Raw genomic sequence first — 48,123 nt, forward strand, 5'->3', positions numbered from 1 at the left:
GGTAACGGTCTTGCGATTGCCTGCCGCGTCCACGGTGTAGCTGCTGGCGCCACTGTCCGGGCTGACCTGTCCGGTCAGATCACCGAAGCCGTTGTAGGCGTAGGTGGTGTGCAGGACCTTCGGATCAGTGACCTGGGTGACCTGGTCCAGCGCGTTGTACTGGCTGCGGATCTCCGCCGCGACGCCGCCCACGTCCTGCAGGGTCTGGGCCAGGCGGTTCAGCGGGTCGTACTGCTGGCTGGTCACGCGCTGCAGTGCGTCGGTCACCGTCTGCAGGTTGCCGTTGGCATCGTAGGCAAAGCCGGTAGCGTGATTGCCTGCGTCCTTCAGCGCGGTCAGCTGGCCGAGTGTGTTGAACGTCCGTGCCAGGGTACGGCGCAGGGTGCCGCCGGTATCCAGCGTGTCTTCCTTGAGGCGGTTACCAGCATTGTCCAGCGTGTAGTGAATCGTGTTGCCCGCGTTGTCCTCGATGTCGGTCAAGCGCAGCGCAGCATCGTAGACGTAGGACACGCTGCTGCCATCCGGCTCGGTGATCTTCTGCACCTGGCCCGTCGGCCAATAGCTCAGCTGGGTGACCCGATCCTCGGCAGTGGTCGCGCCGCGTACGGTGATCGAGGTCGGCCAGCCGCGAGCATGGTACGTGTAATCGGTGACCACGCCGTTGGCGTCCTTGACCGACAACGGCCGCCCGAACGCGTCGTAGGCCAAGGTATCGACCGTCTGGCCCAGCGCATTGGTCACGCTGCGCAGGTCGCCCTTGCGATAGCTGCAGGCACCTCCGGTCGCGCACCCTGCATCATCCGCCGGGTAATAGGCATAGGTAACGGCATCGGCCACATCCGTGCGCGGGCCATCCACACTCTTCAGCAGCCCCTCCACCGGGCAGCTGCCTGCCGCTGCCACATCAGCGGCTGCGCAGTACGTGTAGCTGGTGATGCGCGTCTGACCGGAAGCGGTGTCGGTCACCGTGTTGGCCGTCGGCTGGCGTCGGGAATTGAAGGCCGTGCGGGTTTCGCGGCTACCGATCCGGGTGGTCAGTACCGCATTGGTTTCGACGTCGCGCGCCGTGGTCATCACCCGCTGCTCGGGCAAGCCGACCGCTTCGGTCACGGTATGGATGCTGACGGCACGACCGCTCACCGGATCGGTGCCCTGCGCATAGGCGTGCTTGGTCTGGATGCCGCGGCGATCGGTGTAGGTATTCAGACGCCGGCGGAAGTCGACACTCTGGTCGTAGTAGGTTCGGCTGACGGTTCCCTGCGAATCCGTCAGGCCGGTCACCTTGCGCGACGGAGCGCTATCGCCTCCGGGTGTAAGGGTGTAGTCGGTCTGCCGCCCCAGCGCGTCGGTCACCACCGCACCGCCATTGGGGCTGTAGGCCAGTGTCACGCCATCGGCACCGCCGGCGTGCTGACTGGAAATGACACGACCGTCGGAATCATAGGTAAAGGTGCTGTAGCGCCGGCCGTCCTCGGCGGTGATGCCGGTCAGGTGCTGGGGGAAAGCCTGGTTCTCGTAGTGATACGTGCGCACACCGCCACCCGCATAGGTCACCGTGGCGACCTGGTTCTGCGGCGTGTAGGTATAAGTGGCGAGCGCAATGCCCTCGACCAGTACCGAACTGATCAACGCCTCATAGTCGTTGGACTGGTAGACGAACTCCAGCGTGCGGCCACTGCTGTGGGTGACGGCCGCAAGGCGGTCGCTGTCATCGTAGATATAGGTCAGCGACGTGCCATCCGGGAAGCGCTTGGCGGCCAGGCGCCCGTCCGCGCCGAAGGTCGAGATGGAATCCGCCGAATACAGTGTCCAGTTGCCGTTCTGGACGAGACGATCGCCACTGTCGTCGTCCGCCTCATAGGCTGGGCCGATCTTCTTGAATGCACGCTGGAAACCGGTGCTTTCAATGATGCCCACACTGTCAACGCCATCCAGTGCCAGGTGGGCGCCCAGCGAATGGGTCCAGCCATAGCCGAAGCCACCGGAGGACGTGGAAATGCCGGAGTGATAGAAACGCGTCAGTGCGATCCAGCCAAGATCGAAGTCCTGCGCGATTTCGTACTTCTCGCCGGTTTTGACATCACACGGATTGCCTACGGTGCCGTCGCAAGGTGCCTTGTTCGCCGCCTCGCCCTCTTCTGTCGAAGGACAATTCGTCCCAGAACTGTCCTTGTCGCATTTCTGCGATTTGGAGGTGATGGTCGCAACGAATTCCTCGCTGACGCAGGCGTTGTGCTTGTTGGACCATTGCGTGAACGGAATGGGGCAGTTCAAGCGTCGCATGCGAGCGAGCCCTGTCGTTCCTGCGTCGAAGGGTACGCACGGAGACTCCGCCGTGTTGCTGCCCAGCATTCCGGTGACGCGGTACTCCCTGAACTCCGAAATCCCATCCATCTCTGGAGCAGTTGGGACCCAGCCTCCTTCCGGCACAGCGGTTTCCCCAGGACAGTGGGGATTGATATCTTGCAAGTCTGCAATGAGCGCTTCCAGCACATCCTCTTCGGACTGGAAGCCACCATTTCCTGCGCCATGGTAAGTCCACTCAGGATCTGCTGGCTGAGATTTACCCATCCAGTAGGTGATCGACGTATTTCCGTTCAAGTCCACGACTTTGGACTTGATCTTGTCGACGTACTGCCAGCCGAACTGGAATTCCGGTGGGAACGGGCTGGGCGCGGGCAGGTTCTTGATGGCAGCCACCGCCGCCTGTTGGGTCTTGTATTGCGTCGCATCGCCGCCGGGCTGCGAAATGCGCCAGGTAATCTTGCTTTCCTGCGCCTGTGCCACTGCAGAGGCGAAGCAGCCGAGGGCAATCATCGCCAGCACGGCACGCGAGAGGGTCTTCAGTCGTTCCAACATCCCTGTTCTCCTTCCTGGACGAACACAGCGCCGGCGGGAACGAGAACGCGGGGGTAGAGCCCCATCACGTCATGCTTCGGATCGTCCCTGGTCCGGAATGCGGCAGTGCCACATGCCGCCTTTATCGTTGAAGACGGTGACATGTTCAAGTCAAGGCCCGCGACATCCGTCACATTTCCACCCGCGCGGATTCCAGATCCAGCCGATTACCGCGACAGCTTTCGGAGCAGCCTGCGGGCAGGAAACACCTGCAACCGCCTGCACCCCTCACGCATCAGAAGATCCTGGACACCCATGGAACAGGATCATGAGGCGCATTCCCCCGCATCGCCGTACCGCACTCGGCACTCGCCGTTGGCGCAGCACTGCCATCGCCATCCTCACTCTGCTGACGCTTCCCGTGGCCACCCTCGCCTTACCCGTGGCGGATAGCACCTGTACCCTCCCCGCCCGCCCGGGCGAGCGCATCATCGACGTTCCCTTTGACGTCGTCGACGGGCGTATCCATGTGCAGGTGCAGGTCAACGGCAGCGGCCCGTACCGCTTCGCCATCGATACCGGCGCCAGCGGCATGGCCCGCGCGGACAGCCGTCTGGTGCGGAAACTGGCGCTACCCGCGGACGCCAGCACCCGCCACTCCGACGGCGTGCAGACAGCCTGGGCCGATACGGTGCGCATCAACGCCCTCGCGCTCGGCGGGCTGCGCCACAGCGACGTGACCGCGCTCACCCGCGACTACAACGCACGGCAATCCAAAGACGCAGTGTTCGACGGCATCCTTGCACGCGGATTCTTCGCTGATGGCGTGCTGATCATCGATTACCCGCAACGGCGCCTGCAGTTCCGCCGCGACATCGATCTCCTGCCCGCGCAACCAGACACGCTGGCCTATGCACGCGCCTTCCGCATCCCGGTGAAGATTGGAACAGTGACCACAGAGGCGCAGCTGGACACCGGCGCCAACGTCGCAATGGTGCTGCCCACTGCGCTCTTCCGGCAGGTCGCCGGTACCGCAGTGACCACCGGGGATCGACTGACCCTCAGCCACGGCGAGGTCGATGGCGGACGTGCACGGCTGGATGTTCCCGTGCTGATCGGTGGCCTGGCGCTGCAGGGGCTGCATGTACGGGTGTCCGACCGCTATCCCGAAGCGGTGGTGGGCGCCCATGCGCTGCAGGACGCAGTGGTGCTGATCGATCAGCGCAGCCAACAGGTGGCGATCTGCACGGGCAGGCATCACCGCAACTGAGTCACTGGCGGCGTGCTGCCCGCCATGCCGGCCACGCTTCGGCGATCACGCCCACTGCCGACCTCAGGAACAACAGGGCGATCACTGCGCCGACGACAATATCCGGCCATCCGCGCCCGGTCATGGCCACGCCACCTGCGGCCACCAGCACGCCCAGGTTCGCGGCCACGTCATTGCGCGAGCACTCGAACGTGCTCTTCATGTTGATGTTCAACCCGCGGAAACGCCACAGCAGCGCCAGGCAGGTGAGGTTCGCCACCAGGGCAATGCCACCGAACACCAGCATCAGCGTGCTGGACGGTGGCACCCCATTGACCAGCTTGCCGGCCACTTCGAACACGATGAACACGAAGAAGGCCAGGATCAGCAGACCCTTGGCCAGCGCCGCGCCCGCCTCCCAGCGCGCGCCCCGGTTTACCGCCCACAGGCTCAGGCCATAGACGATGGCATCCCCCAGCATGTCGACCGCGTCGGCCTGCAGGGCGCTGGATCGCGCGGCAAGGCCCGCGCCGAACTCGATGAAGAACATCGCCAGGTTGATTGCCAGCACCGCCACCAGCACCCGCCGCTGGGCGCTGTGCAGCGCTATCGATGCCAGCTCCTGGCGTTTGTGGCCGCAGCACTGGTCCATGGAGGCGCTCCGCCGGGCGCGCCCGGGCTTGAAATGAAAGGGAGCTGCCTTTATCAACCTTGTAGCCCCTACAAGGTCAAGCCCATGACAGCCCCACTCACCATCGGCCAGTTGGCCCGCCAGACCGGCACCAAGGCAGAGACCATCCGCTATTACGAAAAGATCGGCCTGCTGCAGCCGCCGCTGCGTTCGCAGGGCAACTACCGCTGCTACGACGCACAGGACCAACGGCGGCTGGCATTCGTGCGCCGTGCGCGCGAGCTGGGGTTCGCCATCGAGCAGATCCGCGAACTGATCGCCTTTGGCGAACAACGCGAGCACCAATGCAGTTCGGTGGATGACGCGGTGAAGGCGCACATTGCCGACATCGCGCGCAGGATTGCCGACCTGCAGGCGCTGCAGGGCGAACTGCAGCGGATGATCGGCAACTGCCCCGGCGGGCGCGTGGCCGACTGCCAGGTACTGGAAGCCCTGCGGCCCGCGCCGGCTACCTGAACTGGAATCGTGCGCGATTCGGCATCTCCCTCAGACGCCGGTCGCTCCCGCCGCCCGCGCCAGCTCCGCCGCCAGCGCATCGCCCTTGCGCTCGCTGTAACGGTCCACGAGGTAGTCGGCGCGGCCGCGGGTGAGCAGCGTGAACTTCACCAGTTCTTCGACCACATCCACCACACGATCGTAGTAGGGCGAAGGCTTCATCCGCCCGTCTTCGTCGAACTCCTGCCAGGCTTTGGCCACCGACGACTGGTTGGGAATGGTCAGCATGCGCATCCAGCGGCCCAGCACCCGCAGCGTATTGACCGTGTTGAACGACTGCGAGCCGCCGCAGACCTGCATCACCGCCAGCGTCCGGCCCTGGGTCGGCCGCACGCTGCCGTCTTCCAGTGGCAGCCAGTCGATCTGGTTCTTGAACACGCCGGTCACCGTGCCGTGCCGCTCCGGGCTGACCCACACCTGCCCTTCCGACCAGTGCGACCACTCGCGCAGTCGCTGCACTTCCGGATGCCCCTTGTCCACGCTGTCCAGCAGCGGCAAGGCATGTGGATCGAACACGCGCGTTTCGCAGCCCAGATGCTGCAGCAGGCGTTCGGCCTCTAGTGCCAGCTTGCGGCTGAACGATTGCGGACGCAGTGAGCCATACAGCAGCAGGATGCGTGGCGGTCCCTGGCGTTCGGCCGCCAATCGCTGGTGATCTGGCTGGGGAAGCGAAGCCTCCCTCAGATGGGGCAGCGAAGGACTTGTGATCGGCTTATTCATTCTACTATTCTAGAAATATGGAAACGTCAAATGCAATCGCTGCGCTCACCGCGCTCGGCCACGCCACCCGCCTGGCAGCCTTCCGCCTGCTGGTCGAAGCCGGCCCGGCCGGTCGCATGGCCGGCGACATCGCCGCAACGCTCCAGGTTCCTGCCGCCACCCTCAGCTTCCACCTGAAGGAGCTGGTACAGGCCGGCCTGGTCGAGAGCGAGAGCCAGGGCCGCCACGTCTGCTACCGCGCGAATTTCAGCGCAATGACCGGCCTGATCGAGTACCTCACGCACAACTGCTGCGCCGGTTCGCCCAGCGAACAGTGCGCGCCGTCGCGCAATCCCTGCAGCTGCTGATTCGGAAACGCCACCATGTCCCGCTCCATCCTGTTTCTCTGCACCGGCAACAGCGCGCGCAGCGTGCTGGCCGAAGCCACCCTGCGCGCATGGGGCGGCGACCGATTCACGGCCTTCAGTGCCGGCAGCCACCCGACCGGCCAGGTCAATCCGTTCGCGCTTGCACAGCTTCGCGCCGAAGGCATGCCGGTCGCGGGACTGCGCAGCAAATCCTGGGATGAGTTCGCTGATGCCGCCCCCATGGATCTGGTAATCACCGTTTGCGGTGCGGCGGCAGCGGAAGCCTGCCCGGTGGTGTTCGGTGATTTCATCCGCAGCCATTGGGGTCTGCCGGACCCGGCCGCGGTAGGGGGCAGCGATGCCGACAAGGCTGCCGCCTTCGCCCACGCGCATGCCATCGTGAAGGCACGCGTGCAGGCCCTGCTGGCGCTGCCCGGGCACGTGTGGCAGGGCCGCGGAATGCTGCAGCAGGCCCTGGACCAGATCGGCCATCTGCTGCCGGCAGCGCGCACGCCATGAGCACAGCGGCACCCATGGGCCTGTTCGAGCGCCACCTGACGCTCTGGGTCGCGCTGTGCATCATCGTCGGCACGCTGCTCGGGCACTTCCTGCCAGGTGCTTTCGCCTCCCTGGCGGCGACTGAAGTGGCCAAAGTCAACCTGCCGGTGGCGGTGCTGATCTGGCTGATGATAATCCCGATGCTGCTGCGGGTGGATTTCGGTGCGATGCGCCAGCTGGGCCAGCACTGGAAAGGCATCGGGGTGACGCTGTTCATCAACTGGGCGGTGAAGCCATTCTCGATGGCGCTGCTGGGCTGGCTCTTCCTGCGCCACGTCTTTGCGGACTGGCTGCCCGCCGGCCAGATCGACAGCTACATCGCCGGCCTGATCCTGCTGGCGGCCGCGCCCTGCACGGCCATGGTGTTCGTATGGAGCAACCTGTGCCGCGGCGATGCCAACTTCACGCTGAGCCAGGTGGCACTGAACGACGCGATCATGGTGGTGGCCTATGCGCCGGTGGTGGCGCTGCTGCTGGGGCTGTCGGCCATCACCGTACCGTGGGATACGTTGCTGCTGTCGGTCGGCCTGTACATCGTGGTTCCGGTACTGGTGGCCGCATTGCTGCGGCGCTGGATCCTGTCGCGCCATGGCGAATCCGGGCTGCAGACGGCGCTGCGCCAGCTGGGGCCACTGTCACTGTCGGCGCTGCTGCTGACGCTGGTGCTGCTGTTCGGGTTCCAGGGCCAGCAGATCGTGCAGCAGCCGCTGGTGATCGCGTTGATCGCGGTCCCGATCCTGATCCAGGTCTATTTCACCTCCGGCCTGGCCTACCTGCTCAACCGGCGCCTGGGTGTGGCGCATTGTGTGGCCGGGCCGTCGGCACTGATCGGCGCCAGCAACTTCTTCGAACTGGCGGTGGCGACGGCCGTGGGCCTTTTCGGTGTCCACTCCGGTGCGGCGCTGGCCACGGTGGTGGGGGTGCTGATTGAAGTACCCGTGATGCTTTCGGTGGTGAAGATCGTGAACCGGTCACGCAACTGGTATGAGGCGCGCGAGCGCGCTTGAGGCGGCCATGCCGGAGGCGGCGGCGTCGTGCCCGAGCCGCCAGCTGCAACGCCGTGGAATGCGCCCTGCTGCTACGGTGACAGCTCAAAAGTCCGTTCACATTCCTTGATCCATACTCCACGGCACGACGCCGCATGCAGCGGCAAGGCCCGGAGGTTGCGATGAACACCGCACGCTTGTTCGCCATTGCTTTGACCACGGCTGCCGCGCTGGCCGCGGCACCGGCCTTCGCCGATCCGCCGCACCATGCGCGCGGCAACGGGCCACCGCCGCACGCCGGTGGCCCGCACAACCGTGATGCACCGCCGCCGGGCTGGCAGAAGAAGGCCTGGCGTCGCGGTGAGCGCCTGCCATGGGCGGAAGTGGACCGCCGTTACTGGGTGGATGACTATGCGCGCTACCACCTGCGCGAGCCGGGCCGCGACCAGCGTTGGGTCCGGCAGTCCGATAGCGAGTACCTGCTGGTGGAGATTGCTACTGGGTTGATCATCGACGCGCTGCATCGTTGAATGAGGGGATGCGCCGGGGCGCTGATGTAACGAAACGTCCCGGCAGCATCCCCTTGTCCCCGGAAGCTGCAGATGCAGACATCAAGAGCACCACTCGCCCTCCTCGCGCTTCTGCTGTCAGCGTCGCCAGGCCATGCCGGCAACAACAGTCCAGCCCACAGTCCAGCCGATGGAAAAGCCATCGAACAGGTTGTCGAATCCTTCCGCACCTCGTTGATCAACAAGGACAAGCCGACCTACATGAGCCTGTTCTTCTCGGACAAGGCGGAAGACATCGGCTGGCAGTTTGTCTCCGAGGATGTGCGCCTGCAGGACATCCGCAAGGCCAAGCCCGATGCGATCAAGGCACGGCAGATTCCCGCCAACAACTTCATCGCGCTGATCGACGGCGTCGTTGCGTCGCCGAAACCGAAGGAGGAGACATTCTCCAACACGAAGATCGAAACGGATGGCGATGTGGCCTCGGTGTCGTTTGACTACAGCTTCCACGACGATGGAGTGAAGACCAACTGGGGCAAGGAAATGTGGCAGCTGATCCGCACCGAACAGGGCTGGAAGATCTTCTCGGTGATCTATTCGATCCGCGATTCACGCAGCCCGGCCGAATGAGTGATCTGTCAGAGTGGTGCCCACCGTTCGTCCATGCCAGCCAGACCCGATGACCCGGATTGCCGACCTCAACGCCGACCAGCTCGCCCACCACGCGCTCAACATCTTCATCGCCCAGGGCCGTCACGTGGAAGGCGCCCGCGTGATCTACCGTGCGCTGCAACTGGACCCGCATCATCCCGCTGCACTGCGCTGCCTGAGCGATTTCCTGGCCCACCAGGGCACCGAGCCGTTCGCAGCGGCCACGCTGGAGCACGCCCTGTCCGGCGCCGTTCCACTGAATGACGATGCGCGCCGGATGCTGGATGACCTGCGCTTCCTCGACATCTGGTCCTGGGGATTCTCCCGGCACGTCTCCGGCGAAACCAACCTCAGCGGCGAAGCGTTCAAGAACCGCGAGGATTTCATCTTCGATGGCCCGGCCTATGCAGCCTTCCTCAACACGGTCACCGAGCCGGCCGGTTCATTGCAGGGTGCCTTCCAGGCGGCCGTCCGCATCTGCGGGCTGATGTCCGGACTGCTGCGCCATGCGGAGAAGGACAATCCGGCATTCGATGATGTGCTGCGATCCTCCGCCTTCGTCGAGACCGAGGCGTACCCGGCATGGCTGGCCTCGCCGACCGACGATCTGGATGCCCTCGACCAGGCCATCCAGGCGCAGCGCCAGGCCGGCTGAAGGAAAATCCAACGGGCGTCCGACGCTTTCCCGACGCCCGCCTGCACATCCTGTCGTGAGATCACTTCATGGCAGGACCGGCATGCAGCCACCCTCCCCCAAGGACAGCGGCAAGTACCCGCATGGCAAGACCGGCCTTCGCCGCATCTTCTACACGCTGATCCATTCGCGCGACGGCTTCATCGCCACCTTCCGTGGCGAAGCCGCATTCCGGCAGCTGTTGCTGCTGCATGCGCTGCTGATCGCCACTGCGTTCCTGCTGGACATCAGTCCGGTCGAACGCGCCGTGGTGCTGGCCGTCTGCTTCATCAGCCTGCTGGTGGAACTGCTGAACTCGGCCATCGAAGCGGTGGTCGACCGCATCTCGCTTGACCACCACCCACTGTCCAAGAACGCCAAGGACATGGGCAGCGCCGCCCAGACCACCGCACTGCTGATGGTCGGCACGGTGTGGGGCGTGATCCTGCTGGGTTAGCTCGCGCCCGACCCGCCGGGCATGGCCCGGTGCCACAACGCCGCAGCCGCTAGCGCCAATGCGAGATGGCGAGCTTGGTCAACATGGTTGCGGCGATGGCCCAACCGAAGCTGAGCATGGTACCGATGATCACATATTCGGTGTGTGCCCGCGCCTGCCGGTCGGCGAAGCGCAGCACCGATTTGGCGGCCAGCATCAACCCCACGCCCTCCGGCTGGCCCAGCAGCAGGAACATGAAGATCAAGCCTCTTTCCAGCCGCCCGATATAGCGCCCTGCGGTCTGCATGCCCTTGTGATCGTCGCTCTGCACGGCTGCGGTCGTAGGCGCCGATTCTGCGCTTCCCATATTGAGTCCTGCCGTGAACGGCGCAAGCAGCTTCTCCACCAGGACGCCGCCGACGTTGACCACCAGGATCAAGCCGCTCGCGATCGACATGCCCTGATACATCAACAGTTGGACCTGGGTCGGGATCATCCCGTACCAGCCATCGCGGGCAACGTGAGGGAACATCAACGCGATCAACACGATGAAGGCGATATGCACCAACTGGTCAATGACGAATGCGTGCACGCCATCGGGGAGCCAATGCACCTTGATCCAGTCCATCACCGCATGGCTGAAACCGATGATGAGATAGACCCATGGGTTGATTGAACCGGTCAGCGCGGCGATGACGAGCAGCACCACTGCTACGTGCAGCAGCAGGCCATGCAGTTCCTGCTTGCGCGCGATCATCTTCGTGGTCTGAAGCACGAAATCGGCGACAAGGTGAGCGGTCAACAGTACGAGCAGCGTTTCAAGCATGTCCTTTCTGCCTGTGAGTCCTTCCTGTGGCTCGCTTCGCGATAGCCAAGTCGCCGCCAGAAGCAACGAAATTTAGTTGCTTAAGCCAAAGCAACGCTATTTAGTTGCTTTTCCAGAACCGTGAACGCTCCCGTACGGCTGCATCAGTGCACGTTCAGCCGCGGTGATCAGCGCCAGCAAGGCAAAGACGCCAGCATCGTGATAGACCCGGTTCACCGATTGTCGGTGCCGGTTCAACGCATTGGCAGCTTCCAACTGCGAGGGGGCATCGGGGATCAGAAACAACGACGCCACCTCAGCCTGACTGCGTGTCCAGCGCGCGACAATAACATCGCAGGCAGACACCACTGCCGGTAACCAGTACAGATCCTCCCGTTGTACTGGCAGGGCTACGTCCATGTCCTGCGTGCGCCCCATGGATTCAAGCAACCGACCGGACAGCACGAATGCCTCACCCAGCGAACGCGACACCGCCTTCCGGTCCAATGCCTCTACCGTACCCAGTCCAATCGCGATCCGGGTGCGCGCCCGCGACTCCGATGCGGCAAGCTTGGCCTTGATCCAGGTCGCCAACCTCAGGAAACCGTGCGGCTGGGTGACCGCCAGCTGCCAGGCATCGCCCCGGTAGAACTCGGGGCCGACAATGCCCGGCAAAGGCCACTCCATGGCCTGGGCCACGGCAACGGAAATCACTTCACGGACGTCATCAATGGTGGCCGCGTCCATCTCCGTGGACTTGACCAGGTCGCCGGTAAGCACGGCAATCAGATCAGACGATGTATCGGGCATGTTCATACCTTGGGCTGCACAGGCTGTACCTCACAGGACATCTGCGGCTGGCCAGCGCCGGCCACATCTGTGCCGGGCCCGCTCAACGCCATTCTACCGTCGTAGCGGTTGATCACCGCCTGCAGCCTGCCCGCGCCAGCGACCGGCGGAAAATCCAGCCGATACACGTTTGCCTCCACCTCCAGCCTGCCCGCGCGCGCGCTCGGACGGTTGACCCAGACCACCGACGCCTGGCCGGAGTCCAGGATCAACACCATCGGCGTCTGGGGCGTGGCGCTTGTGCTGCTGCAGGACAGCTGGATCACCCGCGGCGGCGTCAGATCGAGCGCCGACAGCTTGCATCCACCGAGTGCGGTCGTCGCCACCAAGACCGATACGAGTGATGGCCGGGGCAGAATCTTGATCGTGGTCATCGCCCGATCGTAACCCGACAATCGATCCTATGACCCGGCGCATCGTGCAGGAACCTGCCGGGTCCGCTTGCACACCCACGTGCCTTACTTCGTCAGGGCGAAATCCAGGCCTGCGCACACCGCCGCCACCTGCGCATCATTGCATTCCTGCGGGTTGGTGCGCGGGCTGTCCGGGTAGACCTCGGTGGTGGTGGCAAAGCGCGCGTCGGTGAAGCCGGCGCAGGCGCCGATCGAACGCGACTCGCCCCAGACCACGCCCGGCGACTGCAGCGGCAGGCCGACCAGGTTGCCTTCGGCGTCTGCCGGGGCGATGTGGGTGATGGGCGCCACTGCGGCGATCAGGGCCTTCTGGAACTCGGCCTGCGGATCTTCGCTGTTGCCGATCACGTAGAAACCATCCGGAATGGTGTCGCGCTCGAACGGCTTGCCGTCGCGGGCGCAGCGCGCCGGATCGAACTCGTGCAGGTCGCTGTCGGTGGTCTCGTGCAGGTCCAGGTGCACCAGCAGGTTCGGCTTGCGCTCGGCCACCCAGCGCATCAGCGCGGCGGCTTCCTCGATCTGGCCGCCGTCACGGAAGCTGCGGTTGGGGTCGATGGCATCCGGGTTCCAGCGCTGGATGCGCTCGTAGCCCCACGGGCTGACGCACGGCGCCACGATCAGGTTCAGCCGGCCCAGGTAACGCTCGGCCTGCTGTTCCAGGAACTGCAGCGCGCCGTGCACGCCGCTGGTCTCGTAGCCATGCACGCCACCGGTGATCAGCGCGGTCGGCAGCGCCGGGTTCCAGTCGTGGTTGACCACGGCGAACAGCGGGTAATGGTCAGGTGCATAGTCCAGCTGACCGTACTGGATCACATCGAAGCTGTCGTCCAGGCGTTCAAGGGCGGCCACCACGTCGTCGTGGTAGCTGCGCTGGCGCTGCTGGCGGGCCCGCCACTGTGCGCGTTCCGCGTCGCCCCAGGGCTGTCCGGGGGTGCCGATCGGGTAGAACTGCGCAACAGTCATTGGGTACTCCAAGGGTCGAACGGGATGGGTGCAGCCGGTCATTCTAAGCCTTGTCGCGCCTGCGGGTCCCCTCCCCCGGCCCCGCCTTCATCCAGGCCGGGTCATCTGGTTGTAAAATCAACGGTTTTTGGCCCCTCACCCCTTGATGGCGAACGCAGCGCAGCCGGTCCTGGGTGGACCGGAATTCCTCCGCCTGCTCGCCCGTCTCAGCGACGGCGCGATGCCGGCCAGCAGTCCCGCCCTGACCGATCGCCTCGGCCAATGGGTGGACTGGAGCCGTGCCGTGGCCCTGTCCGGGGCGCTCGGCGGACGCCTGCCCGAGCCGGGTGAGGCCACCGAAGCGGCCGGGGATGTGCTGGGCGACTGCGCCCAGGCCCATGCCAGCCTGCTGGCCTCGATCAGTGAGGATGCCGAGGCCGAGCGCCTGCTGGACCTGGCCGAAGCCACCGCCGCACCCAACTTCGCCTCGCTGCGCCAGCGCTACCGGGTGCTGCAGCAGGCCATCCAGACCGCCACCGGGCGCCTGCGCGGCCGCCTGCGCGACCAGCTGGTGCAGGTTTCACCCGAGCTGGCACGGCTGGCCGAGGTCGATGCGGTGATGGAACAGACCCTCACCCCGCGCGAGCACAGCCTGCTGGCCACTGCGCCGGCGGTGCTCGGCGCCCGTTTTGAACGCGTGCACGGCCAGCCCGGCTGGCGCGCGGCCTTCCGCCATGACATGCGCATCCTGCTGCTTGCCGAGCTGCAGCTGCGCTTCCACCCGATCGAAGGGCTGCAAGACGCCCTGCGCTCCCACTGACCGGAACACCATGTCCAGAACTGCTTTCCATGTCGTTGTTTTCCTTGTCGGCCTGCTGGCCGTGTGCTGGATCGGCATTGGCTACGTTTCGGTGCATCCGTTGGGTGCAGCGGTGGCGGCGATCATCGCGGCCTGCTACATCGCCGGTGGCGTGGAGCTGCATCGCTATCGGCAGGCCAGCAACGGCCTGCGCAGCGCGCTGAGCGATCTCTCCAGCGCGAAGGAAAGCCTTGCCCCCTGGCTGGAGCGCGTGCCGATGGGCCTGCGCAACGCCGTGCGCCTGCGCGTGGAAGGCGAGCGCACCGCCCTGCCCGCGCCGGTGCTGACCCCGTACCTGGTTGGCCTGCTGGTGCTGCTGGGCATGCTCGGCACCCTGCTGGGCATGATGGACACGCTGCGTGGCACCGGCCTGGCCCTGCAGAGCGCAACCGACATGGCCGCCATCCGCGGCTCGCTGGCGTCGCCGGTCCAAGGCCTGGCCGTGGCATTCGGCACTTCGATCGCCGGTGTGGCCAGCTCGGCCATGCTCGGCCTGCTGGCAGCGCTGCTGCGTCGCGACCGTCTGCAGGCCGTGCAGCAGCTGGACCGCGCCATTGCCGGCGACCTGCATCCTTACTCGCAGGCCTGGCAACGCGCCGAGTCGCTGCGCCTGCTGCAGGCACAGTCCGCGGCGCTGCCAGCGCTGGTCGACCGCCTGCAGGCGATGACCAGCACTTTTGAACAGCACAGTGCGGCCGCCAATGAGCGCCTGCTGGCCGGCCAGGCCGAGTTCCTGACCCAGAGCCAGGCGCTGCAGGAACGCCTGGCCGTCTCGCTGCAGCAGTCGCTGCGCGAGGGTGCCGAGGCCAGCGCCGCCGCCATCGGTGGCGCGCTGCAGCCGATGGCCGAGACCACCCTGGCCGGACTGGCCCACCATGGTGAGGCGCTGCATGCCCGTGTCGAACAGGCGGTGCAGCAGCAGTTGTCTGGCCTGAGCGAAGGCTTCGAGCGCAGCCGCGTGGCGACCGAGGCCAGCTGGGCCAAGGCGTTGAGTGAACAGAGCCAGACACAGCAGGCACTGGTCAGTGATCTGCGTCAGCACCTGCAGGCCTTCAGCGATGGCCAGGGCACGCAGGCCGAAGCACTGGTGACACGCATCGGCGAGCGCCTGCATGCCGATGCCAGCGGCAATGCCGAGGCCTGGCGCGCCGCCGCCGAACAGCAGCAGGCGTTGAATACCGCGCTGGTCGAACGCCAGCAGCAGGCATTGCTGGCCACCAGCGAGCATCTGGACGCGCGTGCGCAGGCGCTGCTGCAGGCACTGGAACAGCATCACAGCGCCAGCCAGGCGCTGCTGCAGAATCATGAAGAGCAGCGCTCGCAGCGGTGGCAGGCCGCGCAGGCCGCCGCCGCGACCGCGCACGCCGAACTGCAGGCCAGCCTGGACAGCCGCGAGCAGCAGCGCCAGGCACGCTGGGATGCGGTCAGTGCCGAACTGCAGCAGGCCCACGCCGCGCTGCAGGCCCAGCTGCAGGCCGGCGACGAACAGCGCCTGCAGCGCTGGAGCGATGCCCTGCAGCACGTTTCCGCCGATCTGGCCGAGCGCCTGCAGGCCAACGGTGAACGCCTGGCCGCGCAGCAGCAGCAGGTCTGCGACACGCTGGCGGCCACCGCACAGCAGATCGGCGAGAACGGCCGCGCCCAGGCCAGCGCCACGCTGGCGGAAGTGTCCACCCTGCTGCAGACCGCCGCCGCTGCGCCGAAGGCCGCCGCCGACGTCATCAACGAGCTGCGCAGCACGCTCTCCGAGAGCCTGGTGCGCGACAACGCGATGCTGGAAGAGCGCGGCCGGCTGCTGGCCACCGTGCAGACCCTGCTGGATGCGATCAACCATGCCTCGCACGAGCAGCGCACCGCCGTGGACGCGCTGGTCGGTGGTTCGGCCGAGCTGCTGGAACGCGTCGGCAACCGCTTCACCGACCATATCGCCGCCGAGACCGGCAAGCTGGATGGCATTGCCGCAGCGCTCAGCGGCAGCGCGGGCGACGTTGGCCAGCTGGCTGGCGCCTTCGGCGACGCGGTTGCGCAGTTCGGCAGCGCTTCCACCGAGCTGTCCGGCCGTCTGGAACAGATCGGCGGCGCACTGGATGCCTCGCTGGCGCGCAGCGACGAGCAGCTGGCCTACTACGTGGCGCAGGCACGCGAGGTGGTCGACCTCAGCCTGCTGTCGCAGAAGCAGGTGATGGAAGAACTGCAGCAGCTGGCCACGCGCCGCGGCAAGGCCGGCAGCGCATGAGCGACGAGCTGGAGGTCGACGGCGGCTCACACGCCCCGATCTGGGCCGCCTTCGGCGACCTGATGTCGGTGCTGCTGGGCGCGTTCGTGCTGATACTGGTCGGTGTGGTTGCCGTGCAGCTGGAGCTGTCGCAGCGACTGGACCAGGAAGTGAAGCAGCGCCAGGCCGAAGCCAAGCGCCTGCAGACCTTGGAACAGGCGCTGGCGGGCCCGCTGGCCGCCGGTCGCGTGACCCTGGTCGATGGACGCATCGGCATCAGCGGCAGCGTGCTGTTCGCGCTGAACTCGGACCAGCTGCAGCCGGAAGGCCAGGAGCTGCTGCGCAGCCTGGCCGCACCGCTGGCCGCCTATCTGGGGACGCGCGAAGAAATCCTGATGGTCAGCGGCTTCACCGATGACGCACCGGTGCGCGAAGGCAACCGGCGTTTCGCCGACAACTGGGAGCTGTCCGCGCAGCGTTCGCTGACCGTGACCCGCACGTTGATTGCCGATGGCGTACCGGCTGACGCGGTATTCGCCGCCGCGTTCGGCAGCGAGCAGCCGGTCAGCTCCAATGCCAGCGAAGACGGCCGCGCGCGCAATCGTCGCGTGGAAATCGCGCCGATTCCCAAGCCCAAGGCCGCGGATGCCAAGTAAGCCGCCCGCACTGGAGGGCCTGCGCGCACTGGTGCGCGATCTCGATGCGGGATCGCGTTCGCTGCCGCATTACCCGCAGGTACCGATGCTGCAGCAGGTGCAGCGCGAGTGGTCGGAACTGCGCAGCGAACTGCAGGTGCGCCGCTCGCTGCGCACCGAGGCTCCGGCCGATGGCGGCCCGTTGAACTCGGCGGTGCTGGTGCAGCGCATGCTCGACACGATGCAGTCGACCAGCCCCGGTTACCTGCGCCACTTCATCGACTACGTGGACACCCTGTCCTGGCTGCAGGCGCTGCAGGATGGCGCCGCCAGCGGCGGCGATACCGCGAAGCCAAAGCGCACGCGCAAGCCGCGCAACGCGGGTTGATCGCGCATTGACGCCGCCCCCGTTCGGCGCTCCTGGATACGAGAATCCTGATCCACGCTTCTGGTAGACGCCAACCTTGGTTGGCGCTTTTCGATTCCCAGCCGCGCTGCTGCCCAATCGACGCCGATTGCCAATCGCGTCATTGATTGACTGGCTTGACCTGTCTGGAACGCCTTGAATTGACGTCGGGTGATGAATCTCGCCAATGTCTGCCTGATACCCTCGCCCGTGAGCTCCAACCTCAGCAGATGCAGCCTTCAATAGAAGCCAGACTTCTCAAGCTCCGCGCGGCTCTCAGCAAAGCCGAGATGTACCTTGGCCCTTCACTTGGACGTTCCTGCATCGAAGCCCTCCAGAGCTTGGCGCTTTCTACGCTTGGCATCGCCCTGCCGGAGTCCTATCTGGACTTCCTTTCAAGCCACGACGGTCTGGCAGCAGAGGGAGCATTCCTTTACTCGAGCATTCCACGCCCCTATTCCGATGGCGGCTCAGCCCTTGCGTTGGTGGAAATGAATCTCCTTGCACGCGACCAGGGATTCATGGACGGCTATATAGAGCTCGGAGAGAGTGATATGGACTGCTATGTCTTCGACTCTGGAACCGGCCTGGACCAAGTCCGCGACAAAGTGGCGTTCGATAACGTCTATGAAGAGTTTGCCTCCTTCGACAGACTTCTGTCCCACATACTCGATTTGATAGAACAACGCTGTTGACGGCAACCTGGGCCGAAACTCTTACAACTGAGTGGCGCAGCATCCATTCAACGCTGCGCATGCCAACCAAGGTTGGCATCTACCAATGCAGTAAACCGGCCGTTTGGAGTGCAACGAGACGCCGCGCCGCGGGCCAGTTGCCAGCACAAATGACAGTGTCACCAGACAGTCATCTGTCTAGCGCACCATTTTCACGTTGATCCACGGCGCCTGCAGCGTCACCGGTCGCATCGGTTGTCTCCCCTTTTGAACTCCATGAGCTCCGCGCCCGTGCGGTGGCTTGTGCCTGCCTGAGTGTCCGTAACATGACGAAGACTTTGTTGGCCGCTGCGCTGTCGATCGCGCTCGCTCCCGCGGCCTGGGCGCAGGATGCTGCCCCGACCTCCACTGGCACCTCCGCCACCGATCTCGATGCGGTCTCGGTGATCGGCAGCGGTGAAGCGCGCCAGGTGCAGCGCATCACCCGCGAGAACCTCGACATCCTGCCGCCGGGCACCAGCCTGCAGAAGACGCTCAATCTACTGCCTGGCGTCAACGCGCAGTCGGCCGATGCGCTGGGCACCAACGAGCAGTCGATGACCCTCAGCCTGCGCGGCTTCAACTCCACCCGTCTCGGTTACACGCTCGACGGCGTGCCGCTGGGCGATGGCGCGTACAACAACTACAACGGCCTGACCATCAACCGTGCGCTGATCAGCGAGAACATGGCCGGCGCGGAACTGGCGGTGGGCATCGGCAGCCTCGGCACGCCGTCCACCAGCAACCTCGGCGGCACGATTTCCTATACCTCCGACCGCCCGGCCCAGGAACTCGGCGGCCGCGTGGTGCAGACCTTCGGCAGCGATGCCAACCGCCGCACCTTCGTGCGCGTGGACAGCGGCGAGTACAACGGCTTCTCCGGCTATGTTTCCGGCATGAATGCCGTCTCCGATCTGTGGAACGACCAGACCGCCTACAACAAATCCACCACCAAGCAGTTCAATGCCAAGGGCGTGTGGAACTTTGGCCGCGGCCAGATCACCGGTTTCGTCGATACCTCACGCACCACCCAGGCGGACTACTTCTACCTGTCCAAGGACGAGATGTCGCGCGGCCTGGGCTGGGACTGGGGCGGCTACGCGCCGGACTGGAACAAGGCCGTGGCCAAGGCCTACTGCAACACCGCCAGCTTCAACGCGAAGAAGTGCGACAGCAGCGGCCCGGACAAGGATGCCGATGGTGCCTTCACCGCCGGGCAGATCCTGCGCGACGATAACCTGTACTACCTGGCCGGCGACTTCTTCCTGGCCGATGGCTTCAACCTGCGCGCCCTGACCTACCACCACGATGACCGTGGCGAAGGCCACAACTGGAACAGCGGCGCGTGGTCGAACAAGGGCACCGCGCAGGAGATTCCGATCATCTTCCGCAACACCATCTATACCATCGACCGCGACGGCGGCACGCTGTCCTTCGACTGGGAACTGGGCGCGCACCGCATCGAAGGCGGCGTCTGGTATGAGCGCAACACCAGCAGCGCCGAGCGCTACCAGACCGCCGTGGACGGCCCGCGTGACCTGAGCGGCATGAACACCCTGCCCTCCGATGTGGGCGTGTTCGCCCAGCGCACCCGCTGGAAGACCCATCAGTTCTTCCTGAAGGACACCTGGCGCCTGCTCGATGACCGCCTGACCCTGGAATTTGGCGCCAAGAGCCCGCACGCCACTTCCGACGCACAGGCACTGCCGGGCGACGCGAAGACGCCAATCTCGCCGACCTCCAACAACCAGTTCGCCACCGGCTCGCTAAAGGCCAGCAAGAACTTCCTGCCCAGCATCGGCGCCAACTTCCGCTTGGCCGAGCACCACGAGATTTTCGCCAGCTATGCCGAGAACATCGCCATGTTCCAGGGCGGCTTCAAGCTCGGTCCGCAGGCGGTCAGCCAGGCCACCTGGAACGCACAGGGCAACCTGAAACCGGAGGAGTCACGCTCAGTCGAAGCCGGCTACCGCTTCGTCACCGATACCCTGCAGGCCTCGATCGCGGCCTACAGCGTGCGCTTCGACAACCGCCTGCTGCAGTACAACCCCTGCGATTCGCGGCAGCCGGTCGGCCCGACCTGCGGCAACCGCTTCTACAACGTCGGCGGCGTCGACAGCCGCGGTGCCGAGCTGACCGTGCTGTGGACCCCGAACGAGCACTTCAGCTGGTACACCTCGGCCTCGCTGAACCGTTCGACCTACGCCTCCAACTACGTGCAGGCCGGTGTCGAGCAGCAGATCAAGGGCAAGATCCAGACCGATACGCCCAAGCAGCTGCTGGCCACCGAGATCACCTGGCGTGACAACGGCTGGTTCGCCAGCCTGCGTGGCAAGTACACCGGCGAGCGCTTCTACACCTACACCAACGACCAGGGCTTCGGCAGCTTCACCGTGTTCGACCTGGCCGGTGGCTATGACTTCGGCCAGGTCGGCTTCGCCAAGGGCATGCGCCTGTCGTTCAACGTGACCAACCTGACCAACAAGCGCTACGCCAGCAACCTGGATTCGAGCGTGTTCGCGCCCAGCGACCCGGCCGGCAAGCTGTACGTGTTCCATGCCTCGGCACCGCGCCAGGTGTTCGGTACGATCGACCTTCGCTTCTGATCGACCACCCGGAGTCCACCGATGCTCGCGACCGCCCTGCTGCTGGCCACCCTCTCCGCCAGCGGATACTCCGCTCCGCATGAGGCAACGGGTGCACCACCGCGCACCCTGCAGCTGGGCGGTCGTACCTATGTGGACAAGGGCCTGGTCGCCGCCGGGCGATTGCCCGCGGGCACGGTGGACTTCCTCGGCGATACGCTGGGCTCGTTTTCGTCGCTGGCGGTGCAGCCCGGCACCTGGAAGCGCACCGCCAGCGGCTACGAAGGCGTGCTCTGGACCCTGCCCGACCGCGGTCGTAATGATCCCGAGGCCGGCCTGTTCTACGACTACGCCGGTCGCGTGGAGCGCATGCAGCTGCGCATCGACGTTACCCCGGGCAAGCCTGCGCTTGGCACGCTGAGCATGGTGCCCGACAAGGGCGTGGTACTTAAGGATTTCAAGGGGCAGCCGTTCACCGGTGCCGACCCGGGTGAGCACACGATCACCCAGCGCGAGGTGGTGCTGCCCTCGCCGGCCAGCGGCGCAGGCGCAGGCGCAGGCAAGGTCTCGCTGGATGCGGAGTCGCTGCAGTTCACCGCCGATGGTCATTTCTACATCGGCGACGAGTACACCGCCAACGTCTACTACTTCGATGCACAGGGCCAGCTGCAGGGCGTGATCGTGGCGCCGCCGGCGATCCGTCCGCAGCGAGATGGCAAGCCAGCGTTCGGTTCACTGGCGCCACCGCAGACCGGCCGCCGCAACAACCAAGGCGTGGAAGGCATGGGCCTGTCACCCGACGGCAGCCGCCTGTTCGTGGCCCTGCAAAGCGCGACGCTGCAGGACAGCGCGCAGGGCAATGCGGCCGGACGCATCAACACCCGCGTGCTGGTCTACGACGTGACGGCCTCGCCAACGCCACAGCAGCCGATCGGCCATTACGTGATGGCCCTGCCCGCCTACGCGCACGACGGCAAGGGCAAGCTGGACCGCACCGCCGCGCAGAGCGAGCTGCGTGCACTGGATGCCCACCGCTTCCTGCTGCTGGCCCGCGATGGCAACGGTCTGGGCAAGGACGGCGATGACCCGATCGTCTACAAGTCGGTGCTGCTGGTGGATGTGGCCGATGCCAGCAACCTGGCAGGAAGCAACTATGAGTCCGGTACGGCCTCGGTGCTGGCCGACCCGGCGGGCACCGTGTTGAAGGACGGCATCGTGCCCGCACGCAGCGACGAACTGCTGAACCTGCTCGACCGCCCGCAGCTGGCGCGTGCCGGCCTTGACCTGAACACCAAGCGCGGCCCGCATGCCGGGCTGCTCTCGGAAAAGTGGGAAGCCATGGACGTACTGCCAGCGCTGGACCCGCAGCATCCGAACGACGTGCTGTTGCTGATCGGCAACGACAACGACTTCATCGCCCGCCACTGCCGCATGCAGGGCCAATCCTGCGACAGCGCGTACGACAACGACAACCGCGTGCTGGTTTACCGCTTCACGCTACCCTGACTGCAACGGGTATTGCCGGCCCCGGGCCGGCAACCGCCATGTTCGAACCCCTGGTAGTGCCGGCCGCTGGCCGGCATCACGACCAGACCGACCACGCATACGGATAATTGCCAATCTGCCCAGCAACACCGACGCGTACCGGATTCCCAGGATGTACAGCGCCTGCTCAGCCCTCACCGCAACCGGTAGTGCCGGCCGCTGGCCGGCATCACGCCCATATCGACCACGCATGCGGATACTCGCCAACCTGACGGGCAAGACCGGCGCGTACCGGATTCCCCAGGATGTACAGCGCCTGCCGCGCCAGCGACTCCTCGGCCCTCACGGCGTGGTCGAAGTAGCCAGGCTGCCACACCGTACTTCGACGACCCGCCAGGCGATTCAGGGCAAGCGCGCTCGACGACTTCATTCGGCGCGCAATGCCTGAAAGGTGAGCTGCACGCAGCTCGAACATCCAGTGGACGTGATCCGGCATGACGACCCATGCGAGTGACTGTACGAGCCCGCGCTGTTCGATGTAATGAAGCTGGTCGATTACACATGCCACTGCAGCTTCGCTTTCAAAGAGCCGGCGGCGCTGATGTGTGGTCGTTGTCAGAACGTAGACCTGGCCGATGATCGAGTGACGGCCCAGGCGGAGGCGATGGCTGCTCATGCCCCATGGTGGAGCGATCATTGCGCGTTGAACGTCAGGCCATGCCTCGATGGAAGTTCGGAGATGTCTGAAGTTGAATGAGGTTGCCGGCCAGCGGCCGGCACTACCGGAGACTATGGGCTGCCGGCCAGCGGCCGGCACTACCGGAGACTATGGGTTGCCGGCCAGCGGCCGGCACTACCGGGGACCATGGGTTGCCGGCCAGCGGCCGGCACTACCGGGGGCCATGGGTTGCCGGCAGGTGGTCGGAATATGCAGGACTCACCCGCGCAGGGTGGCGCCGCCGTCGACGTACAGGTCGCTCATCGCCACGTGCCCGGCCTGCTCGGAGAGCAGGAACATCACCGAGTGCGCGATGTCCTCCGGGGTGGCCAGCTTGCGCAACGGAATGCCGGCCTTGTACGTCTCCAGGTTGCCGGCAATCACCCGCTCGGCACCGTGCTCGTCCTGCCACATGCCGGTCTGCATCGGGGTCAGCGTTGAACCCGGGGCGACGATGTTGCAGCGGATGCCCAGCGGCGCCAGCTCCAGCCCGAGGCAGCGGGTGAACATCGTGGCGGCAGCCTTGGACGCGGCGTAGGCGGCCATGCCGTGCCGCGGCACGCCGGCGGCATTCGAACTGACGGTGACGATCGCGCCCTGGCCTCGCGGTGACATCACCCGCGCCAGCGCACGGCCAACATGGAACACACCATCGGCATTGACTGCGAACACCCGGCGCCAATCGGCATCGGTAGTCCCGGTCACCTCGCCCACGTGCAGGACCCCGGCCACGCTTGCGGCGAGACCGATCGGCCCAATGCTGGCTTCCACACGATCCACCAGTGCGTCCACCGCTACGCTGTCGGTCACATCGAGCGCAAATGCCTGTACACGTGCATCCATTACCACGGGCGCCTCGCGGTCGGTTGCCACCACCGTGCAGCCGGCCTCGGCCAACAGCCGTACCAGGGCCTCGCCGATGCCGCCGGCGGCGCCGGTCACCAGTGCCACGCGACCTTCAAAGCCGGTCAACTGCATGTTGCGATCTCCTGTTGCTCATCCCAGTGGCGCAGGCGCGCCGACAACCACGGTGCCAGCTGCGCCACCGCATCGCGGCCGGTCAGCTCGGCGTGCAGGAACGGCAGCTCCAGCGCCTGCACCTTGCGCGCGTGCGTGCGCCACAACGCCGACTGCAGCTGCGGCCGCGTCTGATGATCCCGACCAGCGCGCACGTGCACCAGCGTGCCGTCGAACGGTTGGTGGATGTGTTCGCGGATCAAGCGATTGGTGCCGGTCACCGCACGCACCACGCCATCGAGCACTACATCCGGCAGGCTACCGAGCGCACTACCGCCACGGCGCAGGAAACCAAGAATGCGTTCACGGCTGTCCAGCTCCGGATGCGCCTCCGGGTCATGGCCGGCAATCGCCAGCAGCGCACGCAATGCGGCGATGGCATCGGGTTCCGGCTCAGCCCGCCAGCATTCGCTGGGGTAGGCGTCGAGCAGCACCAGTTCACCGACTTCACGCCCGATTTCATGAAGACGCACCGCCATCGCCTGGGCGAGGATGCCGCCCACCGACCAGCCCAGCAGATGCACCGGTCCCTTCGGTTGCAGCGTGACCACCCGCTGCACATAGTCATTGGCCATGGCTTCGATGCTGGACGGCAACGGCTGCTTCGGATCCAGCGCGGGCGACTGCAGGCCATATACCGGGCGTGCCGGCTGCAGGGCGCGCGCCAGCGTCCGGTAGTTCCAGGCGATGCCACCGGCCGGGTGCAGCACGAACAACGGAATGGGCCCATCAGCGTCAGTCGCAGCCAGCGAGATCACCGGCCCCAATGCGTGGTCGGCCAGCGCCGGCGGTTCGGCAATGCGCGTCGCCAATGCGGCCACGGTCGGCTGCGCGAACAGGGCACCGAGGCCGAGGTCACAGCGCCAGCGTTTTTCGATGGCCAGCAGCAGGTGCACCGCCGAGAGCGAGTCGCCGCCGAGGCTGAAGAAGTCCGCATCCACCGCCACCGGTGTCTCGCGGCCCAGCGCCTGTGCGAACAGCGCGGCCAGTTCCTGTTCCAGCGGCGTGCGCGGCAACAGTCCACCCGCTTCCTGCTGCGGTGGTTTCGGCAGCGCGTTGCGGTCCAGCTTGCCGTTGGCGGTCACCGGCCAGTACTCCACGCCGACAAAGGCCGACGGCACCATGTAGTCCGGCACCCGCGTGGCCAGATGGCTGCGCAGCGTCGCCGCATCGGCAAGTGCCGAAGGCACGTAGGCCACCAGCCTGGCGTCACCGGGAGCGTCCTGGCGCAGCAGCACCTCCACCCGATCCATGCCCGGCAGCTCGCGCAATGCCGCTTCAATTTCACCGAGCTCGATGCGCAGGCCGCGCAGCTTTACCTGATGGTCGCTGCGGCCCAGGTATTCGACTGCGCCGTCGCTGCGCCAGCGCGCCACGTCGCCGGTGCGGTAGATGCGCTCCCCTGGCAGGAAGGGATCGGCCAGGAAGCGCTCGGCGGTCAAATCATCGCGGCCGAGGTAGCCACGCGCCAGCTGCACGCCACCCAGATACAGGTCGCCCGGCACACCCACCGGCAGCGGCTGCATCCGCGCGTCCAACACGTACAGGCGGGTATTCCAGACCGGGAACCCGATCGGTACCGGCCGTGAGCGGTCATCGGCCGAAGCCGGCCAGTAGCTGACGTCCACTGCCGCTTCGGTCGGGCCATACAGGTTGTGCAGTTCGGCCTGCACGCGCCCATGGAAACGATCGCGCAGCGATGCGTCCAGCGCCTCGCCACTGGTGAATACCCGGCGCAGCTGCAGCCCTGCCGAGGCCGGTGCGGCGAGGAAGGCATCGAGCATCGACGGCACGAAATGTGCGGTGGTGATGTCGTGGGCACGCACAAGCCGTGCCAGCTCGGTCGGATCGCGATGCGCGTCCGGGCCCGCCACCACCAGCGTCGCGCCGCACAGCAGCGGCAGGAAGAATTCCCAGACCGAAACATCGAACGTGGCCGGGGTCTTCTGCAGAACACGGTCATCGGAACGGATGCCGTAGTGCTCGCGCATCCACAGCAGGCGGTTGACGATGGCGCGGTGCTCGATGACGACGCCCTTCGGCTCGCCGGTCGAACCGGAGGTATAGATCACATAGGCTGCATCGCTGGGCGCCGGATCGGCCCACGGTGCTGCGAAACTCAGCGCGGTCCATTGGTCGGGGGCAAGCACCGGCACGCCGTCCATGCGCGCCGATACCTCTGCCGCAGCCAGTACGCACGCCGGCTGCGCCGAGGCGAGAATACGCGCGAGGCGCTCATCGGGATGCGCAAGGTCCAGCGGCAGGTAGGCGGCACCCGCACGCAGCACCGCCACCAGCGCGATTACCAGTTCCAGCGAGCGCGGCAACGCCACCGCCACCACACTGCCCGGACCGACCGCCATCGCCCGCAGTTGTGCCGCCAGCGCGAAACTCCGCGCTTCCAGCGTTGCGTAGTCCAGCGTAGTGTCGCCGAACACCAGCGCAGGCGCGTGCGGATCACGGTCCATGCCCTGCTGCAGCAGTTCAACCAACGTAGTCTGTGGCAGCGCATGCGCGGTGGCATTGAAACCATGCACCACCTGCTGCGCTTCCGCGACGGTGGCCAGCGGCACCGCCGCGATGTCTCCGGCCTCCAGCGCCGCCGACACGAAATGCAGCAACCGGGTCGCGTGCGCCTCCACATCGTCCCGACTGTACAACGCGGGATTGGCTTCGATCTCAAGGTCCAGCAGGTGCTGGCCATCGCCACGGAAGCCCAGCGTCAGATCATCCACCGGACCGGTGCACAGCACCTCCAGCGTCGCCCGCACGCCGCTCAGTGCCAGTGGCTTGTAGAACGGCTGCACATTCACCAGCGGACCGTGCAGGCGCTGCTGCGCGCCGACCAGGCCCAGGTCCCGGCGCAACTGCTCACCGCGGTAGCGGCCGTGCTTGCGGCCCTGGCTGAGCTGCCGGCCCAGGCCGCGGGTAAAGGCCTCGACGCTGCCCTCGCCGGCCGCCACGCGCAGCGGCAGCACGTTCATCACCATCGCCGGCACCCGCGCCGACGCGTTGCCAAGCCGCCCCATGTAAGGCACGCCCAGCACCACTTCATCGGCAGCGCTCATCCGTCGCAGATACTCGGCGGCGAGCGCGGCCAGTACATCCGGCCACGGCTGCAACCAGCGCACCGATGCCTGCAGCAGCTGCTCCCGGAACCCCGCATCCAGCGGCTGCACCCAGCGCAGCGCATCGTCGCTGGCCGCCACGGTACCCGCCAGGCCTACGCCTGCCGGTGCGCCCTGCATGTACTCGCGCCACCAGTGGCCGGCCTGCGTACGGCGCGGATCGGCACGGTAGGCGGCATCATCAGCCAGCACGCCCGCCAGCCCCGGCAGTGACTCACCGATACGACCGGCATACAACGCGCACACGCGATCAGTGAACAGCGCCATGCCGTAGCCATCGGCTGCAAGGTGATGCACACGCAGATACCAGACCCAGCGCTGCCCTCCCAGATCGAACAACACCTGCTGGCTTATGCGGTCGCGGGTCGGATCGACCGCACTGAGCCGGTCGGCCTGCATCAGGGCACGCGCTGCCGATGCCGGATCGGCCTCGACGGATAGATCGCGCACCGACAGCAGCGGCACATGTGCCGGGTCATGCCACTGCAGCGGCTGGCCGTCGGCCCCCTCGGCAAAGCGCAGCGCGAAGGCCTCGGCTTCAACCGCCGCCCGGTTGGCAGCCGCCATGAACGCGGCCACGTCCAGCGGACCGTCGATCCACACCGCATGTGCGGTATTGAATGACGGATTGTCCGGTGCCAGCCGCTGCGCGAACCACAGTCCGGCCTGGGCCTCGGTCAGTGCCACCGGCGTGGCCAGCACAGCGACGTTCATGCGTTCTGCGCGGCCTGCAGCTTCTGCACCACACCCCACCACTGGCGCAGCGTGGTGTGTTCGGCCAACTGCGAGAACTCCAGCGGCAACCCGGTGTTGCCCCAGGCCAGGACCAGGCCGAGCATGCGCATCGAGTCCAGGTCCAGGTCGATCAGATTGTCGTCGTCACCGATCTCGGCCGGCGTGCACTCCAGCACGCGCGCAACGTCGGCACGCATCCGCTCCAGATCCAGCGCATCACCCGTGGCAGCCATCACAGCACCTCCAGCAACTGATCGGTGGTCATCGGCACGCCACAGGTGCGTGCGATCCAGTGCAGCGCCTGATCGTGATCGGCACGCGAGAAGTCCGCCACCGCATCGGCTGCGATGAAGGCCTCGATATCACGCTGGAACGCCTCCACCACGGTCGCGGTGCAGCCGATATGCGCGTACACGCCGGTGACCAGCAGCTGGTCGCGGCCGCGCACCCGCATCAGCGTCTCCAGGTTACTGCGCTGGAACGCGCTGTAGCGGTGCTTCACCAGCACATGCTCACCCGGCTGCGGTGCCAGCGCCTCGATGATCGGCTCATGATCGGCACTGCGGCGCATGCCCGGGCCCCACAGGTCGGCCTGCAGGCCACGGTCACGGCGATCCTGGTCGCCATGCTGGGCGGTGTAGAAGACCGGAATGCCATGTGCGCGGCAATGCGCCAGCAGGCGCGCGATGTTGTCCACCGCCGGCCGCAGCGGCGCGTTTCCGGCATCGAACGCGGCCAGGAAGTAGCGCTGCATGTCGTGTACCAGCAGCGCGACACGATCGCGTTGCGGGCGCCAGGGCCCGCGCGCCTGCGGCAGTTCGGCAGCGGTCGGCAAGGAATAGTTGGTGATGCGGGGCAGCGCCATCAGCGCGTTCCTCCTGTCTGTTGCAGATGACGCGCGCGCAGCTGCGCGCGCAGTTCGCGGCGGCTGATCTTGCCGACCGCGGTGGTATCGAAACTGTCGACGAACACGACCTGATCCGGCACCTTGAAGGCGGCCAGGCCGCGCGTACGCATCCAGGCTTTCAGTGCCGGCGCCTTGATCGGCTCCCCCTGCTGGATCACGAACGCGCAGCTGCGCTCACCGAGATACTCGTCGGGAATGGAGACCACGGCGGCGTCGAACACGCCGGGGTGGGCCAGCAGGTGATCTTCAATCTCCTCGGCGGAGATCTTCTCGCCCGCGCGGTTGATGTGGTCACCGGCGCGGCCCTGCACCACCAGATAGCCGCCGGGCAACTGCTGCACGCGGTCGCCGGTGCGGTAGAACCCATCGTCGGTGAACGAGCGCGCGTTGGCCACCGCATCGTTGTGGTAACCACGGATGGTGTACGGGCCGCGGGTCAGCAGATGGCCCACTTCGCCCTCAGCCACCGGCTGGTCGTGGTCATCGACCACGCGCACTTCGTCGTCCGGGCTGATCGGCCGGCCCTGGCAGGCCACGATCAGTTCCTCCGGATCATCCAGCCGGGTGTAGTTGACCAGGCCTTCGGCCATGCCGAACACCTGCTGCAGGGTGCAGCCCAGGCCGTCGATCACTCGCCGTGCGGCTTCCGGTACCAGCTTGGCGCCGCCCACCTGCAGTACCTGCAGGCTGGACAGGTCGTGCTTGCTCGTAGCCGCCGCCTGCGCCCACAGCAGCGCCAGCGGCGGCACCAGTCCGCAGCAGGTCACCTGTTCGCGGGCGATCAGCGGGAAGGCCGCATCCGGGCCGGGACCGGGGCTGAGCACCACGCGGGCGCCGGCATACAGCGCACCGAAGAAGCCGGGCGAACTCATCGGGAAGTTGTGCGCGGCCGGCAGCGCGACCAGGTAGACGCTGTCGCGGTCGATGCCGCAGAGGTCATTGCTGGCGCGGAACGAATAGATGTAGTCGTCGTGGGTACGCGGAATCAGCTTGGACAACCCGGTACTGCCACCGGAGATCTGCAGGAACGCCACCGACTGCGGGTCCGGGTCGGCCGGCAGCTCGCTGCGATCGCCCTGCAGCGCCTGCAGCGCGGTGAACTCCGCCGCATCGCCATCGATGACCACGTGGCGCAGCGCCGGCACCTCGGCCTGCAGCGCCCGCGCCAGCCCGCGATGATCAAAGCCATCGTGCAGGTCGGCAGTGATGTAGGCACTGGCCTCGGCCTTGTTGGCGAAGTGCACCAGTTCGGTGATGCGATGCGCCGGCAACGCGTATACCGGCACCAGACCCGCACGGAACAGACCACAGACCGTGGTGATGAAGCCTGCGGTGTTGCCCAGCTGCACCAGCACCCGCTCACCGGGCTGCAGGCCGAGTGCCAGCAGGCCGGCACCGATGCGACCGGCTTCGTGCCAAAGCTGCGCGTAGCTCAGGCGGACGTCACCGGCGACCACCGCGATGTCATCCGCATAGCGTTCCGCGCGCTCGCGCAGGAACGCCGGGAAGGTCTCGCCGCGCCAGTGACCGGCCTCGCGATAGCGCGCCGCCAGCGTATCGGGCCATACCTGCTTCAGTGGCAGGCGGGAGGAATCAATGGAGGTAGTCATGCGGCAGGCTCGATGGCGGGCGCGGATTCATGGACACCCAGCGCGTTCAACAGGGCAGCGAACTTCGCCGCGGTTTCGGCCACCTCGGCCTCGGGTTCCGATTCGGCGACGATGCCGGCACCGGCATACAGGCGCAGCTGCGTGCCCTGCAGGCGTGCGCAGCGGATCGCCACGTACCAGTCGCCGTCACCCTGCGCATCCAGCCAGCCCACGGCGCCGGCGTAGAAGCCGCGCGGCACCGGTTCCAGTTCGCGGATGCGCTGCAGTGCCGCCAGCCGCGGCGTACCGCAGACCGCCGGCGTGGGGTGCAGCTGTGCCAGCAGTTCGGCGGCAGACGTCTGCGGATCCTTCAGGGTGGCATGGATGCGGGTGCCCAGGTGCCACATGCTGGCGGTGGCATGCAGCACCGGCCGAGGCTGTGCATCGATGTGGCTGCAGTACGGTGCCAGGCCCTCGACGATGGCGTCCACCACATGGCGATGCTCGTCATGGTCCTTGGTCGAGGCCAGCAGCGCCTGCGCGGCACGCTCGTCCTCGGCAGCATCGGCGCTGCGGCGTGCTGAACCGGCGAGTGGATGCGACAGCAGTTCGGCACCGCGCTTGCGCAGCAGCAGTTCCGGGGTTGCCCCCACCAGCCACGCCGGCGCCTGGCCCAGCTCCACCGGCAACGGCACCGCGTAGGTCGCCACGGACGGATCCGCGCCCAGGCGTGCCAGCAGCACGTCCGGCGACAGCGCCTGGCGGGTGCGTGCCAACAGGCTGCGCGCCAGCACCACCTTGTGCAGGTTCTGCTCGGGCGCACGCAGGACCTGCACCGCCGCGGCAACCGCTGACGCATAGTCCTGTGGCACAGGCTCGGCCCGCAGGGCGCCGTCCAGCGGCGGTGCGGACTGCGGTTGCAATGCCAGCGCAGGCAGCAGGCGCTCGGGCTGGTACAACGCATCGTCCGCACGCGGTTCGAACGGCACCGCGCCAACCAACAGGCCCGGACCACCGCGCTGCTGGGCAAAGAACTCCGAAACGCGCTCTGCCAGCGTCGCCAGTGCACCGACCGGCAGCGCGGCGCGGCACCCGCGTGCGTGCACGTGCTGGCCCGCATGCTGCAGCAGGAACAGCGACGCGTCGTCGGTGTTCTCCTGCGGCGCTGGCGCAGCCTCCGGCCACGCGCCCTGCATCAGGGAATCGTTCATGGGGTCTCCTTCATCCGATGCGCTGCGGCCAGCGCGCACAGCAACAGCAGCAGCGCGCCGACCAGCAGGTAAGGCAGGCTTGGCCCGCCGCGATACAACAGCGTGCCGAGCATCGGCCCGGCCACCATGCCCAGCCCCTGCGCGGCCGCCACCGTGCCGGCCGCGGCGCCCTGCTCGTGCGCCTCCACCGCATCGGCGGCCAGCGCCTGGAACGAAGGGAATACGAAGCCCATGCCGAACGCGGCCAGCGCGTACGCCGCCGGCAACTGCCAGGCCTGCTGCACGCCCGCCACCGAAGCGAAGCCGATGCCGGAAATGAGCGCGCCGAGGACGATCCAGCGGCGTGGATGTACCTCCAGCTTCATCACCAGCGCCTGCGCCAGGATCAGGCCGACGCCAACCGCTGTGAGTGCAATGCCGGCCATGCGCGCGCCCGCCGCTGCATCCAGGCCGAGGCGGTCGATTGCGAAGAAGCCGACCGTCACCTGCGCGATGGTCACCGAGACCATGGCGATGAACGCCGCCAGCTGTGGCAGGCGCAGGCGTGGATCGAGACGGCTCATCGGCTGGCGGCGTTGCGCAGCAGCGCTCTCCACCGGCGGTGTGGCCGGCAACCGCCACGCCAGCAATGCCAGCGCAAGCAGCGGCAACAATGCGGCCACATACAGCGCCAGCGACAGATTCGTATAGGCCAGCCAGCCAGCGGCGGCCGGGCCAAGCACCATGCCCAGTGCGTTGGCGCTGCCCAGCCGGGCGAGGAATTTCGCACGCTGCCCGGTCGGTGCCTTGTCGGCGATCAGCGCGGCAGCGGTAGGAGGGACCGCGGCGTAGAACAGGCCGATCAGGCCACGCGCGCCGACCAGCACCAGCACCGATACCAACACAGGCGGCACCGCCTGCAGGGCCACGTCGATGAACACCGCCAGCGCGATGTAGACCACGGTGTAGGCACTCATCGCCAGCATCAGCACGCGCTTGCGGCCGATGCGGTCGCTGAGCTGGCCCCACGGGCGCGCGGCCAGCATCCACAACACACCGGCGGCGGTGACCGAGAGGCCGGCATGCCACTCGGACAAGCCGAGCATGCGGACCACCGGGCCGATCACGGCGACGAAGGACATCATCGCCATGGTGCCGATCAGGGCAGCCAACACCAGCGCCGGCAAGCCGGGAACGACGGGACGTGCGTGCATGAAACACCAGCCGTAACAGGAAAGGATGGCCGGGCGCGTCTGTACGCCCCCGCCCGGCATCAGTCCTGCTCAGGGCCCGATGCCATCCTTAAATGATAACGGCTCGTATTTGCATTTGATACCCATTCTCTTGAATGGGCATGCAACAGTGGGTTCAGCGCATTGCACGCAGGCCCAGCAGACCACGGCGCTTGAACCACCACTCCAGCGGCAGCGTCACCAGCGGCGGGATCGCCGCCAGCAGGGCCAAGGCACTGGCCCACCACGGCCAACGCAGGCGCACTGCCGCGAACAGCGTCACCGCCACATAGACCAGGAACGCCACGCCGTGCAGGGGTCCGAACAACTTCACCAGCGCCACGTTCGCCATCGGGCCGTATTTCATCCACATGCCGATGAGCAGGCCGGCCCAGGTCATGGCCTCGATGAAAGCGACCACCGCGAACAGGCGTCCAGTCGGGTGCATGGGGGAACGTTGGGTCACGCGGAGCTCCAGCATCGGGGTATCAAATGCGAATGATACGCAGATGCGAACCCCATGTAGAGTCGAGCCGTGCTCGACTGCTGGAACGTGTCCACCAGGGTGGGCACCTACCGGAGCACATCCGGCATAACCTGCTCGCCGATCTCGCGCAGCACCGCGTCCATCGGTCGTCCGTTGTCGACCAGATTGAACATCACATGCGCCACGCCCTGCGCATGCACGCGCCGCAGATAGTCGCGCAGGCCATCGCGGCCGACCTTCAGGCCCAGCGGCAATGGCTCTGCTGGCGCCTGCGGATCCGCCTGCAGATCCAGCAGCATCGACTGCACGAACGGCTTGCCCGGCCCGCCGCGCTGCACCAGCGCCTGCTGCCACAGGCCGATGCGTCCTTCCTGCGCAACCTCCTCGCGGTGATAGGTGGCCCAGCCTTCGCTTTCACGCGCGATCCATTGCAGGCTCTGCCGCGCAGTACCCACCACCAGCATCGGAATGCGCGTTGCCGGCGCCGGCAGCACGTCGAAGCCGCCGGTCGCCTGCAGGACCTCAGCACGCTCGTCGGTGTCGGGGGACAACGCGGCACGCAGCAGCGACCAACGCTCACGGAACGTCGCCGCCCTGCCCTCCAGATCCTCGCCGAACGCAGCAAATTCTTCCGGGCGGTCACCCGAACCCAGGCCCAGCACGAAGCGCCCGTCACTGATCCGGTCCAGGCTCAGCGCCGACTTCGCCACCTGCAACGGCTGCCGCAGCGGCAGCACAATGGCTGCGCTGCCGACCACGATGCGCTCGGTCGCTGCAGCCAGCATGCCCAGCCACAGGAACGGGTCATCCAGCGCACTCGCTGTTGCATCCGGGCCCTGCGGCACCATCAATGGCACGTCGCGCGTCCATAGCGCGGCGAAGCCAAGATCATCGGCCAGCCGTGCGATGCGCCGCGCCTCGTCCGGGTCGGCCAGTCCATGCGCCGCAACCGGCGTCATCAGGCCCAGGCTCAGTCCTTGTTGAGGAAACAACGAAGCATGGGCGGGATTGAATTCACTCATGACGCCAGCTTAGCCTGCAGGTCTGCGGCAACGATGATGCGCCGCCCACCACAGGAAGAACACTGCATGCCAAGGATCCGCCCTGCCCACGTCGATGACCTGCCTGCGATCAGCGCGGTGTGCCTGGCCGCGTTCAACCAGGCAGTGGCGCCGTCTCTCAGCGCGGCCGGCATAGCCGCCTTCGGCAGTGTCGCAGCAGCCGATGCGTTTGGTGCGCGCCTGCAGGGTGACAACCACATCCTGGTGGCCGAACAGGATGCGCGCGTGGTCGGCGTGGTCGAACTGAAGGAGGGCCGGCACCTGGCAATGCTGTTCGTCGATCCCGCCTGCCAGGGCCAGGGCATCGGCCATGCCTTGTTCGAAGCCGTGCTGACGCAGGTACGCGAGCCGGTACTGACAGTGCGCGCCTCGCTCAACGCAGTACCTACCTACCTGCGCTATGGCTTTGTGCTGGATGGCGAGGTCGGCGAGATCAACGGGCTGGTGTACCAGCAGATGGTGCGGGCAGCGGCCTGAAGGCATCCGTCCGGCAATGCCCGACGGGCGTCATGCCCTGCGGCACGCCTGTCATAAGCAAACTGAATCAGCAGGCTCCCCGGCGGTTCCTACAATGGCCTGTCACCCCGCCCTTCGAGATGCTGCCGATGCGCGTTGCGCTTTTCGTGTTGCTGCTGGCTTCGGCGCTGAGCGCCTGCACCCCGGCCCCGGTATCCACCGCCAACTCCGCAGAGGCACCCGCGCCGGCATCCGCCATCGCTTGGCGCCAGGGCGATGTGGACGATGCCTTCGCCGAAGCCGCCGACAGCGGCAAGCCGGTGCTGCTGTACTGGGGTGCGGTCTGGTGCCCGCCGTGCAACCAGCTCAAGGCGGGCCTGTTCAAGGACCCGGCCTTCATCGCGCTGACCAGCAAATTCGTTCCCGTCTACCTGGATGGCGACGAGGAAGGTGCGCAGGCCTGGGGCGAACGCTTCGGCGTGCGCGGCTATCCCACGCTGATCGTGCTGGACCCACAGCGCAACGAAATCACCCGCGTGGCTGGCGGCAATGACGCCGTCGAACTGACCCGCGCACTGACCGTGGCCGCAGGCCGCCGCAGTGCTGTTGCCGCCACCTTGGCCGCCGCCTTGGCAACGCCGGATCGACTGGCCGCCGAAGATTGGCAGGTGCTGGGCGACTATGGCTGGGAAGTGGACGCCAACCGCCTGGCCGGCGAGCGCAAGAGCCGGGATGTACTGCGCCAGTTGTCCAAGGCCGCCCCGGACGCTGCCCTGCAGCGACGCTTCGCGCTGCTGGCGTTGGCAACGGCCGAAAAGCCCGATGCCTCGCCCACCGAAGTGCGCGAGCTGCTGCAGGCCGTACTGGCACAACCTGCCGAAGTCCGTCGCAACCGCGAGCTGCTGGGCTATGCAGGCGTGCAGCTGGTCAAGCAGGCCAGTGCCGGGCCGGCCACCAGCAACACGCTGGGACAGCAGCTGTTGGTCGCACTGGAGCGCGCAGACGCCGAGCGCGGCGACCGCGCCGACGACGCGTTGTCGCGTGCGCTGACCGAAGTGTCGTTGGCCCGCCAGCAGCAGCCGAAGGGCGCACTGCCCGCGGCCCTGGTTGATCGGGTCAAGCAGCGCGTGGCCGCTGCCGATGCCACCGCCACCGATGCGCATGCACGCCAGGCCACGATCAGCAGCGCGGTGTACGCATTGCGCCAGGTAGGTGACGACGCGGGTGCCGAGGCGCTGTTGCTGGCCGAGCTGAAGCGCAGCGAGCAGCCGTACTACTACATGCCCGAACTGGCCGAACTGGCCGAGCAGCGCGGCGATACCGCCGGCGCGCTGGAGTGGCTGAAGCGCGCCTACGATGGTGCGCAGGGCCCGGCCACCCGCGTGCAGTGGGGCGTGCTGTACGTGGAAGGCCTGCTGAAGCTGGCGCCGGACGATGCACCACGCATCGAGCAGGCCACCGCCTCGCTGATCGCCGAACTGGAAGCGCAGCCGTCGGGCTACCACCAGCGCACCCGCCAGCGCTTCGAGCGACTTGCCGGGCAGTTGAAGGCGTGGAGCGGCAAGCACCAGGGTGCGGAGACGCTGGCACGGCTGCAGCAGCGGATGCAGCAGGCGTGCGGTGACCAGGTGGATGGCGCGTGCAAGGACTGGTTGAGCTGAGTTGATGAAAGCGCTGGCGGCGGGTTCGCCTGCCGGCGCTTTTGTTGATCCGTGTGGGACGGGGCGGGGGCCGCTGGCCAGGACACGCAAAAGCCCCTCCATGGTGCTCGATGGCGCCATCCTTGGCGCCAACGGTCCTGTCCAGCGGCCCCCGCCCCCTCCTGACAGTTTCCTGCGAGCGCGGGCAGCGCATCAGCGCGCCGGTGAGGGTTCGGAAAGCGGGTTCTGGTAGTGCCGGCCGCTGGCCGGCATTCAGCGAAGGTCGGGCCGCTGGCCGGCAACCCGACCTTCGCTGAATGCCGGCCAGCGGCCGGCACTACCATGCCTCCGTCTTGACCTCTTGATCTATTGACCTCAACCAATGTTGAGGTGCGATAACAGTCTCCCCACGGCCAGCCCCTCTGGCCTTCCCCACGGAGATTGCTTCGATGTCGTACTCGCTTCCCCCGCTCCCCTACGCCTACGACGCCCTCGAGCCGCACTTCGATGCGCGCACGATGGAGATCCACCATAGCAAGCACCATCAGACCTACGTCAACAACCTCAATGCCGCCATCGAGCAGGCCGGCATCGCCGAGCAGCCGGTCGAGGCGCTGATCGCCAACCTCGATGCAGTGCCCGAGGCGCAGCGTGGCGCAGTCCGCAACAACGGCGGTGGCCACGCCAACCACAGCCTGTTCTGGACCGTGCTCAGCGCCAACGGCGGCACGCCCGATGATGAGCTGGCCGCCGCCATCGACCGCGATCTGGGTGGCTTCGATGCCTTCAAGGAGGCCTTCACCAAGGCCGCGCAGACCCGCTTCGGCAGTGGCTGGGCCTGGCTGACCAGCGATCGCGACGGCCGCCTGAAGGTTGAAAGCAGCGCCAACCAGGACAGCCCGCTGATGGGTGCAACGGTCGGCCTGTCCGGCAATACCCCGATCCTCGCACTGGACGTCTGGGAACACGCCTACTACCTGCACTACCAGAACCGCCGCCCGGACTACATCGGTGCGTTCTTCAACATCATCAACTGGGCCGAGGTCGGCCGGCGCTACCGCCAGGCCCGGGCCTCATGAGCGGCGAGACACTGCCGTACGCCGGGCCGTGGGCGGGGGTCTTCCCCGCCCCGGCCCCGGTGCCGTCGGTCGAGATGCCGCCGCGTGCCCTGCGGCGGCTGCTCGGCCACTTTCCTACCGGCGTGGCCATCGTCTGCGCGCGCGATGCGCAGGGCAAGCCCATCGGCCTGACCATCAATTCGTTCGTGCCGGTGTCATTGCAGCCGCCACTGGTGCTGTGGAACCTGGCGTTGCACGCGCAGAGTCTTTCCACCTTCCAGCGCGCCACCCGCTTTGCGATCAGCGTGCTGGCGGCCGACCAGGAAGCACTGGCCCGGCGCTTTGCCGATCCGCAGGTACGCAACCGCTTCGACGGCCTGGTATTGCTGGATGACGACGAGGACGCCCCGCCACGCATCGCCGGTGCGGTAGCGCATCTCACCTGCACCCGCCATGCGCAGTGGCCGGTGGGCGATCACCTGCTGCTGGCCGGCCGCATCATCGAAGTGCACGAGAACGGCGGCGCGCCACTGCTGTTCCATCGCGGCCGCTTCCAGCCGGGACCGGCCGAGCTGCTGGTGGAGGTGCGCTGATGAACATCGAGGCTCTGGAATGCATGCTCGCCAGCGGCAAGGACGGCGCGCTGCTGCGCTTCGGCCTGGGCAAGGGCTGGCTGGATGCCGGCAACCCGGTGCGCGCAGCGACCCATCTGGGCCGTTGCGTGGTCCTTGATCCGCAGTATTCGGCGGCGTGGAAGCTGCTGGGCAAGGCCTGGCTGGCCAGTGGCCAGCCGCAGGCGGCGCGCGAAGCGTGGCAACGCGGGCTGAGCGTGGCCGGCAGCAAGGGCGACCAGCAGGCACGCAAGGAAATGCAGGTGTTCCTGCGACGCCTGGACCGCGAGCAGGCGGATCTGGCGAAAGCGGGCTGAGTCGATCAGCCCGCGTTGGCCGATGCCGGTGCGGACATGATGTCCGACATCGGCAGGCGGCGCGGCTTGCTCGGGAACGCGTGGCGCAGGATGCGCCAGACCACCTGGCCGAACTGGCGCGGCAGCGAGCCGTTGTTGTAGTGCTGGCCGTAGCGGCGGCAGATGTCCTTCACTTCCTTGGCGATGGCCGCATAGCGGTTGGCCGGCAGGTCCGGATAGAAGTGGTGCTCGATCTGGTGGCTGAGGTTGCCCGACAGCACGTTGATCAGGAAACCGCCACTGATGTTCGACGAACCGCGCAGCTGGCGCAGGTACCAGTGACCGCGCGACTCATTGCGCAGGCACTCCTTCGGGAAAGTTTCCGATTCAGCGGTGAAGTGGCCGCAGAAGATGATCACATAGGTCCAGATGTTGCGCAGGCCGTTGGCCACCAGATTGCCCAGCATCACCGTGAGGAAGAACGGGCCGGCCAGCAGCGGGAAGAACACGTAGTCCTTCAGCACCTGACGGGCCATTTTTCGCGCCACCGGGCGGGTCTGCATCCACATCGCACGGCCGCTGATGCGGCCCTTCAGCCAACGGCCCAGGCGCAGGTCCTGCGCGGCCACGCCCCACTGGAACAGCAGCGCGAAGATCGGCGCGATGATCGGCTGCAGCAGGTAGAACGGCTTCCAGCGCTGTTCCGGGAAGATGCGCAGCAGGCCGTAGCCGATGTCATCGTCCATGCCACGCACGTTGGTGTAGGTGTGGTGGCGGAAATTGTGGGTCTTGCGCCAGTTGTCGGCGGTGGCAACGATGTCCCACTCGTAGGTGTTGCCGTTGAGCTTGGGGTCGCCGGTCCAGTCGAACTGGCCGTGCATGACGTTGTGGCCCAGTTCCATGTTCTCCAGGATCTTCGACAGCGCCAGCAGCAGCGTGCCGGTGATCGCGGCCGGCCACAGCAGCGGCATCCAGAACAGTGGCGAGAACGCCGCCAGGAACAGCAGGCCACGGCCACCCACGCCGAACCAGCGCACGGCGGCGGCCACGCGGCGGATGTAGCGGGTATCGGAGGCGCCGAGGCTGCCGATCACACGGTCGCGGATCGCGTCGAGTTCCTCACCGAAGGCATGCATCTCGGCAGTACTCAGGGCACGGTCGGTAGCGCGGGTCATGGCAGGCGTCCTCAGAGATCCAGGGTCAGGTCGGTGGTCGGTGCGCTCACGCAGATCCGCACCGGCTGCGCCGATTCGGACTGCAGGTCGCCGGTGCGCAGGTGGCGGGTGGCGCCACTGACGCGGTCACAGCTGCAGCTGTTGCAGATACCCATGCGGCAGCCGTGTTTGGGCTTGATGCCGTGGGCTTCGAGGCTTTCCAGCAGCGAGCGGCCACGCGGCACGCTCAGCTGGCGGCCACTGCGGGCCAGCGTCAGCGAGACTTCGCCTTCACTGTCGGCATCGCGCAGCGGCGCTGGCGGGGTGAAGGCTTCGGCCTGGAAGCCGGCCACCTGGTGCGCCAGGCGCTCGCGCGCGGCGGCAACGAAGCCATCCGGGCCGCAGGCCAGCACATGGCGCTGCGCCAACGGCGTGTCATCGCCGGCCACCTGCAGATCGTGGGTATCGATACGCGCGGCCGGTGCTTCGCCTTCTCGGGTGGTCAGCAGGTGCACGCGCAGGTTCGGGTTCGCTGCGGCCAGCGCCTGCAGTTCATCACGGAACTGCAGGTGGGCGGCGGTGCGTTCCCAGTAGAACAGGTCCACCGGCGCCGCGAGCGGGCGCTGGCAGGCCTCGCGCAGGAGGCTGCGCATCGGCGTGATGCCACTGCCGGCCGCCAGCAGCAGCACCGGCGCCGCGGCCGGCATATGGAATTCGCCGAAGGCGGCATCGAGACGGAACAGTTCGCCCGGCTGCGCATGGTTGACCAGATGCTGGCTGACCCGGCCGCCGTCGATCGCCTTGACGGTAATCGCCAGCTCGCGCCGACCCAGTGCGGTCGGGCTGTAGCTGCGCTGCCACAGGCGTCCTTCAATCTCGACGCCGAGGGTGACGTGCTGGCCGGCACGCATGCCGGCCCAGTGCCGGTTGGTGCGCAGGACCAGGGTCGCCGCGCCCTCGCCGGCCGGCTCGCGCCGGACCAGGCGGGCCACCGGCTCGCGCAGGGTCCACAGGGGATTGAGCTGGCCCGCCCAGAAATCGAACAGCGACGGCGAGACCCAGCGGTACGGAGAGAACAGGGACGGACGGACGACAGCGCTCATGGGCGCACTATACGGGCGCACATACACCTGTGTATACATGTGTATATTGAACCGGATTGGGTATGATTCAGCCTCGCCCCACCGGAACCCCCATGGCCGCCGCCACCGCCTTGTCGACGCCCGAAGATGCCAACAGCCCGGCCCGCCGTACGGTGAGCCGCGAGGATCTGCTGGCTGCTGCCCTGAAACTGATCGGGCCGCACCGCAGCCTGTCCACGCTCAGCCTGCGCGAAGTGGCACGTGAGGCCGGCATCGCGCCGAACAGCTTCTATCGGCAGTTCCGCGACATGGACGAACTGGCCGTGGCGCTGATCGATGCGGCCGGCCGCTCGCTGCGCACCATCATCGGCGAGGCCCGCCAGCGCGCCACCTCCACCGCCACCAGCGTGGTGCGGGTCTCGGTGGAGACCTTCATGGAGCAGCTGCGCGCCGACGACAAGCTGCTGCACGTGCTGCTGCGCGAGGGCGCGGTCGGCTCGGACGACTTCAAGCATGCGGTCGAACGCGAGCTGCACTATTTCGAGGAAGAGCTGCAGCACGACCTGGTGCGCCTGGCCGCACTGGATGGCGCCGTACTGCATGCCCCGGAACTGGTGGCCAAGGCCATCACCCGGCTGGTGTTCGCGATGGGTGCCACCGCCATGGACCTGCCACCGGAGAAGGATCCGGAGCTGGTTGAACAGATCTCCACGATGATCCGCATGATCATCGTCGGCGCCCGTACCCCCGCCGCGTTCCGCCGCGGCTGATCGAGGCCCCTGGGTCGGATCCCTTTCCAGAGGAAAGGGCTCTGAGCCGTCCCCGACTCCATGCCCCCCGCCACGCAGCGCCACGGCGCCGATGAACTGTGGCCGCTGTCACGGATTTAGATTGCAGATGCGCAGCTTGAGCATCCTGCACGCGCCATTCACTGCGCTCTCACGCACGCTGAATTATTCAGACCACGCGCTCCATTCAGTTTGGTGAGTTATTGAACGGGGTTTGAATCCGGCAAGTGCCGCTGCAGTCGTTTCAGATTAATTGCATGGCCCAGGCAAGACCCGATCCGCACAGTGCCGCCTCCGGTCCTGCGGATGCAGGTCCCCCCAATAGGCTTCAAGGAGAAACACCCATGCGCATGATGCAGTTCACGCCGAAGTTCCGCGTTATCTCAATATCACTCGCCAATCCAATGGACGTCTCCACGCGGCGGCGCGTTTCCTACCCGGCCGTGCTGGCAAGCGCACTAATGGCATGCCTGGGCCTGTCCATGGCAGATGAATCAAGCGCCCAGATCGTCGTGCGCAACGGTCAGACCTTCACTCTGCGCGCAGGCAGCCCCTTCGAGGGACAAAGTGCACAGGTCATCGAACAGTCCACGCTCAACGTCATTGGTGCGAGGATTCATGGCGTCTCATCGACACTCAGCCAAGTGAACCTGGATCAAGCAACCGTCACCGGACAAACCCAGTTCATCAACTCTTTCGTCAACATCTCCGACTCCTCCATCATCGGTGGAAGCTGGAACTACGGTCTTGGGACTGGATCCAACCTCAGGGCGCCGCCTGGAACCCCCCTGACGGTGGTGACTATCAACAACAGCCGCGTGGCGGGCAATCTGGCCGCCGCAAACGTCAGCGGAGGTGCATCCATACTGGCAAATAGCACTATATTCTCCGGCACGCGATATGGAGTGCAGGCACTGGCTGGCGTGCTGGAGCTCCGCAACGGATCGACAGCCGTTGGTGGGCAGGACGGGATTTTTGCTTCTCTATCAACCGCCGGCCAGCCTGCCATCGCAGACCCTGACGACTGGTACGCGCTGGTCGACGGCTCGCGCGTGGAAGGTCTGCAGGGCAGCGCTATTCGTGCCGCAGGCAGGGGCAGCAGTACGGCACTCGCACGCATCATCGTACAGAACGGTTCCACCCTCATCGGCGGAAACGGCGTGATCGTGGAAGCCGCTGACAACGCCCTGCTCGATTTCACCGCCCGCACCTCCAAGCTCAATGGCGACATCACCATCGCCGATACCGCCACCGCAAAGATCAGCCTGCTCGACGGCCTCGACCTCACCGGTCGCATCCTCGGCCCGGCCGACGTCATCGTCGACCAGGGCGGTCGCTGGACGCTGTCCGGCGACAGCAACACCGGCAACCTCACCCTGGGTGCAGGCAGCAATATCTTCCTCGGTGCCGCGGGTACGGCGGCCTATCCGCAGCTGACCGTCAACGGCAACTACACCGGCAATGGCGGCACCCTGCACTTCAACACGGTGCTGGCCGGCGACGACGCAGCAAGCTCGCGCGTGCATGTCACCGGCAATACCAGCGGCACCACCCAGGTCACCGTCAACAACATTGCCGGCGCTGGTGCACAGACCGTCAACGGTATTCCGCTGGTGCAGGTGGACGGTGCCAGCAATGGTCACCTCGCGCTGCAGGGCCGCGCCATCGGCGGCATGTACGAGTATTTCCTGCGCAAGGGCACTCCGGGCGCGACCAACGGCAACTGGTACCTGACCTCGGCCTATACCGGTAATCCGTGCGATATCAATCCGTCACTGCCGGAGTGCCAGGGCACTGGTCCGGTGGATCCGGTCGATCCTGTGGACCCGGTCGATCCCATCGATCCCATTGATCCGGTCAATCCCGTCGATCCAGTGCCGGTGCTGCGTCCGGAACCGGGCGCCTACCTGGCCAACCAGGCCGCGGCCGTGCAGATGTTCCAGCTGCGCCGCCACGACCGCGGCGAGTCCGGCTTCGACCGCGCCCGCATCGGCACCTGGGTGCGCGCCGGGCGTGACCAGCTGCAGGCGAACGTGGCCGGCCAGGTTGACGCCCGTACCCACATCAACACCCTGCAGCTGGGCAGCGATGTCTGGCGCTGGGGCGATGGCCGTGGCCAGGTCGGCGTGATGCTGGGCACCGGCGAGGCGACCACGCAGGCGGTGTCGACGCTGAGCGGCTATGGCACCCGCGGCAAGGTCAAGGGCAAGTCGGCCGGTGTCTACCTGGGCTGGGTGCAGGATGCGCAGAGCAGTGCCGGCCTGTATGTGGACGGCTGGCTGCAGGCGGCGCGCTTCGACAACGAGGTGCAGGGCGAAGGCATCGCCCGCGAGACCTACGATTCCAGGACCCGCAGCGCATCGCTGGAAGCCGGATATGCCTGGGCCATCCGCAGCAGTGAGGCCAGCACGCTGTACCTGCAGCCGCAGGCGCAGCTGACCTGGACCGACTACGACGGTGACAGCCTGGTCGAAAACAATGGCACCACGGTCGAGGATGGCCGCGGCGGCGGCCTCAACAGCCGCCTCGGCGTACGCCTGTTTGGCCAGGGCACGCTGCAGGGCAACCGCGTGCAGCCGTTCCTGGCGGCGAACTGGCTGCGTGGCCAGCGCGATGAGGCCATGCGTTTCAACAGTGAGTCGTTGAGCGCGAAGACGCCGGAGAACCGCTACGAAGTGCAGGCCGGTGCCCAGCTGCAGCTGGGCCAGCGCTGGAGCGCATGGGGTGACCTGCGTGTGCAGCGTGGCGACAGCGGCTATCGCAACCACGGTGCCCAGGTGGGCCTGCGCGCCGCCTGGTAATCCCCTCGCCGCCCCGGGGCCAGACCGGGGCGGCGTTCCTCGATTTCGATCGCACCCTGCCGGGCATGACATCCGGCAGGGTTCTGGCGTTGATTTGTAATGTTATAACACTGTCGTCCGCGATGTTCTGATCCTGCTTCCGGCTTCGTGATTGCACGGACTTATTTATATAGCAATTGCTATATCTATGACCCTCTGCTTTCATATGCGTCAGCCAGGTCGCCCTCGCCGCCTTTCCTCTCCCAAGGACGACGCCTTCATGCCCGTTTCCAGACCCCTTTCCCGCCGGCTGCCTCTGGCTGCCGCCATCGCCCTGACCCTGCCGTTGCCCGTGCTGGCAGCCACACCAAAGCCGACCGAGCTGGACCGTGTGCAGGTCAAGGTCAGCACTGCCACCCGCAGCGAACGCCTGCTGTCCGATGTCCCGATCCGCACCGAAGTGCTGCGCAAGGAAGACATCGCGCTGCGCGCGGCCACCGACTTCTCGCGTGCCGCCGAACTGATCAATGGCCTGCGCGTGGAAAGCAACTGCCAGAACTGCAACACCAGCGAGGTACAGCTGCTGGGCCTGCCCGGCGCCTACAACCAGCTGTTGTTCGATGGCATCCCGTTGCTGTCCACGCTGGGCAGCGTGTACGGCCTGGAACAGATTCCGGCCGGGTTCGTCGACCGCATCGAAGTGGTCAAAGGCGGTGGTTCGGCGCTGTATGGACCGGGCGCGGTGGCCGGTGTGATCAACCTGATCCCGCCGCTGCCGGCGCGCAGCGGTGGCCATGTGCAGGCCGGCGTGGATGTGCTGAAAGGCACGCCGCAGAAGAATGCCGATGTGCGCCTCGACCTGGTGGCCAAGGATGCCGACGCCGGGCTGTCGGTGATTGCCCAGCGCAACTGGAACAGCGGCATCGACTACAACGGTGACGGCTACACCGAGATCACCCGCAAGAACCTCAAGGTCGGCGGACTGCAGGCCTGGTATGCGCCCACACCGGGCACACGGCTGCGCCTGGACCTGCAGGTGACCGATGAAACCCGCCGCGGCGGCAACCGCCTGGACCAGCCAGAATACCTGGCCAACATCGCCGAATCGCTGGATACGAAGTACCGGCGCGGCAGCGTGTCGTGGAATCAGGAGATCAATGCCGACGTTGATTTCCGCCTGGCCTATGCCTTCGCCGACATCGACCGTGACAGCTTCTATGGCGGCCTGGGCGATGTGGTCACCGATCCGTCTGCGCCTGGCTATGACCCGTCGCAGCTGGACCCGAACGTGGCCGGCAGCGCGGCCTCGCGGTCGTGGCGCCAGTACGGCCGCACCCACAACCCGCTGCACTACATCGACAGCCAGTTGAACTGGCGGTTGGGGGCGCACGCGCTGGCCTTCGGCGTGCAGTACAAGCACGAGGCGCTGCGCGACGACAACCGCACCGGTGACGGCCAGCGGTTGGCAGTGCTGGAGGACGCTACCTTCCACAACCTGGGCGCCTTCATCCAGGACGAGTGGAGCCTGCGCGACAACGTCGACCTGGTGCTGGGTGCGCGCGTGGACAAGAGCTCGGAGCTGGACAGCGCGGTGTTCTCGCCGCGCATCGCGCTGGCCTGGCAGGCCACGCCCAACCTGAAGTGGCGCGCCGGCATTGCCACCGGCTTCCGTGCCCCAGAGATCTTCGTTGAGGATGTGCATGTCGATACGCTGGGTGGCGAACAGGTGCGCGTGCGCAACACCGACGGCCTGAAGGAAGAGCGCGCGTTGACCACCCTGTTCGGCTTCGACTGGCGCTCGGACCCGGCCAATCCGGTGTGGAGCTGGGATGCCGCCGCCTCGTATGCGCGCATCCGCGACACCTTCGCACTGGGCGAGATCCAGCGCGGCGATGACGGACAGCTCAGTCAGCTGCGCTACAACGCGTCCGGTTCCAACGTGCTGGGCGCGGAAACCAACCTCGGCTGGCAGCCGTCGCCACAGTGGCGCCTGACCGCGGGTGCCTCGTGGTACCGCTCGCGTTTCCGCGAACCGCAGCGCATCTTCGACGACACCGGCGACGGCGGCGACACCGTGATCGAAAGCCGGGACTACCTGAAGACCCCACGCTGGACCGGCCTGGCCCAGCTCAGCTGGATGCCGGCCGAGCCGTGGGAGACCTTCGTCGCGCTGCGCCACACCGGGCCGATGTCGGTGCTGAACAACCGGCTGGGCGAACTGCACCGCACGCGTTCATTCCTGGTGACCGATCTGGGTGCGCGCTGGCACCGCCACCTGGGCGCGCAGGCGCAGCAGGAAGTGTCGGTGGCCGCAGGCGTCAAGAACGTGTTCGACCAGCGCCAGAAGGATCTGGAAGTGGGCGCGCTGCGAGACAGCGACTATGTCTATGGGCCGCGCTTCGCGCGCTCGTGGTACGTCAACCTGCGCTATGCGTTCTAAGCCGCTACGAGCGTTGTTGCTGGCCTGTGCCGTGCTGCTGGCCGCACCAGCGATGGCTGCGGACCTCCACGCGCAGGTCTCGGCCTCGCTGATGCGGCCGGATCAGCGCTCGCTGCGGCCGATGCAGTGGTCATCGCCACCGAAGCTGGTGGCGTTGTACTTCGGCGCCGACTGGTGCGCGCCCTGCCATGCCTTCGTACCCACACTGCGCAGCGTGCGTGACGCATTGCGCGAGGCCGGCGCCGATACCGAAGTGGTGTACGTCAGCCTGGATGAGAGCGAGGCCGCGCTGCGCCGCTACATGCATGCGCAGGAGATGCCGTGGCCGGTGCTGGACCCGCGCCGCGCCGCGCGCATGCCGGCACTGCAGGCATTGGCTGGGCTGGCACCGCCGAATCTGGTGCTGATCGATGCCGACGGCAAGGTGCTGGCCAATGGTTGGCAAGGCCGGCGTTACGAAGGCCTGCAGCCCGTGTTGAAGGAATGGACGAAGCAGGCGTGTGCGCAGCAGCAGGCCCGTTGCCCCAACGCCGGCATCCAATCGCGGTAGCGCCGGGCCCTGCCCGGCGAAATGCGTGACGCAACATTACGGCCGCCGGGCATGGCCCGGCGCTACCGTTACGGCGCCGCGCCCCTGGCCTTGCGCACAAACGCTTCGAACAACGCCAGCGTCTGCTCGCTTACATGGTGCTCTATACCTTCGGCATCGCGCCGTGCGGTATCCGCGTCCACGCCCAGCGCCAGCAGGAAACGCTCCACGGTCTGATGACGCTGGCGGCTGGCATGCGCCAGCGCCTCGCCTTCCGGGGTCAGGAACACGCCGCGGTACGGCCGCTGCACCACCCAGCCATCACGGGCCAGCCGCCGCAGCATCTTCGCCACGGTGGGCTGGGCTACGCCCAGGCGGGTGGCGATGTCGACCTGGCGGGCCTCGCCGCCGTCGGCCAGCAGGTCCGAGATCAGCTCGACATAGTCCTCCACCAGCTCCATACGGTGCGCCTCGCGCACTTGCCGGAAGCTCTCGACCTGGCGCTCGGCCTCGATCAAGGGGGTGCTTTTCAGCGATGTCGAATCGTCGGTCTTGCCCACGCCTGCGCCTGTCCTTCCGGTTGTTCCGGTGTTGAACCTGAATTCTGGACCAGTAACGCGATAAAGACGATTGTTTCACATTGCTAATGACTATAGCAGGAGCTATATTCGGAGCCATGAACACCCTGGCATCCCGCGACCCCTCGGCCTCCACTCCGGCCAGCCTGGGCGCGCTCAACGCCTCGGTGGCGGTGCCCGACAAGGGCCACTGGTGGTTCCGCCTGCTGGCCTTCCTCGGCCCGGGCTACATGATCTCTGTCGGCTACATGGACCCGGGCAACTGGGCCACCGACCTCGCCGGCGGTTCGCGCTTCGGTTACCTGCTGCTGTCGGTCATTCTCATCTCCAACCTGATGGCAGTGATCCTGCAGGCGCTATCGGCGCGGCTCGGCATCGCCACCGGCATGGACCTGGCACAGGCCTGCCGCGCGCGTTACCCGAAGCCGGTGAACCTGGCGTTGTGGGGGCTGTGCGAGGCGGCGATCATCGCCTGCGACCTGGCCGAGGTGATCGGCACCGCGATCGCACTGAAGCTGCTGTTCGACCTGCCGTTGCTGTGGGGCGCGGTGATCACCTCGGCCAGGTCGCAGGCGATGATCGCCGCC

At 66.6% G+C, this 48,123-nt stretch carries 46 protein-coding genes (1 of these 46 cut by a window edge); 26 read left to right on the forward strand and 20 right to left on the reverse strand.

The window, feature by feature from the left end; all coding sequences use genetic code 11:
• Nucleotides 1–2,859, reverse strand: the 5' portion of a protein-coding gene (locus ACMZ91_RS13285; RefSeq protein WP_414577105.1) for an RHS repeat-associated core domain-containing protein. Its footprint begins 1,929 nt before the window's first position; 2,859 of the gene's 4,788 nt are visible here — the first part of the coding sequence; the start codon lies at nt 2,857–2,859; its stop codon lies off the left edge, out of view.
• Nucleotides 2,860–3,166: 307 nt separating this feature from the next.
• On the opposite strand from ACMZ91_RS13285, the gene ACMZ91_RS13290 reads away from it, so the two are divergent.
• Nucleotides 3,167–4,108 carry an aspartyl protease family protein gene (locus ACMZ91_RS13290; protein WP_414577107.1) on the forward strand — a complete coding sequence of 314 codons (942 nt, stop codon included), beginning with the start codon at nt 3,167–3,169 and terminating at the stop codon, nt 4,106–4,108.
• 1 nt (nt 4,109) lies between these two features.
• Here the strand turns inward: ACMZ91_RS13290 and ACMZ91_RS13295 are convergent, their stop codons facing one another.
• Complete coding sequence (locus ACMZ91_RS13295) at nt 4,110–4,739, reverse strand: cation efflux transmembrane domain-containing protein (RefSeq protein ID WP_257470772.1); 630 nt, start codon at nt 4,737–4,739, stop codon at nt 4,110–4,112.
• A gap of 84 nt (nt 4,740–4,823) precedes the next feature.
• Here ACMZ91_RS13295 and ACMZ91_RS13300 point away from each other — a divergent pair, with 84 nt between their 5' ends.
• Nucleotides 4,824–5,234 carry a MerR family transcriptional regulator gene (locus tag ACMZ91_RS13300; RefSeq protein WP_414577109.1) on the forward strand — a complete coding sequence of 137 codons (411 nt, stop codon included), beginning with the start codon at nt 4,824–4,826 and terminating at the stop codon, nt 5,232–5,234.
• Nucleotides 5,235–5,264: 30 nt separating this feature from the next.
• Here ACMZ91_RS13300 and arsH read toward each other — a convergent pair whose 3' ends face one another.
• The gene (gene arsH / locus ACMZ91_RS13305) at nt 5,265–5,993 is read right to left on the reverse strand and encodes an arsenical resistance protein ArsH (RefSeq protein ID WP_121503470.1); all 729 of its coding nucleotides are present in this window, start codon (nt 5,991–5,993) and stop codon (nt 5,265–5,267) included.
• 17 nt (nt 5,994–6,010) lie between these two features.
• Here arsH and ACMZ91_RS13310 point away from each other — a divergent pair, with 17 nt between their 5' ends.
• From ACMZ91_RS13310 to ACMZ91_RS13340, 7 genes are all read left to right on the forward strand, one after another.
• The gene (locus ACMZ91_RS13310) at nt 6,011–6,340 is read left to right on the forward strand and encodes an ArsR/SmtB family transcription factor (RefSeq protein ID WP_414577112.1); all 330 of its coding nucleotides are present in this window, start codon (nt 6,011–6,013) and stop codon (nt 6,338–6,340) included.
• A 15-nt stretch (nt 6,341–6,355) separates the two neighbouring features.
• Nucleotides 6,356–6,859 carry an arsenate reductase ArsC gene (locus ACMZ91_RS13315; protein ID WP_257470769.1) on the forward strand — a complete coding sequence of 168 codons (504 nt, stop codon included), beginning with the start codon at nt 6,356–6,358 and terminating at the stop codon, nt 6,857–6,859.
• Between the two features lie 14 nt (nt 6,860–6,873).
• Entirely contained in the window at nt 6,874–7,905 is a 1,032-nt protein-coding gene (gene arsB / locus ACMZ91_RS13320) for an ACR3 family arsenite efflux transporter (RefSeq protein WP_049462765.1), read from the forward strand.
• Between the two features lie 161 nt (nt 7,906–8,066).
• Nucleotides 8,067–8,414, forward strand: coding sequence for an RcnB family protein (locus tag ACMZ91_RS13325; protein ID WP_049423027.1), 348 nt, complete (start codon nt 8,067–8,069; stop codon nt 8,412–8,414).
• A gap of 72 nt (nt 8,415–8,486) precedes the next feature.
• Nucleotides 8,487–9,023, forward strand: a complete 537-nt coding sequence (locus ACMZ91_RS13330; protein WP_049462766.1) for a nuclear transport factor 2 family protein — start codon at nt 8,487–8,489, stop codon at nt 9,021–9,023.
• A gap of 49 nt (nt 9,024–9,072) precedes the next feature.
• A complete protein-coding gene (locus tag ACMZ91_RS13335; protein WP_049462767.1) occupies nt 9,073–9,699 on the forward strand; it encodes a hypothetical protein in 627 nt (208 codons plus the stop codon).
• A gap of 82 nt (nt 9,700–9,781) precedes the next feature.
• Nucleotides 9,782–10,174 (forward strand): diacylglycerol kinase, encoded by a 393-nt coding sequence (locus ACMZ91_RS13340; RefSeq protein ID WP_049462768.1) that lies wholly within the window; start codon nt 9,782–9,784, stop codon nt 10,172–10,174.
• Nucleotides 10,175–10,223: 49 nt separating this feature from the next.
• Here the strand turns inward: ACMZ91_RS13340 and ACMZ91_RS13345 are convergent, their stop codons facing one another.
• The 4 genes from ACMZ91_RS13345 to ACMZ91_RS13360 all read right to left on the reverse strand — a co-directional run bounded on the left by ACMZ91_RS13345 (nt 10,224) and on the right by ACMZ91_RS13360 (nt 13,183).
• Nucleotides 10,224–10,979 (reverse strand): DUF3307 domain-containing protein, encoded by a 756-nt coding sequence (locus tag ACMZ91_RS13345; RefSeq protein WP_134951469.1) that lies wholly within the window; start codon nt 10,977–10,979, stop codon nt 10,224–10,226.
• 96 nt (nt 10,980–11,075) lie between these two features.
• The gene (locus ACMZ91_RS13350; protein ID WP_032129974.1) at nt 11,076–11,768 is read right to left on the reverse strand and encodes a hypothetical protein; all 693 of its coding nucleotides are present in this window, start codon (nt 11,766–11,768) and stop codon (nt 11,076–11,078) included.
• Between the two features lie 2 nt (nt 11,769–11,770).
• Nucleotides 11,771–12,181 carry a hypothetical protein gene (locus tag ACMZ91_RS13355; RefSeq protein WP_049462769.1) on the reverse strand — a complete coding sequence of 137 codons (411 nt, stop codon included), beginning with the start codon at nt 12,179–12,181 and terminating at the stop codon, nt 11,771–11,773.
• Nucleotides 12,182–12,265: 84 nt separating this feature from the next.
• A complete protein-coding gene (locus ACMZ91_RS13360; protein ID WP_032129976.1) occupies nt 12,266–13,183 on the reverse strand; it encodes a M14 family metallopeptidase in 918 nt (305 codons plus the stop codon).
• Nucleotides 13,184–13,328: 145 nt separating this feature from the next.
• Here ACMZ91_RS13360 and ACMZ91_RS13365 point away from each other — a divergent pair, with 145 nt between their 5' ends.
• The 7 genes from ACMZ91_RS13365 to ACMZ91_RS13395 all read left to right on the forward strand — a co-directional run bounded on the left by ACMZ91_RS13365 (nt 13,329) and on the right by ACMZ91_RS13395 (nt 22,081).
• Entirely contained in the window at nt 13,329–13,982 is a 654-nt protein-coding gene (locus tag ACMZ91_RS13365) for a DUF3348 family protein (RefSeq protein WP_049462770.1), read from the forward strand.
• A gap of 10 nt (nt 13,983–13,992) precedes the next feature.
• Nucleotides 13,993–16,257, forward strand: coding sequence for a DUF802 domain-containing protein (locus ACMZ91_RS13370; RefSeq protein ID WP_049462771.1), 2,265 nt, complete (start codon nt 13,993–13,995; stop codon nt 16,255–16,257).
• The gene (locus tag ACMZ91_RS13375; protein ID WP_046986176.1) at nt 16,254–16,892 is read left to right on the forward strand and encodes an OmpA family protein; all 639 of its coding nucleotides are present in this window, start codon (nt 16,254–16,256) and stop codon (nt 16,890–16,892) included. The genes ACMZ91_RS13370 and ACMZ91_RS13375 overlap by 4 nt, the downstream gene beginning before the upstream one ends.
• Nucleotides 16,810–17,259, forward strand: coding sequence for a DUF2894 domain-containing protein (locus tag ACMZ91_RS13380; RefSeq protein WP_223224633.1), 450 nt, complete (start codon nt 16,810–16,812; stop codon nt 17,257–17,259). Before ACMZ91_RS13375 ends, ACMZ91_RS13380 begins: the two co-directional genes overlap by 83 nt.
• A gap of 155 nt (nt 17,260–17,414) precedes the next feature.
• On the forward strand, nt 17,415–17,972 hold the full coding sequence (locus ACMZ91_RS13385) for a YrhA family protein (protein WP_223224634.1): 558 nt from the start codon (nt 17,415–17,417) through the stop codon (nt 17,970–17,972).
• A gap of 305 nt (nt 17,973–18,277) precedes the next feature.
• A complete protein-coding gene (locus ACMZ91_RS13390; protein ID WP_049462774.1) occupies nt 18,278–20,596 on the forward strand; it encodes a TonB-dependent receptor in 2,319 nt (772 codons plus the stop codon).
• A 21-nt stretch (nt 20,597–20,617) separates the two neighbouring features.
• Nucleotides 20,618–22,081, forward strand: coding sequence for an esterase-like activity of phytase family protein (locus ACMZ91_RS13395; protein ID WP_049462775.1), 1,464 nt, complete (start codon nt 20,618–20,620; stop codon nt 22,079–22,081).
• 208 nt (nt 22,082–22,289) lie between these two features.
• On the opposite strand, the gene ACMZ91_RS13400 is transcribed toward ACMZ91_RS13395, so the two are convergent.
• The 10 genes from ACMZ91_RS13400 to ACMZ91_RS13445 all read right to left on the reverse strand — a co-directional run bounded on the left by ACMZ91_RS13400 (nt 22,290) and on the right by ACMZ91_RS13445 (nt 34,085).
• The gene (locus ACMZ91_RS13400; RefSeq protein ID WP_049462776.1) at nt 22,290–22,736 is read right to left on the reverse strand and encodes an REP-associated tyrosine transposase; all 447 of its coding nucleotides are present in this window, start codon (nt 22,734–22,736) and stop codon (nt 22,290–22,292) included.
• A 261-nt stretch (nt 22,737–22,997) separates the two neighbouring features.
• Nucleotides 22,998–23,756 carry a 2,3-dihydro-2,3-dihydroxybenzoate dehydrogenase gene (locus ACMZ91_RS13405; protein ID WP_049462777.1) on the reverse strand — a complete coding sequence of 253 codons (759 nt, stop codon included), beginning with the start codon at nt 23,754–23,756 and terminating at the stop codon, nt 22,998–23,000.
• Nucleotides 23,747–27,637, reverse strand: coding sequence for an enterobactin synthase subunit F (locus ACMZ91_RS13410; RefSeq protein WP_100437633.1), 3,891 nt, complete (start codon nt 27,635–27,637; stop codon nt 23,747–23,749). The genes ACMZ91_RS13405 and ACMZ91_RS13410 overlap by 10 nt, the downstream gene beginning before the upstream one ends.
• The gene (locus tag ACMZ91_RS13415; protein WP_049462779.1) at nt 27,634–27,891 is read right to left on the reverse strand and encodes a phosphopantetheine-binding protein; all 258 of its coding nucleotides are present in this window, start codon (nt 27,889–27,891) and stop codon (nt 27,634–27,636) included. Before ACMZ91_RS13415 ends, ACMZ91_RS13410 begins: the two co-directional genes overlap by 4 nt.
• On the reverse strand, nt 27,891–28,523 hold the full coding sequence (locus tag ACMZ91_RS13420; protein ID WP_049462780.1) for an isochorismatase family protein: 633 nt from the start codon (nt 28,521–28,523) through the stop codon (nt 27,891–27,893). Before ACMZ91_RS13420 ends, ACMZ91_RS13415 begins: the two co-directional genes overlap by 1 nt.
• Entirely contained in the window at nt 28,523–30,175 is a 1,653-nt protein-coding gene (locus ACMZ91_RS13425; protein WP_049462781.1) for a (2,3-dihydroxybenzoyl)adenylate synthase, read from the reverse strand. The genes ACMZ91_RS13420 and ACMZ91_RS13425 overlap by 1 nt, the downstream gene beginning before the upstream one ends.
• Nucleotides 30,172–31,365, reverse strand: coding sequence for an isochorismate synthase (locus ACMZ91_RS13430; protein WP_414577115.1), 1,194 nt, complete (start codon nt 31,363–31,365; stop codon nt 30,172–30,174). Before ACMZ91_RS13430 ends, ACMZ91_RS13425 begins: the two co-directional genes overlap by 4 nt.
• Nucleotides 31,362–32,558: an MFS transporter gene (locus ACMZ91_RS13435; RefSeq protein ID WP_049401316.1), complete on the reverse strand. Its 1,197-nt coding sequence runs from the start codon at nt 32,556–32,558 to the stop codon at nt 31,362–31,364. Before ACMZ91_RS13435 ends, ACMZ91_RS13430 begins: the two co-directional genes overlap by 4 nt.
• A gap of 154 nt (nt 32,559–32,712) precedes the next feature.
• A complete protein-coding gene (locus tag ACMZ91_RS13440) occupies nt 32,713–33,024 on the reverse strand; it encodes a DUF3817 domain-containing protein (protein ID WP_277778547.1) in 312 nt (103 codons plus the stop codon).
• Between the two features lie 125 nt (nt 33,025–33,149).
• On the reverse strand, nt 33,150–34,085 hold the full coding sequence (locus ACMZ91_RS13445) for a TIGR03571 family LLM class oxidoreductase (protein WP_257471237.1): 936 nt from the start codon (nt 34,083–34,085) through the stop codon (nt 33,150–33,152).
• Nucleotides 34,086–34,151: 66 nt separating this feature from the next.
• On the opposite strand from ACMZ91_RS13445, the gene ACMZ91_RS13450 reads away from it, so the two are divergent.
• The 5 genes from ACMZ91_RS13450 to ACMZ91_RS13470 all read left to right on the forward strand — a co-directional run bounded on the left by ACMZ91_RS13450 (nt 34,152) and on the right by ACMZ91_RS13470 (nt 38,206).
• Nucleotides 34,152–34,601: a GNAT family N-acetyltransferase gene (locus tag ACMZ91_RS13450; protein WP_414577116.1), complete on the forward strand. Its 450-nt coding sequence runs from the start codon at nt 34,152–34,154 to the stop codon at nt 34,599–34,601.
• Nucleotides 34,602–34,720: 119 nt separating this feature from the next.
• A complete protein-coding gene (locus tag ACMZ91_RS13455; protein ID WP_414577119.1) occupies nt 34,721–36,241 on the forward strand; it encodes a thioredoxin family protein in 1,521 nt (506 codons plus the stop codon).
• A gap of 428 nt (nt 36,242–36,669) precedes the next feature.
• Entirely contained in the window at nt 36,670–37,299 is a 630-nt protein-coding gene (locus tag ACMZ91_RS13460; RefSeq protein ID WP_049462787.1) for a superoxide dismutase, read from the forward strand.
• A complete protein-coding gene (locus ACMZ91_RS13465; protein ID WP_100468778.1) occupies nt 37,296–37,871 on the forward strand; it encodes a flavin reductase family protein in 576 nt (191 codons plus the stop codon). Before ACMZ91_RS13460 ends, ACMZ91_RS13465 begins: the two co-directional genes overlap by 4 nt.
• Nucleotides 37,871–38,206 carry a tetratricopeptide repeat protein gene (locus ACMZ91_RS13470; protein ID WP_032129997.1) on the forward strand — a complete coding sequence of 112 codons (336 nt, stop codon included), beginning with the start codon at nt 37,871–37,873 and terminating at the stop codon, nt 38,204–38,206. Before ACMZ91_RS13465 ends, ACMZ91_RS13470 begins: the two co-directional genes overlap by 1 nt.
• Nucleotides 38,207–38,211: 5 nt before the next feature.
• Here ACMZ91_RS13470 and ACMZ91_RS13475 read toward each other — a convergent pair whose 3' ends face one another.
• Nucleotides 38,212–39,360 (reverse strand): fatty acid desaturase family protein, encoded by a 1,149-nt coding sequence (locus ACMZ91_RS13475; protein WP_024957648.1) that lies wholly within the window; start codon nt 39,358–39,360, stop codon nt 38,212–38,214.
• 11 nt (nt 39,361–39,371) lie between these two features.
• Complete coding sequence (locus tag ACMZ91_RS13480) at nt 39,372–40,442, reverse strand: ferredoxin reductase (RefSeq protein WP_049462789.1); 1,071 nt, start codon at nt 40,440–40,442, stop codon at nt 39,372–39,374.
• A gap of 92 nt (nt 40,443–40,534) precedes the next feature.
• Here ACMZ91_RS13480 and fabR point away from each other — a divergent pair, with 92 nt between their 5' ends.
• From fabR to ACMZ91_RS13500, 4 genes are all read left to right on the forward strand, one after another.
• The gene (gene fabR, locus ACMZ91_RS13485; protein ID WP_005409961.1) at nt 40,535–41,191 is read left to right on the forward strand and encodes an HTH-type transcriptional repressor FabR; all 657 of its coding nucleotides are present in this window, start codon (nt 40,535–40,537) and stop codon (nt 41,189–41,191) included.
• 1,178 nt (nt 41,192–42,369) lie between these two features.
• Nucleotides 42,370–44,010, forward strand: coding sequence for an autotransporter family protein (locus ACMZ91_RS13490; RefSeq protein WP_223224635.1), 1,641 nt, complete (start codon nt 42,370–42,372; stop codon nt 44,008–44,010).
• 259 nt (nt 44,011–44,269) lie between these two features.
• The gene (locus ACMZ91_RS13495) at nt 44,270–46,429 is read left to right on the forward strand and encodes a TonB-dependent receptor plug domain-containing protein (protein ID WP_049462791.1); all 2,160 of its coding nucleotides are present in this window, start codon (nt 44,270–44,272) and stop codon (nt 46,427–46,429) included.
• On the forward strand, nt 46,419–46,979 hold the full coding sequence (locus ACMZ91_RS13500) for a thioredoxin-like domain-containing protein (protein WP_049462792.1): 561 nt from the start codon (nt 46,419–46,421) through the stop codon (nt 46,977–46,979). Before ACMZ91_RS13495 ends, ACMZ91_RS13500 begins: the two co-directional genes overlap by 11 nt.
• A 68-nt stretch (nt 46,980–47,047) precedes the next feature.
• Here the strand turns inward: ACMZ91_RS13500 and mntR are convergent, their stop codons facing one another.
• The gene (mntR, locus tag ACMZ91_RS13505; protein ID WP_049462793.1) at nt 47,048–47,518 is read right to left on the reverse strand and encodes a manganese-binding transcriptional regulator MntR; all 471 of its coding nucleotides are present in this window, start codon (nt 47,516–47,518) and stop codon (nt 47,048–47,050) included.
• Between the two features lie 116 nt (nt 47,519–47,634).
• Between mntR and ACMZ91_RS13510 the strand changes: the two genes are divergently transcribed.
• On the forward strand, nt 47,635–48,123 hold a 489-nt coding region (locus tag ACMZ91_RS13510; protein ID WP_495497665.1), incomplete at its 3' end, for an Nramp family divalent metal transporter.

It is taken from the genome of Stenotrophomonas sp. FR024 (genome assembly GCF_047500745.2).
Taxonomy (GTDB): domain Bacteria; phylum Pseudomonadota; class Gammaproteobacteria; order Xanthomonadales; family Xanthomonadaceae; genus Stenotrophomonas; species Stenotrophomonas maltophilia_A.

Bases quoted from the DNA above. Each gene is read 5' to 3' on its own strand.
- ACMZ91_RS13290 (WP_414577107.1), top strand. From the start codon at position 3,167: ATGAGGCGCATTCCCCCGCATCGCCGTACCGCACTCGGCACTCGCCGT.
- ACMZ91_RS13295 (WP_257470772.1), bottom strand. From the start codon at position 4,739: ATGGACCAGTGCTGCGGCCACAAACGCCAGGAGCTGGCATCGATAGCG.
- ACMZ91_RS13300 (WP_414577109.1), top strand. From the start codon at position 4,824: ATGACAGCCCCACTCACCATCGGCCAGTTGGCCCGCCAGACCGGCACC.
- arsH (WP_121503470.1), bottom strand. From the start codon at position 5,993: ATGAATAAGCCGATCACAAGTCCTTCGCTGCCCCATCTGAGGGAGGCT.
- ACMZ91_RS13310 (WP_414577112.1), top strand. From the start codon at position 6,011: ATGGAAACGTCAAATGCAATCGCTGCGCTCACCGCGCTCGGCCACGCC.
- ACMZ91_RS13315 (WP_257470769.1), top strand. From the start codon at position 6,356: ATGTCCCGCTCCATCCTGTTTCTCTGCACCGGCAACAGCGCGCGCAGC.
- arsB (WP_049462765.1), top strand. From the start codon at position 6,874: ATGGGCCTGTTCGAGCGCCACCTGACGCTCTGGGTCGCGCTGTGCATC.
- ACMZ91_RS13325 (WP_049423027.1), top strand. From the start codon at position 8,067: ATGAACACCGCACGCTTGTTCGCCATTGCTTTGACCACGGCTGCCGCG.
- ACMZ91_RS13330 (WP_049462766.1), top strand. From the start codon at position 8,487: ATGCAGACATCAAGAGCACCACTCGCCCTCCTCGCGCTTCTGCTGTCA.
- ACMZ91_RS13335 (WP_049462767.1), top strand. From the start codon at position 9,073: ATGACCCGGATTGCCGACCTCAACGCCGACCAGCTCGCCCACCACGCG.
- ACMZ91_RS13340 (WP_049462768.1), top strand. From the start codon at position 9,782: ATGCAGCCACCCTCCCCCAAGGACAGCGGCAAGTACCCGCATGGCAAG.
- ACMZ91_RS13345 (WP_134951469.1), bottom strand. From the start codon at position 10,979: ATGCTTGAAACGCTGCTCGTACTGTTGACCGCTCACCTTGTCGCCGAT.
- ACMZ91_RS13350 (WP_032129974.1), bottom strand. From the start codon at position 11,768: ATGCCCGATACATCGTCTGATCTGATTGCCGTGCTTACCGGCGACCTG.
- ACMZ91_RS13355 (WP_049462769.1), bottom strand. From the start codon at position 12,181: ATGACCACGATCAAGATTCTGCCCCGGCCATCACTCGTATCGGTCTTG.
- ACMZ91_RS13360 (WP_032129976.1), bottom strand. From the start codon at position 13,183: ATGACTGTTGCGCAGTTCTACCCGATCGGCACCCCCGGACAGCCCTGG.
- ACMZ91_RS13365 (WP_049462770.1), top strand. From the start codon at position 13,329: ATGGCGAACGCAGCGCAGCCGGTCCTGGGTGGACCGGAATTCCTCCGC.
- ACMZ91_RS13370 (WP_049462771.1), top strand. From the start codon at position 13,993: ATGTCCAGAACTGCTTTCCATGTCGTTGTTTTCCTTGTCGGCCTGCTG.
- ACMZ91_RS13375 (WP_046986176.1), top strand. From the start codon at position 16,254: ATGAGCGACGAGCTGGAGGTCGACGGCGGCTCACACGCCCCGATCTGG.
- ACMZ91_RS13380 (WP_223224633.1), top strand. From the start codon at position 16,810: ATGCCAGCGAAGACGGCCGCGCGCGCAATCGTCGCGTGGAAATCGCGC.
- ACMZ91_RS13390 (WP_049462774.1), top strand. From the start codon at position 18,278: ATGACGAAGACTTTGTTGGCCGCTGCGCTGTCGATCGCGCTCGCTCCC.
- ACMZ91_RS13395 (WP_049462775.1), top strand. From the start codon at position 20,618: ATGCTCGCGACCGCCCTGCTGCTGGCCACCCTCTCCGCCAGCGGATAC.
- ACMZ91_RS13400 (WP_049462776.1), bottom strand. From the start codon at position 22,736: ATGAGCAGCCATCGCCTCCGCCTGGGCCGTCACTCGATCATCGGCCAG.
- ACMZ91_RS13405 (WP_049462777.1), bottom strand. From the start codon at position 23,756: ATGCAGTTGACCGGCTTTGAAGGTCGCGTGGCACTGGTGACCGGCGCC.
- ACMZ91_RS13410 (WP_100437633.1), bottom strand. From the start codon at position 27,637: ATGAACGTCGCTGTGCTGGCCACGCCGGTGGCACTGACCGAGGCCCAG.
- ACMZ91_RS13415 (WP_049462779.1), bottom strand. From the start codon at position 27,891: ATGGCTGCCACGGGTGATGCGCTGGATCTGGAGCGGATGCGTGCCGAC.
- ACMZ91_RS13420 (WP_049462780.1), bottom strand. From the start codon at position 28,523: ATGGCGCTGCCCCGCATCACCAACTATTCCTTGCCGACCGCTGCCGAA.
- ACMZ91_RS13425 (WP_049462781.1), bottom strand. From the start codon at position 30,175: ATGACTACCTCCATTGATTCCTCCCGCCTGCCACTGAAGCAGGTATGG.
- ACMZ91_RS13430 (WP_414577115.1), bottom strand. From the start codon at position 31,365: ATGAACGATTCCCTGATGCAGGGCGCGTGGCCGGAGGCTGCGCCAGCG.
- ACMZ91_RS13435 (WP_049401316.1), bottom strand. From the start codon at position 32,558: ATGCACGCACGTCCCGTCGTTCCCGGCTTGCCGGCGCTGGTGTTGGCT.
- ACMZ91_RS13440 (WP_277778547.1), bottom strand. From the start codon at position 33,024: ATGCACCCGACTGGACGCCTGTTCGCGGTGGTCGCTTTCATCGAGGCC.
- ACMZ91_RS13445 (WP_257471237.1), bottom strand. From the start codon at position 34,085: ATGAGTGAATTCAATCCCGCCCATGCTTCGTTGTTTCCTCAACAAGGA.
- ACMZ91_RS13450 (WP_414577116.1), top strand. From the start codon at position 34,152: ATGCCAAGGATCCGCCCTGCCCACGTCGATGACCTGCCTGCGATCAGC.
- ACMZ91_RS13455 (WP_414577119.1), top strand. From the start codon at position 34,721: ATGCTGCCGATGCGCGTTGCGCTTTTCGTGTTGCTGCTGGCTTCGGCG.
- ACMZ91_RS13460 (WP_049462787.1), top strand. From the start codon at position 36,670: ATGTCGTACTCGCTTCCCCCGCTCCCCTACGCCTACGACGCCCTCGAG.
- ACMZ91_RS13465 (WP_100468778.1), top strand. From the start codon at position 37,296: ATGAGCGGCGAGACACTGCCGTACGCCGGGCCGTGGGCGGGGGTCTTC.
- ACMZ91_RS13470 (WP_032129997.1), top strand. From the start codon at position 37,871: ATGAACATCGAGGCTCTGGAATGCATGCTCGCCAGCGGCAAGGACGGC.
- ACMZ91_RS13475 (WP_024957648.1), bottom strand. From the start codon at position 39,360: ATGACCCGCGCTACCGACCGTGCCCTGAGTACTGCCGAGATGCATGCC.
- ACMZ91_RS13480 (WP_049462789.1), bottom strand. From the start codon at position 40,442: ATGAGCGCTGTCGTCCGTCCGTCCCTGTTCTCTCCGTACCGCTGGGTC.
- fabR (WP_005409961.1), top strand. From the start codon at position 40,535: ATGGCCGCCGCCACCGCCTTGTCGACGCCCGAAGATGCCAACAGCCCG.
- ACMZ91_RS13495 (WP_049462791.1), top strand. From the start codon at position 44,270: ATGCCCGTTTCCAGACCCCTTTCCCGCCGGCTGCCTCTGGCTGCCGCC.
- ACMZ91_RS13500 (WP_049462792.1), top strand. From the start codon at position 46,419: ATGCGTTCTAAGCCGCTACGAGCGTTGTTGCTGGCCTGTGCCGTGCTG.